At 62.8% G+C, this 55,363-nt stretch carries 55 protein-coding genes, 1 tRNA gene and 1 pseudogene; 24 read left to right on the forward strand and 33 right to left on the reverse strand.

Translation table 11 applies throughout. From position 1 onward, the window contains the following. Positions 1 to 90, forward strand: a pseudogene (locus JQ591_RS32935) (IS5/IS1182 family transposase); the annotation flags it as partial. 127 nt (positions 91 to 217) lie between these two features. Here the strand turns inward: JQ591_RS32935 and JQ591_RS32940 are convergent. From JQ591_RS32940 to napE, 5 genes are read right to left on the reverse strand one after another with little or no spacing between them, the layout of a single operon-like run. Beyond that, positions 218 to 871, reverse strand: coding sequence for a NapC/NirT family cytochrome c (locus tag JQ591_RS32940; RefSeq protein ID WP_211400136.1), 654 nt, complete (start codon positions 869 to 871; stop codon positions 218 to 220). Further along, positions 868 to 1,338, reverse strand: a complete 471-nt coding sequence (locus JQ591_RS32945) for a nitrate reductase cytochrome c-type subunit (protein ID WP_211400137.1) — start codon at positions 1,336 to 1,338, stop codon at positions 868 to 870. The genes JQ591_RS32940 and JQ591_RS32945 overlap by 4 nt, the downstream gene beginning before the upstream one ends. Continuing rightward, the gene (gene napA / locus JQ591_RS32950) at positions 1,335 to 3,848 is read right to left on the reverse strand and encodes a nitrate reductase catalytic subunit NapA (RefSeq protein ID WP_211400138.1); all 2,514 of its coding nucleotides are present in this window, start codon (positions 3,846 to 3,848) and stop codon (positions 1,335 to 1,337) included. Before napA ends, JQ591_RS32945 begins: the two co-directional genes overlap by 4 nt. Before the next feature lie 17 nt (positions 3,849 to 3,865). Next, positions 3,866 to 4,180 (reverse strand): chaperone NapD, encoded by a 315-nt coding sequence (locus tag JQ591_RS32955; RefSeq protein WP_211400139.1) that lies wholly within the window; start codon positions 4,178 to 4,180, stop codon positions 3,866 to 3,868. Positions 4,181 to 4,208: 28 nt separating this feature from the next. After that, positions 4,209 to 4,391, reverse strand: a complete 183-nt coding sequence (gene napE, locus JQ591_RS32960) for a periplasmic nitrate reductase, NapE protein (RefSeq protein ID WP_211400140.1) — start codon at positions 4,389 to 4,391, stop codon at positions 4,209 to 4,211. 274 nt (positions 4,392 to 4,665) lie between these two features. On the opposite strand from napE, the gene JQ591_RS32965 reads away from it, so the two are divergent. Continuing rightward, positions 4,666 to 5,871 carry an LLM class flavin-dependent oxidoreductase gene (locus JQ591_RS32965; protein ID WP_211400141.1) on the forward strand — a complete coding sequence of 402 codons (1,206 nt, stop codon included), beginning with the start codon at positions 4,666 to 4,668 and terminating at the stop codon, positions 5,869 to 5,871. A 105-nt stretch (positions 5,872 to 5,976) separates the two neighbouring features. Here JQ591_RS32965 and JQ591_RS32970 read toward each other — a convergent pair whose 3' ends face one another. After that, on the reverse strand, positions 5,977 to 6,375 hold the full coding sequence (locus tag JQ591_RS32970) for a hypothetical protein (RefSeq protein WP_211400142.1): 399 nt from the start codon (positions 6,373 to 6,375) through the stop codon (positions 5,977 to 5,979). A gap of 223 nt (positions 6,376 to 6,598) precedes the next feature. On the opposite strand from JQ591_RS32970, the gene JQ591_RS32975 reads away from it, so the two are divergent. The 3 genes from JQ591_RS32975 to JQ591_RS32985 all read left to right on the forward strand — a co-directional run bounded on the left by JQ591_RS32975 (position 6,599) and on the right by JQ591_RS32985 (position 9,145). Next, positions 6,599 to 7,801 (forward strand): sensor histidine kinase, encoded by a 1,203-nt coding sequence (locus JQ591_RS32975; RefSeq protein ID WP_211400143.1) that lies wholly within the window; start codon positions 6,599 to 6,601, stop codon positions 7,799 to 7,801. A gap of 31 nt (positions 7,802 to 7,832) precedes the next feature. Beyond that, positions 7,833 to 8,255, forward strand: coding sequence for a response regulator (locus tag JQ591_RS32980; protein WP_433995227.1), 423 nt, complete (start codon positions 7,833 to 7,835; stop codon positions 8,253 to 8,255). 158 nt (positions 8,256 to 8,413) lie between these two features. After that, the gene (locus tag JQ591_RS32985) at positions 8,414 to 9,145 is read left to right on the forward strand and encodes a PRC-barrel domain-containing protein (protein WP_211400144.1); all 732 of its coding nucleotides are present in this window, start codon (positions 8,414 to 8,416) and stop codon (positions 9,143 to 9,145) included. A 114-nt stretch (positions 9,146 to 9,259) separates the two neighbouring features. On the opposite strand, the gene JQ591_RS35630 is transcribed toward JQ591_RS32985, so the two are convergent. Further along, on the reverse strand, positions 9,260 to 9,391 hold the full coding sequence (locus tag JQ591_RS35630) for a hypothetical protein (protein WP_283817995.1): 132 nt from the start codon (positions 9,389 to 9,391) through the stop codon (positions 9,260 to 9,262). Between JQ591_RS35630 and JQ591_RS32990 the strand changes: the two genes are divergently transcribed. From JQ591_RS32990 to JQ591_RS33030, 9 genes are all read left to right on the forward strand, one after another. Continuing rightward, positions 9,390 to 10,175 (forward strand): helix-turn-helix transcriptional regulator, encoded by a 786-nt coding sequence (locus JQ591_RS32990; protein ID WP_211400145.1) that lies wholly within the window; start codon positions 9,390 to 9,392, stop codon positions 10,173 to 10,175. The two genes, JQ591_RS35630 and JQ591_RS32990, sit on opposite strands and share 2 nt — an antisense overlap. 77 nt (positions 10,176 to 10,252) lie before the next feature. Beyond that, complete coding sequence (locus JQ591_RS32995) at positions 10,253 to 11,416, forward strand: cytochrome P450 (protein WP_211400146.1); 1,164 nt, start codon at positions 10,253 to 10,255, stop codon at positions 11,414 to 11,416. A 503-nt stretch (positions 11,417 to 11,919) separates the two neighbouring features. Then, positions 11,920 to 12,894, forward strand: coding sequence for a sulfonate ABC transporter substrate-binding protein (locus JQ591_RS33000; protein ID WP_211400147.1), 975 nt, complete (start codon positions 11,920 to 11,922; stop codon positions 12,892 to 12,894). A gap of 38 nt (positions 12,895 to 12,932) precedes the next feature. Beyond that, a complete protein-coding gene (locus JQ591_RS33005; RefSeq protein WP_211400148.1) occupies positions 12,933 to 13,886 on the forward strand; it encodes a sulfonate ABC transporter substrate-binding protein in 954 nt (317 codons plus the stop codon). Continuing rightward, entirely contained in the window at positions 13,883 to 15,061 is a 1,179-nt protein-coding gene (gene ssuD / locus JQ591_RS33010; RefSeq protein ID WP_211400149.1) for an FMNH2-dependent alkanesulfonate monooxygenase, read from the forward strand. The genes JQ591_RS33005 and ssuD overlap by 4 nt, the downstream gene beginning before the upstream one ends. Beyond that, complete coding sequence (locus JQ591_RS33015; RefSeq protein ID WP_211400150.1) at positions 15,058 to 15,864, forward strand: ABC transporter permease subunit; 807 nt, start codon at positions 15,058 to 15,060, stop codon at positions 15,862 to 15,864. Before ssuD ends, JQ591_RS33015 begins: the two co-directional genes overlap by 4 nt. 20 nt (positions 15,865 to 15,884) lie before the next feature. After that, the gene (locus JQ591_RS33020) at positions 15,885 to 16,721 is read left to right on the forward strand and encodes an ATP-binding cassette domain-containing protein (protein WP_211400151.1); all 837 of its coding nucleotides are present in this window, start codon (positions 15,885 to 15,887) and stop codon (positions 16,719 to 16,721) included. A gap of 32 nt (positions 16,722 to 16,753) precedes the next feature. Continuing rightward, positions 16,754 to 17,335 carry a flavin reductase family protein gene (locus JQ591_RS33025; protein WP_211400152.1) on the forward strand — a complete coding sequence of 194 codons (582 nt, stop codon included), beginning with the start codon at positions 16,754 to 16,756 and terminating at the stop codon, positions 17,333 to 17,335. A 92-nt stretch (positions 17,336 to 17,427) separates the two neighbouring features. After that, positions 17,428 to 17,586 (forward strand): hypothetical protein, encoded by a 159-nt coding sequence (locus JQ591_RS33030; protein ID WP_211400247.1) that lies wholly within the window; start codon positions 17,428 to 17,430, stop codon positions 17,584 to 17,586. 91 nt (positions 17,587 to 17,677) lie between these two features. On the opposite strand, the gene JQ591_RS33035 is transcribed toward JQ591_RS33030, so the two are convergent. Both JQ591_RS33035 and JQ591_RS33040 read right to left on the reverse strand, forming a co-directional pair. Then, positions 17,678 to 18,826, reverse strand: coding sequence for a M20 family metallopeptidase (locus JQ591_RS33035; protein WP_211400153.1), 1,149 nt, complete (start codon positions 18,824 to 18,826; stop codon positions 17,678 to 17,680). Positions 18,827 to 19,061: 235 nt separating this feature from the next. Then, the gene (locus JQ591_RS33040; protein WP_211400154.1) at positions 19,062 to 20,312 is read right to left on the reverse strand and encodes a vanadium-dependent haloperoxidase; all 1,251 of its coding nucleotides are present in this window, start codon (positions 20,310 to 20,312) and stop codon (positions 19,062 to 19,064) included. A gap of 378 nt (positions 20,313 to 20,690) precedes the next feature. Between JQ591_RS33040 and JQ591_RS33045 the strand changes: the two genes are divergently transcribed. Next, entirely contained in the window at positions 20,691 to 21,023 is a 333-nt protein-coding gene (locus tag JQ591_RS33045) for a GYD domain-containing protein (RefSeq protein ID WP_211400155.1), read from the forward strand. A 119-nt stretch (positions 21,024 to 21,142) separates the two neighbouring features. Here JQ591_RS33045 and flbD read toward each other — a convergent pair whose 3' ends face one another. From flbD to JQ591_RS33085, 8 genes are all read right to left on the reverse strand, one after another. Beyond that, a complete protein-coding gene (gene flbD / locus JQ591_RS33050) occupies positions 21,143 to 22,528 on the reverse strand; it encodes a sigma-54-dependent transcriptional regulator FlbD (RefSeq protein ID WP_211400156.1) in 1,386 nt (461 codons plus the stop codon). Between the two features lie 44 nt (positions 22,529 to 22,572). Then, positions 22,573 to 22,923, reverse strand: a complete 351-nt coding sequence (gene fliN, locus JQ591_RS33055) for a flagellar motor switch protein FliN (protein ID WP_007596160.1) — start codon at positions 22,921 to 22,923, stop codon at positions 22,573 to 22,575. 3 nt (positions 22,924 to 22,926) lie between these two features. After that, the gene (locus tag JQ591_RS33060; RefSeq protein WP_211400157.1) at positions 22,927 to 23,547 is read right to left on the reverse strand and encodes a FliH/SctL family protein; all 621 of its coding nucleotides are present in this window, start codon (positions 23,545 to 23,547) and stop codon (positions 22,927 to 22,929) included. Further along, entirely contained in the window at positions 23,547 to 24,638 is a 1,092-nt protein-coding gene (gene fliG / locus JQ591_RS33065; RefSeq protein WP_106942059.1) for a flagellar motor switch protein FliG, read from the reverse strand. Before fliG ends, JQ591_RS33060 begins: the two co-directional genes overlap by 1 nt. Before the next feature lie 17 nt (positions 24,639 to 24,655). Beyond that, positions 24,656 to 26,263 (reverse strand): flagellar basal-body MS-ring/collar protein FliF, encoded by a 1,608-nt coding sequence (fliF, locus tag JQ591_RS33070; protein WP_211400158.1) that lies wholly within the window; start codon positions 26,261 to 26,263, stop codon positions 24,656 to 24,658. 182 nt (positions 26,264 to 26,445) lie between these two features. Beyond that, the gene (locus JQ591_RS33075) at positions 26,446 to 26,721 is read right to left on the reverse strand and encodes a DUF1153 domain-containing protein (protein ID WP_002714638.1); all 276 of its coding nucleotides are present in this window, start codon (positions 26,719 to 26,721) and stop codon (positions 26,446 to 26,448) included. 370 nt (positions 26,722 to 27,091) lie between these two features. Next, positions 27,092 to 27,802: a flagellar hook capping FlgD N-terminal domain-containing protein gene (locus JQ591_RS33080; protein WP_211400159.1), complete on the reverse strand. Its 711-nt coding sequence runs from the start codon at positions 27,800 to 27,802 to the stop codon at positions 27,092 to 27,094. A gap of 13 nt (positions 27,803 to 27,815) precedes the next feature. Then, positions 27,816 to 29,432, reverse strand: coding sequence for a flagellar hook-length control protein FliK (locus JQ591_RS33085; protein ID WP_211400160.1), 1,617 nt, complete (start codon positions 29,430 to 29,432; stop codon positions 27,816 to 27,818). A gap of 346 nt (positions 29,433 to 29,778) precedes the next feature. On the opposite strand from JQ591_RS33085, the gene mnmA reads away from it, so the two are divergent. The 5 genes from mnmA (at position 29,779) to JQ591_RS33110 (ending at position 33,399) form a co-directional block, all read left to right on the forward strand. Continuing rightward, positions 29,779 to 30,960 carry a tRNA 2-thiouridine(34) synthase MnmA gene (gene mnmA / locus JQ591_RS33090; RefSeq protein WP_211400161.1) on the forward strand — a complete coding sequence of 394 codons (1,182 nt, stop codon included), beginning with the start codon at positions 29,779 to 29,781 and terminating at the stop codon, positions 30,958 to 30,960. A gap of 78 nt (positions 30,961 to 31,038) precedes the next feature. After that, on the forward strand, positions 31,039 to 31,677 hold the full coding sequence (locus JQ591_RS33095; protein ID WP_211400162.1) for a class I SAM-dependent methyltransferase: 639 nt from the start codon (positions 31,039 to 31,041) through the stop codon (positions 31,675 to 31,677). Between the two features lie 265 nt (positions 31,678 to 31,942). Then, on the forward strand, positions 31,943 to 32,299 hold the full coding sequence (locus tag JQ591_RS33100) for a hypothetical protein (protein ID WP_211400163.1): 357 nt from the start codon (positions 31,943 to 31,945) through the stop codon (positions 32,297 to 32,299). 307 nt (positions 32,300 to 32,606) lie between these two features. After that, positions 32,607 to 32,683 (forward strand) — tRNA-Met (locus tag JQ591_RS33105). Positions 32,684 to 33,093: 410 nt separating this feature from the next. Next, entirely contained in the window at positions 33,094 to 33,399 is a 306-nt protein-coding gene (locus tag JQ591_RS33110) for a hypothetical protein (protein ID WP_211400164.1), read from the forward strand. A gap of 770 nt (positions 33,400 to 34,169) precedes the next feature. Here JQ591_RS33110 and JQ591_RS33115 read toward each other — a convergent pair. Further along, complete coding sequence (locus JQ591_RS33115; RefSeq protein WP_211400165.1) at positions 34,170 to 34,583, reverse strand: hypothetical protein; 414 nt, start codon at positions 34,581 to 34,583, stop codon at positions 34,170 to 34,172. A 163-nt stretch (positions 34,584 to 34,746) separates the two neighbouring features. Here JQ591_RS33115 and cysD point away from each other — a divergent pair, with 163 nt between their 5' ends. After that, a complete protein-coding gene (gene cysD / locus JQ591_RS33120) occupies positions 34,747 to 35,640 on the forward strand; it encodes a sulfate adenylyltransferase subunit CysD (RefSeq protein ID WP_249137978.1) in 894 nt (297 codons plus the stop codon). Further along, a complete protein-coding gene (gene cysN / locus JQ591_RS33125; RefSeq protein ID WP_211400167.1) occupies positions 35,640 to 37,568 on the forward strand; it encodes a sulfate adenylyltransferase subunit CysN in 1,929 nt (642 codons plus the stop codon). The genes cysD and cysN overlap by 1 nt, the downstream gene beginning before the upstream one ends. Before the next feature lie 79 nt (positions 37,569 to 37,647). On the opposite strand, the gene JQ591_RS33130 is transcribed toward cysN, so the two are convergent. After that, positions 37,648 to 39,420 (reverse strand): pyrroloquinoline quinone-dependent dehydrogenase, encoded by a 1,773-nt coding sequence (locus tag JQ591_RS33130; RefSeq protein WP_211400168.1) that lies wholly within the window; start codon positions 39,418 to 39,420, stop codon positions 37,648 to 37,650. A gap of 127 nt (positions 39,421 to 39,547) precedes the next feature. Between JQ591_RS33130 and JQ591_RS33135 the strand changes: the two genes are divergently transcribed. Then, positions 39,548 to 39,862 (forward strand): c-type cytochrome, encoded by a 315-nt coding sequence (locus JQ591_RS33135; protein ID WP_211400169.1) that lies wholly within the window; start codon positions 39,548 to 39,550, stop codon positions 39,860 to 39,862. A 31-nt stretch (positions 39,863 to 39,893) separates the two neighbouring features. Here JQ591_RS33135 and JQ591_RS33140 read toward each other — a convergent pair whose 3' ends face one another. From JQ591_RS33140 to JQ591_RS33190, 11 genes are all read right to left on the reverse strand, one after another. Continuing rightward, positions 39,894 to 41,063: a beta-ketoacyl-[acyl-carrier-protein] synthase family protein gene (locus tag JQ591_RS33140; RefSeq protein ID WP_211400170.1), complete on the reverse strand. Its 1,170-nt coding sequence runs from the start codon at positions 41,061 to 41,063 to the stop codon at positions 39,894 to 39,896. 14 nt (positions 41,064 to 41,077) lie between these two features. Beyond that, complete coding sequence (locus JQ591_RS33145; RefSeq protein WP_211400171.1) at positions 41,078 to 41,404, reverse strand: phosphopantetheine-binding protein; 327 nt, start codon at positions 41,402 to 41,404, stop codon at positions 41,078 to 41,080. A gap of 88 nt (positions 41,405 to 41,492) precedes the next feature. Then, complete coding sequence (locus tag JQ591_RS33150; RefSeq protein ID WP_211400172.1) at positions 41,493 to 42,029, reverse strand: acyl-CoA thioesterase; 537 nt, start codon at positions 42,027 to 42,029, stop codon at positions 41,493 to 41,495. Next, positions 42,026 to 42,868 (reverse strand): beta-ketoacyl synthase N-terminal-like domain-containing protein, encoded by an 843-nt coding sequence (locus tag JQ591_RS33155; RefSeq protein WP_211400173.1) that lies wholly within the window; start codon positions 42,866 to 42,868, stop codon positions 42,026 to 42,028. The genes JQ591_RS33150 and JQ591_RS33155 overlap by 4 nt, the downstream gene beginning before the upstream one ends. Beyond that, positions 42,865 to 43,854 (reverse strand): ACP S-malonyltransferase, encoded by a 990-nt coding sequence (locus tag JQ591_RS33160; protein WP_211400174.1) that lies wholly within the window; start codon positions 43,852 to 43,854, stop codon positions 42,865 to 42,867. Before JQ591_RS33160 ends, JQ591_RS33155 begins: the two co-directional genes overlap by 4 nt. Before the next feature lie 12 nt (positions 43,855 to 43,866). Further along, positions 43,867 to 44,856, reverse strand: coding sequence for an aminomethyltransferase family protein (locus JQ591_RS33165; RefSeq protein ID WP_211400175.1), 990 nt, complete (start codon positions 44,854 to 44,856; stop codon positions 43,867 to 43,869). Further along, entirely contained in the window at positions 44,849 to 45,160 is a 312-nt protein-coding gene (locus tag JQ591_RS33170; RefSeq protein WP_211400176.1) for an acyl carrier protein, read from the reverse strand. The genes JQ591_RS33165 and JQ591_RS33170 overlap by 8 nt, the downstream gene beginning before the upstream one ends. Before the next feature lie 78 nt (positions 45,161 to 45,238). Next, positions 45,239 to 46,480, reverse strand: coding sequence for an AMP-binding protein (locus JQ591_RS33175; protein ID WP_211400177.1), 1,242 nt, complete (start codon positions 46,478 to 46,480; stop codon positions 45,239 to 45,241). Between the two features lie 230 nt (positions 46,481 to 46,710). Further along, on the reverse strand, positions 46,711 to 47,442 hold the full coding sequence (locus JQ591_RS33180; RefSeq protein ID WP_249137974.1) for a 3-ketoacyl-ACP reductase FabG2: 732 nt from the start codon (positions 47,440 to 47,442) through the stop codon (positions 46,711 to 46,713). Between the two features lie 207 nt (positions 47,443 to 47,649). Then, a complete protein-coding gene (locus JQ591_RS33185; protein WP_211400179.1) occupies positions 47,650 to 48,495 on the reverse strand; it encodes a phytanoyl-CoA dioxygenase family protein in 846 nt (281 codons plus the stop codon). Between the two features lie 162 nt (positions 48,496 to 48,657). After that, positions 48,658 to 49,824 (reverse strand): sulfotransferase family protein, encoded by a 1,167-nt coding sequence (locus JQ591_RS33190; RefSeq protein WP_211400180.1) that lies wholly within the window; start codon positions 49,822 to 49,824, stop codon positions 48,658 to 48,660. Between the two features lie 241 nt (positions 49,825 to 50,065). Between JQ591_RS33190 and JQ591_RS33195 the strand changes: the two genes are divergently transcribed. Next, positions 50,066 to 51,052: a sulfotransferase domain-containing protein gene (locus JQ591_RS33195; protein ID WP_211400181.1), complete on the forward strand. Its 987-nt coding sequence runs from the start codon at positions 50,066 to 50,068 to the stop codon at positions 51,050 to 51,052. Positions 51,053 to 51,071: 19 nt separating this feature from the next. Here the strand turns inward: JQ591_RS33195 and JQ591_RS33200 are convergent, their stop codons facing one another. The 3 genes from JQ591_RS33200 to pabB all read right to left on the reverse strand — a co-directional run bounded on the left by JQ591_RS33200 (position 51,072) and on the right by pabB (position 54,887). Continuing rightward, positions 51,072 to 51,902, reverse strand: coding sequence for an ABC transporter permease (locus tag JQ591_RS33200; RefSeq protein WP_249137975.1), 831 nt, complete (start codon positions 51,900 to 51,902; stop codon positions 51,072 to 51,074). A 13-nt stretch (positions 51,903 to 51,915) separates the two neighbouring features. Then, positions 51,916 to 52,668 (reverse strand): ABC transporter ATP-binding protein, encoded by a 753-nt coding sequence (locus tag JQ591_RS33205; protein ID WP_211400182.1) that lies wholly within the window; start codon positions 52,666 to 52,668, stop codon positions 51,916 to 51,918. Positions 52,669 to 52,766: 98 nt separating this feature from the next. Beyond that, on the reverse strand, positions 52,767 to 54,887 hold the full coding sequence (gene pabB / locus JQ591_RS33210; protein ID WP_211400183.1) for an aminodeoxychorismate synthase component I: 2,121 nt from the start codon (positions 54,885 to 54,887) through the stop codon (positions 52,767 to 52,769). Between the last annotated feature and the right edge of the window lie 476 nt (positions 54,888 to 55,363).

A 55,363-nucleotide genomic window follows, 5' to 3' on the forward strand; every position in this document is an offset into this window, starting at 1 on the left:
AAAGACTTCGAAGGCTCTGCCGCCACCGAGCTCGCCTGGCTGCTCGCCGCCCATCTGAGGCTCTTAACTCGCCGTCTGGCCAGACCTTGAGGGTGTCTACCCTTTTTGAGTCAGGCTCTGAGGAGACCGCAAAGCGGTCGTCTCGAAGGACGAGGCGCTCGCTCAGGCCCCGCCTGGAAGTCGTAGGCGTCGCCCCTGTGCTCATGCGCAGATCGCCCTATTGCCAGCCGGGGACGCCGCGCATGTCGGGCAGATGGTGGGCGATGCCCTTGTGGCAGTCGATGCAGGTCTTTTCCTTGGTGAACAGGAAGCGCTGGTGGGCGACCGAGGCCCGCGGCGACTGCTTCGTGATGTCCATGGAATCGGCGCTGTGGCAGTTGCGGCATTCCAGCGAATCGTTGGACTTGAAGCGCGCCCATTCATGCGCCGCCAGCTCGAGCCGGTGATCCTGGAATTTCTCGCGGGTGTCGATCGTGCCGAAGAGTTTGCCCCAGACCTCCTTGGAGGCCTGCATCTTGCGGGCGATCTTGTCGGTCCAGTTGTGCGGCACGTGGCAATCCGGACAGGTCGCCCGCACGCCGGAGCGGTTGGCGAAGTGGATGGTCGACCTCAGCTCGGCATAGACGTTGTCCTTCATCTCGTGGCAGCCGGTGCAAAATTTTTCGGTGTTGGTCAATTCCAGCGCGGTGTTGAAGCCGCCCCAGAAGATCACGCCCGCTGCGAAGCCGGCCAGCACCAGCACACCAAGCCCGAACACCGAGCTCGGCCGGATCAGCACCTGCCAGAGCTCGCGCGCAAAGTCCCAGCTTCGCGCGACGAAGCCGCGCCTGGCCTTCATTCCTTCGTCGGGCTCATCAGCGGTCGTCGTCATCGGCGTCCACCGGGGCTTGCGCGCGACAGCAGCGTGTCGATGTCGGTGAAGTCGTTGCTGACGGGCGGATTGGCGGTGTTCTGCGGCACGTGGCATTCCGTGCAGAAGAACCGACGCGGCGAGATCGAGGCCAGGAACTGGCCGTCACGGTCCATGAAATGCGTGATCGAGACCATCGGCGCTTTCGATTCCGCGATGCGCGCCCGCGCATGGCAGGACAGGCATTTGTTGCCGTTGAGGTCGACCTGATAGCCGTCGATCGAATGCGGGATCACCGGCGGCTGCTCCGGATAGTTGCGCACTTCTCGCTCGGACGTGTTGCGCATCGGCGTCATCGGCGGCGCCGGGCCTTCGTCATTGAGCGGAGTCGGGCCGCGCAGGCCTGACGTCACCGTCTGCGCGGTCAGCGAACTCGCGCCAGCTGCGATCGCGACTGCGAGCAGCGCGATTCCAAATCGTTTCATCATGACACGTTCACCCGCTCGATGCGCACAGCGCACTTCTTGTAATCGGTTTGCAGCGAGATCGGATCGGTGGCGTCCAGCGTCACCTTGTTGATCAGCTTGGATTCGTCGAACCACGGCACGAATACGAGGCCGCGCGGCGGCCGGTCGCGGCCGCGCGTCTCGACGCGGACACGGATGAAGCCGCGGCGGGAGACCACCTTCACCTCGTCGCCGCGGCGGATCTTCGCCTCCTGCGCGTCGTCGGGATGCATGAAGCACACGGCCTCGGGGAACGCCTTGTAGAGTTCGGGCACCCGGCGCGTCATGGTGCCGGAATGCCAGTGCTCGAGCACGCGGCCGGTCGAGAGCCAGAACGGATAGTCGTTGTCGGGCGATTCGGCCGCCGGCTCGTAAGGCAGGGCGAAGATGCGCGCCTTGCCGTCGGGATAGCCGTAGAACTGCACGTCGGTGCCCTGCTTGACATAGGGGTCGCTGCCTTCGCGGAAACGCCATTTCGTTTCCTGGCCGTTGACGACAGGCCAGCGCAGGCCGCGTTCGCGGTGATAGGTGTCGAACGGCGCGAGGTCGTGGCCGTGGCCGCGGCCGAAGGCGGCGTATTCCTCGAACAGGCCCTTGTGGACGTAGAAGCCGAACGCCTTGGACTCGTCGTTGAGGTAGCCCTCCTCGATATCGGAGACCGGAAACTTGTCGACCTCGCCGTTCTTGTAGAGCACGTCGAACAGCGTCTTGCCGCGCACGTCCGGCTTCTTGGCGATCAGCTCCTCGGGCCAGACCTCCTCGATCTTGAAGCGCTTGGAGAATTCCATGAGCTGCCAGAGATCGGACTTCGACTCGCCCGGGGCAGCGACGAGCTGATGCCAGAACTGCGTACGCCGCTCGGCATTGCCGTAGGCGCCTTCCTTCTCCACCCACATCGCGGTCGGCAGGATCAGGTCGGCCGCGAGTGCGGTGACCGACGGATAGGCATCCGAGACCACGATGAAATTGTCGGGATTGCGGAAGCCCGGATAGGTCTCCTCGTTGGCGTTGGGGCCGGCCTGGAGGTTGTTGTTGACCTGCACCCAATAGGCGTTGATCAGGCCGTCCTTCAGCATCCGGCTTTGCAGCACGGCATGTGCGCCAGGCTTGTCGGGAATGGTGCCTTCGGGCAGCTGCCAGATGTGCTCGGTCTTGGTACGGTGTTCCTTGTTGGTGACGACCATGTCCGCAGGCAGGCGGTGCGAGAAGGTGCCGACCTCACGCGCGGTGCCGCAGGCCGAGGGCTGGCCGGTCAGCGAGAACGGGCTGTTGCCGGGCGATGAGATCTTTCCGGTCAACAGATGGATGTTGTAGATGAGGTTGTTGCACCAGACGCCGCGGGTGTGCTGGTTGAAGCCCATGGTCCAGAACGAGACCACCTTGGTCTTGGGATCGGCATAGAGCTCGGCGATCGCCTCCAGCCGGTTGAGCGGCACGCCCGACATCTCGGCCGCCTTCTCCAGCGTGTACTCTGAGACGAACTTGACGTACTCGTCGTAGCTCATCTCGGTGGAGTCGTTGGCCTTCGCCGCGCCCGTCGCCTTCTTTTGCAGCGGATGCTCGGGCCTCAAGCCGTAGCCGATGTCGGTCTGGCCGCGCCTGAAAATGGTATGCGCCGCAACGAAATCCTTGTTGACCCGGCCAGTCTTGATGATGTGGTTGGCGATGGCGTTGAGCAAATAGAGGTCGGTCTGCGGCTTGAAGATCATGCCGATGTCGGCGAGGTCGAACGAGCGGTGCTCGAAGGTCGAGAGCACGGCGACGCGGACATGCGGCGCGGACAGCCGGCGGTCGGCCACGCGCGTCCACAGGATGGGGTGCATCTCCGCCATGTTGGAGCCCCACAGCACGAAGGCATCGGTGGCCTCGATGTCGTCATAGCAGCCGGCCGGCTCGTCGATGCCGAAGGTGCGCATCATGCCGGCGACGGCGGAGGCCATGCAGTGGCGGGCATTGGGGTCGATGTTGTTGGTGCGGAAGCCGGCCTTGAACAGTTTCGAGGCGGCATAGCCCTCCCAGATCGTCCACTGGCCGGAGCCGAACATGGCGACGCCGTTGGGCCCGCGCTTCTTGATCGCCTCCTTCCACTTCACCTCCATGATGTCGAAGGCTTCGGTCCAGGACACGGGCGTGAATTCGCCGTTCTTGTCGTATTTACCGCCCGTCTTGCGCAGCATCGGCTGCGTCAGGCGGTCGTGACCGTACATGATCTTGGAGAGGAAGTAGCCCTTGACGCAGTTGAGGCCGCGATTGACCTCGGCCTTGATGTCGCCGTGCGTCGCGACGACGCGGTTCTCCTTGGTCGCGACCATCACCGAGCAGCCGGTGCCGCAGAAGCGGCAGGCGGCCTTGTCCCATTTCAGTTCGGCGACGTCGCGCTCGGCGACGAGGTTGGCGGCGAGCGCCGGTGCCGGCATGCCCGCAGCGGCGGCCGCGATGGCGGCGGCCTCGAGCTTCAGCATCTGGCGGCGGTCGAGCTTTGGCGATGTCATGATGGCTCTCCCGGCCCTTAGGCGGTTTCGATGGCGTGGAAGACGAGCGCTGCGGAATAGACGTCGGGCAGCGACTGGATGGTGTTGAGCAGGGTGCCGAGGCTGCCGGAATCCGGCGCCTCGGTCACGACGACGAGTTTTCCTCGCGCATCGCGGCCGTGAATCTCGCAGCCGGCAAGGGTGGTGATCGCGGCTTCCAGCTGGTCCAGACGCTCGGGGCGCGCCTGCACGATGATGCTGGCGATCTCGCAACCGGGGGGCGCGACGACGCGCTCGGCGCTGAGCACCCGGCCGGTGATCAAGGCACGGCGGTTGAATTTGGTGTGGGCCATGATGCCTGTCTTTCGCTTTTCGGGGGGATCAATGAGCGGAGGGAGGGCCGGGGGGGCCGGCGAACATCTGGTAGATCCAGACGCCGAGCCCGTAGGAGCCGACCGTTCCGACCGCGAGGACGGGCATCACGACCGCGGTCAGGAACAGGAAAGCGAAAATCTCCATGCGCTTACGGCGCACGCGCGTAGTCGCGTCGTCAGGGGCCGACATATTCGGTCTCTTTGAATGGTATGGGAATCGGGACGGCATCCGGGCCGTTGCCTTGCTGCATTTTTGATGCATTTGGACTGCCACGGCGTTGATCTGGATCAATCGGCCAGGTCGCCGGATTGTCGCAGCACGGCTTCTCGGACGGGCGCGTTGCGACGTGTGCGCGAAAATCGTTCTCCCGCACGGCGGAATTGTGTTCTCGTAGACAGCGCCGCCTCGCGCATTAAGATGAGCAACAAAATAAGCGGGAAAAAAACCTGGGAGAGACGGCGTCATGAAGTTCGGCATCTTCTATGAGCTGCAACTGCCACGGCCGTGGGTGGCCGGGGACGAGCTCAGCCTCTACCAAAACGCGCTCTCGCAAATGGAACTCGCAGACCAGCTCGGCTACGACCACGCCTGGGTTGTCGAGCATCACTTCCTCGAAGAATACTCGCATTCGCCCTCGCCGGAATCCTTCCTCGCGGCGGCGAGCCAGCGCACCAAGAACATCCGGCTCGGCCACGGCATCCTCCAGCTCACCACCAACCATCCGGCGCGTGTCGCCGAACGCGTCGCGGTGCTCGACCTGCTCTCCAACGGCCGCTGCGAATTCGGCATGGGCGAGAGTGCGTCCATCACCGAGCTCACGCCGTTCGGCCGCGACATGGAGACCAAGAAGGAGGTGTTCGAGGAGGCCGTCGCTGCGATCTTCCCGATGTTCAAGGACGCGGGAAGCGAGCATCACGGCAAATACTTCGACATCCCGTTGCGCAACGTCGTGCCAAAACCGGTGCAGAAGCCGCATCCGCCGCTGTGGATGGCCTGCTCGCAACTGCCGACCATCGAACGCGCCGGTCGTCACGGCTTTGGCGCGCTCGGCTTCCAGTTCGTGAGCGCGGACGCCGCGCACGCCTGGGTGCACGCCTATTACAACGCCATGACCAAGCGTCTCGCAAAGCTCGCCGACTACGAGATCAACCCGAACATGGCGCTGGTGTCGTTCTTCATGTGCGCGAAGACGGACGAGGAGGCACGTGCGCGCGCCGACGGCGCCACCTTCTTCCAGTTCGCGCTGCGGTTCTACGGCGCCTCGCAGAATCGCCAGCGTCCCGCGCCCTACACCGTCAACATGTGGGACGAGTACAACAAGTGGAAACGCGACAATCCCGAGGCGCAGGAGGCGGCGCTCCGCGGCGGCCTGATCGGCTCGCCGGAGACGCTTCGGCGGAAGCTGAAGCGCTTCCAGGGCTCGCACATCGACCAGGTCATCCTCCTGAACCAGGCGGGCAAGAACAGCCACGAGCACATCTGCGAATCGCTGGAGCTGTTCGGCCGCGAGGTGATGCCGGAATTCCAGAACGATCCCGCGCAGGCGGCCTGGAAGCAGGGCGTCATGAGCGGCGAGATCAAGCTCGAAGAAATCGACACGGAGGCCTTTACCGATCGTTACGGCAAGCTCGCGGTCAGGGTGGCGCCGGTGAAGGCGGCGGCGGGGTAGGTACCGGTAAGACCGGAGATGTCGGCTTGTGGAGTAAGAGCAGGCCGTGTTGTTAGCCTTAATCCTCAATCACCATCGCAATTTGCTTCGCTATCGTAGCTCACGTCAGATCACCGGAGTTGGAAATGTAAGCTCGACATCCGGCGCATAAACAAAAGGGATACCCTTTTTCGTTCCACTGTCGCCGATCCGGGTCACAACGATGTTGCCGAATGCAGTTGAGATGGTCGTGGGAGCACCATTGCCCACGGTAAAAGAAACCCCGACTGGGCGATGATCGTGCCGCTCGATCTGCGGAGAAAAAGAGAACTGATCTTCACCCAAGTGATGCTTCAGCTCTTCCAGAAAAGGTATGACCTTACGCTCCATCGCCTGCTTACAGTGCTCGATGTCAGCGGTTCCCTTGTCCTTGTTTTCCGCAGCGATAATCGTCTGCCTCTCCTTTTCCACGACCGCTGCGGATGTTTTCTGTCGGAACTTTTCAGCCAGCTGCTCGGCGTTCATGTTTGTTTCAATCGATTAGGCCCCTCCGGTATTTTGCATAATGCTAAGGCTTATCGGTGGCGTTGTTATTTCGCACTCCATCCAACAGGACCAGCTCTTAGGAACCAACAAGCGATGCGAGCATTGTTGTTTGTCGTCACTCCGGCAGTTGGTACGGTGCCTCCTAGGTTCCCGTGTCTGGCCAGCGCTTCTCTGACGGACGCTATTCAGAATTGGCGGCTTAATGACTTCCGAACCGAGGCCCGTCGCACAACCGGCCTCCGATGCTCTCCTGGACCGCCAGGACGAGCTTCCATACCGCCGCCGCCAACAGGCTCTCCTCAGGGACTTTGGTACGGCTGCGTTGCAGACCCGTGATTTTCGGCAGATCCTTCAGCAAGCAGCCGAACTCTGTGCTCGTGGCCTGGGATGCTCTTATGCCAAGGTTTTGGAATATCTCCCCGCTGAACAGCGTTTGATTGTGCGTGCTGGCACTGGCTGGCCCGCGGGGACGGTGGATCATGTGACGCTTGGCGCTGATATCGAATCGCCCGCCGGCTTTGCCTTTCAGACGGGTCGATCGGTTATTTCCAATCACTTGCAGGAAGAGACCCGTTTCCGGACGCCGAAACTTCTGGCCGAACATGGCATCAAACGTGCGATCAACGTGCTTATCAGGCGAGGTGGAGAGGGCGAAACCCCGTTCGGTGTTCTCGAAGCTGATAGTCACGATCCCGGACAATTCGACGAGGCGGACGCGGACTTTCTGGCCGGTTTTGCAGGTCTCCTCGGCATCGCCATTGAACGTCAAAACGCTGACGCCAAACTTCAGGAGGCCCTCGATCACGAGGCGTTGCTGACGCGTGAGATGAGTCATCGCGTCAAGAACAGCCTCACATCGGTCGTGGGCCTGCTACGTGTCCAAGCACGCGGCTCAGAGTCCGTGGAGGTGAAGAATGCACTGGAAAATGCGGCCATGCGCGTCGCGTCCATCGCGGAAGTTCATGATCACCTCTGGCGGGGCAGCAAGGTCGGATTTGTAGATCTCTCGGATTTCGTCGGTCATCTTTGCCAAAATCTTCAGAGTTCGGCACCGGAACACACGCTTCGATGTCATTCCGACCCTGTTATCATATCGGCCGACAAGGCCATTCCTTTGGGGTTGCTGGTCAACGAACTCGTCACGAATGCGGTTAAATATGCCTATGTCGATGGACCCGGTATAATCACGGTGGACGCCCGAGAGATCGACGGACATTTGCTTGTCGAAATTTCCGACGAAGGCGCAGGACTCCCCGACGGATTTGACATCAACCAGCCGCGGAAGAGCCTCGGTTTCCGGATCATCAACGGGCTGGTCAGGCAATTGATGGGCGAACTGACGATCTCGAAGAACACCCCAAGAGGGACGCTATTCGCAATCAGATTTTCGCTCGATCCGCCCTGAACGAACGGCTGATGCGCGTGTGGAGGCCCGCATGGCGGGCACCAGGAAACAAACAAGATTTTGCGGGCTCTCTAAAATGCCTTCTATCGGTTCACCCATCTGCGTTCTTGTTGTCGAAGATGAAATGTTTACTCGCATGGATGTCGTCGAGATGCTCCGCGGAGCCGGATTTGACATTCTGGAGGCAAACAACGCCGACGAAGCCATTCAAATGCTCGAACAGAATTCAAACATACGGCTTATGTTCACCGACATCGATATGCCCGGTTCAATGAATGGTTTGAAATTGGCGGCAGCGGTCAGAGACCGCTGGCCGCCGGTCGGGATCATCGTCACTTCGGGGCATTTCAAAATCAAAGCCGGGGATCTTCCGGCAGGCGCCCGGTTTATAACCAAGCCCTACTGGCCGGCGCAAATTATCGGCGCTGTCCACCAGCTTACCGACGCTGCGTGACCGCCCAACCGGATCAAACCACGATGGTCCATCCCGGCTTCATTGAGCTGTCGCGGGGAAGCACGCTGGCCGACAGAGGGATCGGTCGGCCCGCATTGTGCGCACGCAAGTCTCACGTCTTGACTCGAAAACGCCAGCCAGAACATAGGTAATTAGCGATGAAGACACTAGGAACCTTGTTCATAGCCGCACTGATGGTTGCGGTCGGTGCTAGCCAAGCGCGGGCAGAGTGCGAAATTGCCGACGCCAAGCTTGAGGAGGCAATTCAGCAGAATCCGCGACTTCGAGGGCCGGCCAACAGTCAGTCCGTGCGCGACCTCCGGAGCTTAAGGGATGCCGCTTTCACGCTTCGATCTTATGGACGTCACGAAGACTGTGAGCGTCTCCTCGCCAACATTCGCGAACTTATCGCGGGGCCTCCTATGGGATCATTGGGAGACAACGATGAGGAGGCGGCCGATAAGCAAATCGCCGCTCGTGAACCAAAAATCAAGCGCGGAACATCGTCAGGCAGCCGCGACAAGAAAGACGCCAAACCGTTGATAAGGATCGACCAGCTTACACCGGGTTTGAGGACCGACGAGATGATCGGGGCGGAAGTCCGCAGTTCCGATGACAAGATCGTCGGCGAGGTCAGGAACATCGTTTTCGGCACGAAGGATGGAAGGGACTACGCGATTGTCGCTTCGGGCGGATTTTTCACCACCGGAAAGGACAGCATTGTGGTGCCGATCCGTTCTCTGAAGGTTACGCAGGATCGATCGAGCTTCTTTCTTCCCGTTGCCAAGGAAGTCATGAAAACCGTGCCTGTCATGCCTGACCAGGATTACAAGTGGCTCTCCGACCAGGCTTGGCGAGTCCACAACGATGCTTTTTTTGAAAAGCCCTAACAGACCCGCCACGCGGTTTTTCATCAAGGACGCTTCTCACCCGCAGCGGACGTTACTTCGCTTGCCGCCGCTGCTTTTTTGTCTGCGCCCAATTTGGGCAGGCCGGATACCTGTTCACTTCCAGCGAGGCGAAGCATTTTTGCGCAGGGCCGACAGCCACGGCGCGGCATATCCCGGCAACACCGGACTTCCGGCGCGCCCCCATTCCTGATAAATTTCATCAAAAGGCGACAAGGAGGAAACCATGCGGTCTCGCCCGGTGCCCGCAAATCGAGCGGCTGGCGATGTCGCGCCAGCGGTGCTCGCCATCGGTCGCCCGGATTTCCCGGATGTCTTGATCGATACACTGCGCCGGCAGGCCGGCGTCGGGCATTGCATGGTGTTCGCACTGAGCCGCGCGGGCGCGGCGCGCTGTCTGCTCGATGCCGGCAACATCCCGATCGGCGGCGATCTCGGTGCGGCCTATGCCGGGCAGTTCCACCAATCCGACCCCAACCGCGATGCGCTGTTCGAAGGCGAGGGCCGCGCGCCGCTCGTGCTGCCGGCCTTCGCGCCGCGCATGTACGGCGCGCGCTACCGCAAGATGTTCTTTGTGGATTCCGGCATCGTCGACAAATGCGCGACCGCGATCTGGGTCGACGACACCTGCTTCTACGTCAATTTTTACCGGATCGCCGCCCAAGGCCGCTTCAGCGACGCCCAGCGTGCGCGGCTCAAGGCGATTGCACCTGCGATCGGCGCGAGCGTGGCGCGCCATTTCCAGCAAGGCGCGGCGACGCACGACCAAAATCTTGCCACGCTGTTTGCGACCCGCGCGCCGCTTTCCGCGCTGACGCCGCGCGAGCAGGAGGTATGCCGCCGCATCCTGCTCGGCTTCAGCTCCGAGGCGATCTCGCAGGCACTCGGCATCAGCCTGCATTCGACCGTGACCTACCGCAAGCGCGCCTATGAGCGGCTTGGCATCTCCTCGCAGAACGAATTGTTCGCAATCGTGCTGGGCCTGCTTGCGGGACCTGGTCGGCTGAACTGAGGCTGTCCCAATCGCTGGGGACAGACGGCGCCTCCTGAAGCCGCTAGCCTTGGCGGCAAACAGCAAGGGAGCGAAGCTTGAGCACGGCGCCGCGCATCGACATCGACCCCCAAACTTTCTGGGCCGACCCCTACCCGATGCTCGCGCGGATGCGGAAGGAGGCGCCGATCGCCTTCGTGCCGCAGCTCGGCTCGACGCTGCTGACCAGCCGCGACGATATCTCGATCTCCGAGAAGCAGATCGACGTGTTCTCCTCGCACCAGCCCGCGGGCCTGATGAACCGGCTGATGGGCCACAACATGATGCGCAAGGACGGCGAGGCGCATCAAATCGAGCGCCGCGCGATGTTTCCGACGGTGTCGCCGAAGACGGTGAAGGCGCACTGGACCGCGCTGTTCCAGGCCCATGCCGACCGCATCATCGCTGCGATCGAGCCCGGGCGGATCGATTTCATGCGCGACTTCGCGTTGCCGTTCTCCGGCGAATGCCTGAAGTCAATCACCGGCCTCACCAATATCGGCTTTGCGGACATGGATGCCTGGTCGCAGGGCATGATCGAGGGGATCGCCAATTACAGCGGCGACGCAGCCGTCGAGGCGCGCTGCCATGCGGCGACGTCGGGCATCGATGCGGCGATCGACGACATCCTGCCGGTAATGCGCAAGCATCCCGACCAGAGCATCCTCGGCGTGCTCCTCGCTTCCGGCATGGCGATGGAGAGCGTGCGCGCGAACGTCAAACTCGCGATCTCCGGCGGCCAGAACGAGCCGCGCAAGGCGATCGCCGGGACGGTGTGGGCGCTGCTGACTCATCCCGACCAGCTCGACCTCGTGCGCAAGGGCGAGGTGACCTGGCTCCAGGCCTTCGAGGAATATGCCCGCTGGATCTCGCCGATCGGCATGTCGCCGCGACGCATCGCCAAGCCCTGGTCGATCCGCGACGTCTCGTTCGAGACCGACGAGCGGGTGTTCCTGATGTTCGGCTCGGCCAACCGCGACGAGAAGCATTTTGAGCGCGCCGACCAGTTCGACGTGCGGCGTGACACGGCCAAGAGCGTCGCGTTCGGCGCCGGTCCGCATTTCTGCGCCGGCGCCTGGGCGTCGCGCGCCATGATCGCCGACGTCGCGCTGCCGACATTGTTCGCGCGCGCCGGGCGGATCGAGATCGCCGATGACGAGCCGGTGCGGATCGGCGGCTGGGCGTTCCGCGGGCTGCAAAATCTGCCCGTGAGGTGGTCTTAGCAGTTTCGGTGTCATCACCCGCCTTGTGCGCAATTGCGCACTGGGGCGGGCGATCCAGTACGCCGCGGCGGTCGTGTGACGCATTGGCGTCTCTGGGATACTGGATTCCCGCCTTCGCGGGGGATGACAGTTGAGATGGAAGACGCTTCGCGCCACGACAGCTCCCAGTCCACCATGATGCCATCCTGCTCCTGTTTTGCCCGACGAGTCAAAGCCAATTTCGGATAAGGCGTAAGTCATTGTTTTCGCACGCCCCGGCTACTGTGCATGGGGTTGTTTTCGAGATTTTTTGAATCTCTGCCGGCTCACGTGCGTTTTTCACATTCGCGTGCGGAAAAATATCCCCTGCATTCGCGCCGTGGATTGAAAGATTAATCATGCGCTCCGCCACGCGCGCAGTGCTTGCATCGCTATTTTTGCGCGCGTCTCGACACCTCCGATAAGCCGCACCATCATTCCCGAAAGATGAAATGATGACGGCCGCACGCGGCCGGGAGTGTCGGATGCAGCGTCGGGACTTTCTCAAACTATCCGTTGGAACTGCGGCAGCCGCTGCATTCGCTTCGCGCGCCAACGCGCAAGGAACGTCACAAGGAACGTCACAAGGCGCGGTGAAGGAAATTCGTGTCGGCTACCAGAAGAACGGCGTGCTGGTCATCACGCGCCAACAGGCCGCTCTGGAAAAACATTTCGCTCCCTTGGGCATCGAGGTGAAATGGATCGAGTTCTCCTCGGGGCCTCCGATGATGGAGGCGATGAATGTCGGCAGCGTCGATTACGGCGCGGTCGGCGACTCCCCTCCGGTATTTGCCCAGGCCGCGGGCGCGGCGATCGTCTATGCCGCCGGCCAGCCCATCACCAACGGTCAGGGCATTCTGGTGCCGAAGGATTCGCCGATCCGCGTCATCGCTGAATTGAAAGGCAAGCGCGTCGGCTTCACCAAGGGATCCAGCGCCCACAACATCGTGGTGCAGACGCTGGAGAAGGCAGGCCTCACCTATGCCGATATCACGCCGGTCTACCTGACGCCGCCGGATGCCGGCCCGGCCTTTGCCAACGGCAGCATCGAGGCGTGGGCGATCTGGGATCCTTACTTCGCGATCGGCGAGACCAAGCAGAGCGGTCGCATCCTGATCAATGCGCGCGACGTCACCAAGACCAACTCCTTCTACATCGCCAACCGCGACTTCGCTAGGAATCACGGGGCGATCCTGCAACAGATCGTCGACGTAACGGCCGCGACCGCGCGCTGGGCCGAGCAGCATCGCGACGAGGTGGCCAGATCGCTCGCCGCAGTCACCGGCATCCCCCTCGATATCCAGACCATCGCAGCCAACCGCTCGGCCTTCGCGGTCGGCCCCGTCACTGACGACATCGTCACGACCCAGCAGGGTGTCGCCGACCGCTTCTACAAGCTCGGCCTGATCCCGAAGCCGATCGTCATTCGCGACATCGTCTGGCGCAACCCGGCAGCCTGATCGTGCCGACCAATCTCCCCATTTCAAAGGGTTTGAACATGAGGCGTATCATCCAGCGTCTGGTCGCGGCCATCGTGCTGTCGATCGGTATCGTCGCCGCCGCGGTCGGCACCTCCTACGGTCAGGACAAGGTGGTCCGCATCGGCTACCAGAAATACGGCAAGCTGGTGCTGCTCAAGAGCAAGGGCACGCTGGAGCCGAAGCTCGCTGCCGACGGCTACAAGGTGGTGTGGACCGAATTCCCCTCCGGCCCGCCGCTGCTCGAGGCGCTCAATGTCGGCGCGATCGATTTCGGCAACACCGGCGAAGCACCGCCGATCTTCGCGCAGGCCGCCGGCGCGCCGATCCAGTATGTCGCCTACGAGCCGCCGGCCCCGAAGGGCGAGGCGATCCTGGTGCCGAAGGACAGCCCGCTGAAATCGGTCGCCGATCTCAAGGGCAAGAAGGTCGCGCTGAACAAGGGCTCCAATGTCCATTATCTCCTGGTCAAGGCGCTGGAGAAAGCCGGCGTCAAATATTCCGAGATCGAGCCGGTCTTTCTTGCTCCTGCCGACGCGCGCGCCGCCTTCGAGCGCGGCGCGGTCGATGCCTGGGTGATCTGGGATCCGTTCCAGGCCGCTGCGGAAGCCGCCACCAGCGCCCGCACGCTTACCGACGGCACCGACATCGTCGCGAACTACCAGTTCTATTTCTCCTCGAAGAAATTCCTCGAAGCCAACCCCGAGATCGTCGACGCCGTGCTGGCCGAGCTGAGCGCGGTCGACGATTGGGCCAAGGGCGACATCCATGCGGTTGCGGAGCAGCTGGCGCCGTCGATTGGCCTGTCGGTCCCCGTGGTGGAGGTGGCGCTGAAGCGGCAGTCCTACGGCATCAAGCCGTTGACCGACGCCGTCATCGCCGACCAGCAGCGGGTTGCCGACGCGTTCCTCGCGCTCAACCTGATCCCCAAATCCATCAAGATTTCCGACGTGGCGCGGAGGCCAGGATCATGAGCAAGCACGTGAGCAAGCAAGCGAACGCCAACATTCTCTGGTTCCTGCCGACCCATGGCGACGGCCGTTATCTCGGCACCGGCATCGGCGGCCGTGAGGTCAATTTCAACTATCTGCGCCAGATCGCGCAGGCCGCCGACCAGCTCGGCTATTTCGGCGTGCTGCTGCCGACCGGGCGATCTTGCGAGGATTCCTGGATCGTCGCCTCCTCGGTCGCGCCGTTCACCGAGCGGCTGCGCTATCTCGTGGCCGTCCGCCCCGGCCTGCAATCGCCGAGCGTGGCGGCGCGCATGACAGCGACGCTCGACCGCATCAGCAATGGCCGGCTTCTCGTCAACGTCGTCACCGGCGGCGATCCCGTCGAGAACAAGGGCGACGGCATCTTCCTCGCCCATGACGAACGCTACGAGGTCACCCGCGAATTCCTCAGCGTCTATAACGACCTGCTCGGCGGCAAGACCGTCAATGTCGAGGGCAAGCACCTTCACGTCGAGGGCGGCAAGCTGCTGTTTCCGCCGGTTCAGTCGCCGCGTCCGCCGCTCTATTTCGGCGGTTCGTCGGATGCCGGCATCGACGTCGCTGTCGACACCGTCGACAAATATCTCACCTGGGGCGAGCCGCCGGCGCTGGTCGCGGAGAAGATCGCGAAGGTGAAGGAGGTGGCCGCTGCACGCGGTCGAAAACTATCGTTCGGCATCCGGCTCCACGTGATTGTCCGCGAGACCAATGACGCGGCCTGGCGAGCGGCCAATGAGCTGATCAAGCATGTCAGCGACGAGACCATCGCGACCGCGCAGAAGAACTTTGCGCGGATGGATTCGGTCGGCCAGCAGCGCATGGCGCAGCTCCACGGCGGCAAGCGCGACAAGCTCGAGATCGCCCCGAACCTGTGGGCTGGCGTCGGCCTCGTGCGTGGCGGCGCCGGCACGGCGCTGGTCGGCGACGCCCAGACGGTCGCGGCCCGCATCAAGGAGTATCAGGACATCGGCATCGACACCTTCATCATGTCGGGCTATCCGCATCTGGAGGAAGCCTATCGCTTCGCCGAGCTGGTGTTCCCGCTGCTCTCGCTGGAGCAACCCAGCAACGTGACCAGGCTGCACTTCAACGGCGGTCCTTTTGGTGAAACGGTCGGCAGCGACTTCCGTCCGCGGCACAAGGTGTTGCAGTCATGAGCCTGATCGACAGCGCTTCGCTTCCCCGCGGCTTGCGTCTGCCGCGCGTCGACGGCCTGATCCAGTGGATCGTGCCGCTCGCCATCATCGCGATCTGGCAGGTCGCCAGCGTCACCGGCTTCGTGCCGACGCGGGTGCTGCCGGCGCCGAGCGACGTCTTGCTTGCAGGCTGGAAGCTGCTGCTCTCCGGCGAGCTCGTGCGCAACATCTGGGTTTCGTTCTGTCGCGCTTCGATCGGCTTCCTGATCGGCGGCAGCATCGGCTTCGCGTTCGGTCTTGCCAACGGCCTGTCGCAGCTGTCGTCAAAGCTCACCGACACCACGCTCCAGATGGTGCGCAACGTGCCGCATCTGGCGCTGATCCCGCTTGTCATCTTGTGGTTCGGCATCGACGAGAGCGCGAAGTTGTTTCTGGTGGCGCTCGGCGTGTTCTTCCCGATCTACCTCAACACGCTGCACGGCATCCGCACCGTCGACCCGCAGCTGATCGAGATGGGCCGCATCTACGGCATGACCGATGGCGAGCTGTTCCGCCGCGTGATCTTCCCGGGCGCGCTGCCCTCGATCTTCGTCGGCATCCGCTTCGCGCTCGGCATCATGTGGCTGACCCTGATCGTCGCCGAGACCATCGCAGCCTCCTCGGGCCTCGGCTACATGGCGATGCAGGCGCGCGAGTTCATGCTGATCGACGTCGTGGTGCTCTCAATCCTGATCTACGCGCTGCTCGGCAAGCTCGCCGACAGCGCCTCCCGCGTGCTGGAGCGGGCGACGCTCTCCTGGCACCCCGCCTATTGGAAACGTTGAGCAGAAATACTGGGAATCACATGCAGACAGCCCTTCGTACCTCCCTTCCGGAAACCGAGCTCGCCACCCGCGCCAATTTCGCGCCTCATGCCCGCGTGGTGCGCGAGGAGCGCCCGGTGCAAACGAGCGGCCTGCCGCTCAGCATCCGCGGCTTGCGCAAATCCTACGGCGACAACGAGGTGCTGCGCGGCATCGATTTGCACATCCCCGCCGGCCAGTTCGTCGCCATCGTGGGAAAAAGCGGCTGCGGCAAGAGCACGCTGCTGCGCCTCATCGCCGGCCTTGAGAAGATCGACGCCGGCAGCATCTCGCTCGGCGACGCGGTGAAGCCCGAGGATATCCGCGTGATGTTCCAGGAGCCTCGGCTGCTGCCCTGGGCCCGCGTTCTCTCCAATGTCGAGGTCGGCCTCGGTCGCGATCGTGCCTCGTCCGACGCGCATTCACGCGCGGAGAAGGCGCTGACCGAGGTCGGGCTGGCCGACAAGCGCGACCAGTGGCCCTCGGTGCTGTCGGGCGGCCAGAAGCAACGCGTTGCCCTCGCTCGCGCGCTGGTCTCGCGCCCCCGTGTGCTCGCCTTCGACGAACCTCTTGGCGCGTTGGACGCGCTGACCCGCATCTCGATGCAGCGGCTGCTGGAGCGCGTCTGGCGCGACCAGGGCTTTACCGCGATCCTGGTGACCCACGATGTCGCCGAGGCGGTCGCGCTGGCCGACCGGGTGCTGGTGATCGAGGAAGGGCGGATCGCCCATGACGTCGTGGTTAACACGGCCCGGCCCCGCGAACGCGGCTCGGCCGAGCTCGCGGGTCTCGAAGGCTCGATCCTGAGCCATCTTTTGTCGGCGGACGATCGTACCTAAATAGAGAGGGACCCCGGCTTGGGGACGATGCCATGAATGTAGTGCCCCGCGATCTCATGACCGAAAATGCCGTTTCGTCCGCCGCTTTCCGCGGCGCCATGCGCCACCTCACCGGCGGTGTCAGCGTCATCACCGCCGGACGGGGCAAGGAGATCACCGGCATGACGGTCACCTCCGTCACCTCGCTCTCGGTCGATCCGCCGACGCTGATCGTCAGTATCAACCGCGACGCCTCCTCCTTCCCGCTGATCCGCCGCTACGGTGCCTTCGGCGTGAACATCCTCGCGGCCGATCAGCTCGACGTCGCCGAGCGCTTTGCCGGCAAGGGCGGGCTCAAGGGTGCCGATCGTTTTGCGGGCGCCAGTTGGGTGACGGCGGTCTCGGGTGTTCCGCTGCTGGTTGGGGCATTGTCCGCCGTCGATTGTGAAGTCGAGGAGATCGTCGAGCGCCATTCGCACGGGCTCATCATCGGGCGGGTGCGGGACGTCAAGAATTCGACCCGCAACGCTGCGCTGGCCTATTGGCACGGCCAGTACGTGGCGGTGGATCAGGACGAAGACGCCGCCAGGCTTGCGGACGTCAGCGTTCCCACGCACGTCCGGCGCGGCATTTGATCGCCGCCGGCCACGGGCCGTGCAGGCTGGCCTTTTTGCTTCCATCGCTCTAGAAGCAGCTCGGCCTCCCGCCGGGACGGCAATGGAGCGCAATGATGAAACGCGTCGCGACCTGGACCTTCTACGCGGTCGGTGCGCTCGCGATCGCCTATCTCGCGCTCTACGCTTATGCGATGTTCAGCGGCCACCCGATCGTGCCGGGCGACCCCATCCAGATATTCCGCAAGCCGGATGCGCCGAGTTATTCGTAGGGCGAATGCGTCCGCGGCCAATGCGACGCGCCGCTCTCCCAACTCGTCATGGCCGGGTCAAGCCCGGGCATGACGACAGAGTGCGTGGCGACTACCCCCGCAAAATCGCCAGCGCCAGCGCCTGCGCGCGCGGCACGATGCTGTCGAGCTCGAGATATTCCTCCGGCGTGTGCGCGAGCCCGCCGACGGGGCCGAGGCCGCAGATGGTCGGCGTTCCCACCGCGGCGGTGAAGCCGGAATCGGCGCAGCCGCCGGAGAACTCACCCTGCAGCGTGGTGAGGCCGGCCTGCTTTGCGGCGGCCTGATAGTTCTCGAACAGCGCCTTTGAATCGGCGCTCTGCACCACCGGGACGAACTCGCCCTTGACCGTGAGTGTCGCGCTGGTGCCAGGCACGTAAGGTGTCGCGATGATGGTCTCGATCGCGGCCATCACCCTCGCGCGATCCGCCGGATCGACATAGCGCAGGTCGATCTGCCCCTCCGCGTAGGGCGCCGTCGTGTTGACGGACTGCCCGCCCGAGACGAGGCCGACATTGAGCGTGATGCCCTTGTCGAGATCGGTCAGCGCGTGGATATGGACGATCTTGTGCGCGAGCTCGCCGATCGCGCTGACGCCGGCGGCGAAATTGGCGCCGGAATGCGCGGCTTTGCCGGTGATGGCGACATGCATGAAGATGCCGCCCTTGCGGCCGGTGACGATATTGCCGGTCGGGCGGCCCGGCTCGGAATTGAACACGGCGCGCGCGGCGCGTCCTTCGCGCTCGATCACCGGCCGCGAGGATGGCGAGCCGATTTCCTCGTCGGAGGTGATCAGCAGCTTGATCGGGTGCGGGCTGCCGCCGAATTTGTGGAAGGCGGTTGCCACGAATATGTTCATGACGACGCCGGACTTCATGTCGGCAACGCCCGGACCATAGGCGCGCTTGTCTTGAATCGTGAACGGACGCCGGCCGGCCTCGCCCTTGCCGAACACGGTGTCGCGATGTCCCATCAACAGCACCGGCTTCTCGTTGCTGCCGGGCTTTACGACGTCGGCATGGATCGCATCGCCGAAGGTGGCGTTGGCCTCGCGCCGGAACGGAATGCCGTGCTCGGCAAAATGCTGCTCGAACCGCGCCCCGACCGCATCGACGCCTTCCTTGTCATAGGACCCGGAATCGATGTTCACGACATCGCGCAGCAGATCGATCATCGCCTGCCGCTGCGTCGCCAGCCAGTCCGTGATTTGAGCTTCCGACATGTATATCCTCGCGTGGTTCTCACGCGGGGTTATAGGGCGTTGTGCTGACGCGACCTAGTCGCCGAATGCGGTGCGGCCATGTGTTCAGTCCCACAGCCCGGATGAGTAAGGCGATATCCGGGGGGCGCCGCGGCAGATTTCCCCGCATGTCGCTCCGTTCATCCGGGCTACGCACAATCCCTCTCCAGCGCGTCCTGGCTTTCGCTAGGACGACACTGAGGGGGTGGGCAGCAGGTTAACGCTTTGGCTCCGCCATCGCTTCCACACCGCGAAGCTGCGTGGCGATGGTCAGCGCGCCGATCTTCCGGCCCATGTCCTTGCCGATCTCGGTCGAGAACCGGTAGTGAAAGCCGGCCCAGATGCGGGCGTTGGAGACTTCGTCGCTATAGTCTTGGAGCCGCGACCATTTTCGCGTGACGCCTGGCGCAGTGGGGCTGGTCAGCGAGAATTCGCCGAAATCTCCAACGACAGTCTGGAGCACTGTCGAAATCGCTGCCGACGTGATGCAGTGAGCGCAGGGATATTCCGGATGCATCGGCGTGTCCCCCAGCGGAATCCAGGACGCTTCGCGAGGCGTCGCCGCATTCGACGTCAGGTCCGCGTTGCGGATGGCCGTGATCGGCCGCCAGAAATTGTAGTGGTATTTTGCGTCGAACACGGCGACCAAGGCGTCGTTGCCCGCAATTGAAGTCAACGCGTACAGCCGGGCGCAGTCGACGAGATCCATGCCCTTGGCCATTGCCGCCTGCCTCACGATCGGATTGTAGGTGCGGGCACCGACAAAGAACCAGAACCGACCGACCGTCGTTTGCTCGGGCGTCCGGGTCGGGCTGCTTCGGCTGCCGACCTCGCGGATTTCATTGATATCCCGCGTCCACACCTCCGAATCAAGCGCCGGCGGCGGGCCGGGGCGAAACTGCGACCCGGAGGCCATGACCCAAGGCGTTGTTGCGCCCACGGTCGAGAACAGCGGGACGGTGGTCGGAACGTAGGCGCCCGGTGTCGTAAGGGGCCGGTAAGTTTCCGGAACGGCGCTGCCGTCGTTCGCACGAAGCTCGATGATCTTCATGGCGGCTTCTTGCCCGAGGCCGATGTCGGCGATCTTGGACTCGCCGTCGGCAATCGGCACCAGGGAGTTTGTCAACGTCGCATCCAGGTCCGGCTTGAGGTCTGGATAGATCGAGAGCAGCACGTCGTGAGCCGCAACTGCCGCCGCCGCTTCCCGCGACGTCGAACGATCTGCAGACAATGATAATTTGTATGGCGCGTACCGTCGGTCGATGGCGTTGACTGCTTCAAACATTGCAACGTGCATCTTGGATAATGCGTGGCTGTGGGGCGCTGGAGGAGTTTGCTTCTCGGCAGCGATCGCGTCGGCCTTTGCATTCCAATCCATAATCACGTCAGCGCGTGCAAGCGGGGCCGAAGCTGCAATCAGCGCAACAATGAGCGATAGGCGGGAGATCCTCCACGACGAGTATTTCATGGCGTGCCCTTTCGATGTGAGGGACGTTTTCGCGAGCCCGATGCGGCTCTGGCCGACATCACGTCGCGCAGCGCGAGGACTCTAGCTATCTTGATGTGTTTTGATTGTGAACTGCTTCACTCACCGATAGCGGTGCCGGGAAACAGATTTGTCCGTCCGGCAGAAGAGTTGCATGCCGAATGGGTAGGCTTGGCTTACCGTTCGCGCTGCATCGTGGAGTCGGCTATAGTCAGCAGAAGCTGCCAGTTGGACGTGCCGAAGTCCGTAGCTCGATTTTCAAGGCAGCTCGCATGCTGTCGGCAGGCTGTGCCTCGCTCTCGTTCAGAGCGTCTCTTCCAGGACTACATTGTCACCGCTGTAACCTCGACGGAGAGAAACATGCCGTTGTTCATCTCGTACGTCTCATACTCAAATTCCGGTATCAAGGGAATGGTCGACAAGCCGGCCGATCGTACCGCAGTCATCGGTGCGTTGGTCGAGAAGGCGGGCGGGAAGCTCCAGGGAGCGTTCATGACGACCGGCTCGCATGACGCGTTGCTCGTTACCGAGTTGCCCGACGGGGCGGATGCTGTCGCCATCGGAATGGCCGCCGCTGCAAGCGGCGCCATTGCCAAGATCGAGACTGTGCGCGCCTGGAAGATGAGTGAATTCAAAACAATCGCGGAAAAGGCCGCGAAGCTTGCAAGCGTCTACGTACCGCCGGGCAAGTAGGCTGACGCGAGCGCGGCGGCCACATAGCCAGCAAACCGGTCGCCAGGGCTAGGTCGCCCCGGCCGTCCATGACTCCTATATGCCCCGGTGCGGGCATCATGAGACCAACAAGCTGTTGCCTACGCCCCCACCATCGGCATGCGCGGATATTCTCCGGGTGTGCCGGCGGGGGTGATCGGAATGCCGCCGTCGGAATATTCGTTGAGCTTGTTGCGCAGCGTGCGGATCGAGATGCCCAGGATGTTGGCGGCATGGGTCCGGTTGCCGAGGCAGTGCTTCAGCGTCTCCAGGATCAGGTCGCGCTCGACGTCGGCGACGGTGCGGCCGACCAAGGCCCGCGTCACCTGCTCGGCGGCCATGGTGGCATGCGCCACGGCCGGGACGGTTTTGGCGAGGTCGAGGCGGTCGCCGTCGGGCGTGAGGATGGCATCGGCGCCGATCTCGTCGCCCTGCGCCATCAGGACCGAACGGTGCATGGTGTTTTCGAGTTCGCGGACGTTGCCCTGCCAGCGGTTGGTCGAAAGCACGCGGCGCGCCTCCGCCGAGATCGGGCGCATCGGCACGCCGTTGGCTTCGGCGTATTTCTTCACGAAGTGCTGGGCGAGTTCGAGGATGTCGAGGGGACGCTCACGCAGCGGCGGGATCTTCAGATTCACGACGTTGAGCCGGAACAGGAGGTCCTCGCGGAACGTGCCCTCGCGCACGGCATCGACCAGATTGCGGTTCGAGGTCGCGATGATGCGGATGTCCACCGGAACGGGCTTGGTGCCGCCGACACGGTCGATCACGCGCTCCTGGATGGCGCGGAGCAGCTTCGATTGCAGGCGGACGTCCATCTCCGAGATTTCGTCGAGCAGCAGCGTGCCGCCGGTTGCCTCCTCGAACTTGCCGATGCGGCGGGCGATCGCGCCCGTGAAGGCGCCCTTCTCGTGGCCGAACAGCTCGGACTCCAGCAGATGCTCGGGGATCGCGGCGCAGTTGATCGAGATGAACGGGCGCTTGGCGCGGCCCGAGCGGGTGTGGACGTAGCGGGCCAGCACTTCCTTGCCCGTACCGGATTCGCCGGTGATCATCACCGAAGCGTCCGAGCCCGCGATCTGCTGGGCGAGCTTGATCACCTTGGCCATCGCCTCATCGCGGTAGACCAGCTCGCGGGAATCGTTGGCGACCGCGGCCAGCACCGCTGCGATCAGTTCCGGGTCCGGCGGCAGCGGGATGTATTCCTTGGCGCCGGCATGGATCGCGGCGACCGCGGCGCGGGCGTCGTTGGTGATGCCGCAGGCGACGATCGGAGCGTGGATGTGCTCGGCTTCGAGCCGCATCACGAGATCGCGGATGTCGAGGGCGACGTCGACCAGCAGAAGGTCGGCGCCCTTGCCGCCGCGCAGCACGCGCATTGCCTGGTCGAGATCCTCGGCGTGGGTCACGGTGGCGCCGTTCGCCATCGCGATCTTGGTGGCGGTGGTGAGCTGGCCCTTCAATGTGCCAACGATGAGAAGCCGCATATCAGTCTCCTGTCCGTCTGGTCGCGCTGCCGCGCGTCATCGCTTTAGGCGCGTTCAGTCTTGATGATTTCGGTCATGGTCACGCCGAGCTTGTCCTCCACCAGGACGACTTCGCCGCGGGCGACCAGCTTGTTGTTGACGTAGATGTCGATGGCTTCGCCGACGCGCCGGTCGAGCTCGAGCACGGTCCCGGGTCCGAGCTTCAACAGCTCGCTGACGTCCATCTTGGAGCGGCCGAGCACGGCCGAGACCTGCACCGGTACGTCGAATACGGCCTCGAGGTCGGCGGCGGCGCGCGTCGCATATTCGTCCTCGTTGTAGCCGACGTCGGTGCCGGTAGGTGGCATCGGGCCGTTGAGATCGGGCAGCGGGACCTGTCCGTCGGTGTCGCTCATGGCTTAGCTCCCCCTGCGGGACGCAACATAGCGTCCCACCATTTCGTCGATCTTGGCCGTGATGGCGGCGCGCTCCAGCACGACGCCGCCATCGGCCCATTCGATCCGGCAGTCGCCGGTGGCAATCTCGGGCTCGGCCAGAATCACCAGCCGACCTTCGAAGCCGCTTTGCTTGGCCAGCCGCTCGATGTTCTCGCGCGCGGCGTCGTAGAGCGCGTCATTGATGCGGACGACGAGATGCGGCGTCGCGACCAGATGCGAGAAGCAGTCCTTGACCAGGGCGACGATCTCGCCGAGCGGCTCGGCGGCGACCAGATCGGCGCACAGCTTGCGCGCCACAGCCACCGCGACGTCGACCGCCTCGGTCTCCATCCTGGTTTCGATATTGCCGATGCCCGCCGCGATGCCCCGGATGCCGATGTTGATCTCTTCCATGGCGAGCGCGACGCGGCGGTCGCTCTCGGCCTTGGCCTCGCGCTGGCCGGCGGCAAAGCCGTCCTGGTAGGCGCGCGCCTCGGCTTCCGCGACCTTCTGGGCGATCTCGGCCGCAGTTGCCGCCTTCTCGCGCGTCCGGTCGGGCGCGGCGAAGTCGTTGTCGAACAGAAATTTTGCCGGAGCGGCCATCAATACACCAGCTCGTCGTCGGCGCGGTTCTTGGTCAGCATGATCTCGCCCTTGGCGGCGAGATCCTTGGCGAGGTTGACCAGCAGCGCCTGGGCCTCGTCGACGTCGCGCAGGCGGACCGGACCCATTGCCGCCATGTCGTCCTGGAGCATTTTGGCCGCGCGCGAGGACATGTTGCCGAAGAAGAAGTTGCGGACGTCCTCGTTGGCGCTCTTGAGCGCGACGCCGAGCTTGTCCTTGTCGACGTTGCGCATCAAGGTCTGGGCCGAGCCGGAATCGAGCTTCACGAGGTCGTCGAAGGTGAACATCAGCGCCTTGATGCGCTCGGCCGATTCGCGGTTGTCCTCTTCCAGCGAGGTGATGAAGCGGGTTTCGGTCTGGCGGTCGAAATTGTTGAAGATTTCCGCCATCACCTCGTGGGCGTCGCGGCGGCGGGTCTGCGACAAATTGGACATGAATTCGGTGCGCAGCGTCTTCTCCACGCTCTCGATCACCTCCTTCTGCACCGCCTCCATCTTCAGCATGCGGTTGACGACGTCGAGCGCCAGATCCTCGGGGAAGATGCCGAGCACGCGAGCGGCGTGTTCCGGCTTCAGCTTCGACAGCACGACCGCGATGGTCTGCGGATATTCGTTCTTGAGATAGTTGGCGAGCACCTCTTCCTGCACGTTGGAGAGCTTCTCCCACATGTTGCGGCCGGCCGGCCCGCGGATTTCGTCCATGATGCCGTTGACGCGCTCGGGTGCCAGATATTGCTGGAGCAGCCGCTCGGTGGCGTCGAAATTGCCCATCAGCGCGCCGGAGGCCGACATCCGCGAGACGAATTCGAGCAGCATGTCCTCCACCGTGTCGACCTCGACGGTGCCGAGCGTCGACATCTCCAGCGAGAGCTGGCGCACCTCGTCGTCGTCGAGCAGCGACCAGATCTTGCCGCCATATTGCTCGCCCAGCGCCAGCATCAGGATCGCGGCGCGCTTCGGCCCCGCCACCGCCTCGACCTTCGCGCCGCCGCGGCTGCCGGCACGCTGACCGAGCGTGGAGATCACGCTGGTGATGTCGTTGGAATTGGCGTTTTGCAGGGCAGCGGCCATGTCAGATCACTTCTCGATTATTTCGCGGGTTCGGTCAGCCATTGGCGGATGATGGCGACGGTCTCGTTGGGATTGCGCTCGGCGAGTTCGCCGACTCGATGGACGGATTGGGCATGGACCTGGCCCTGGACGGTGGCGACGTCGATCGCGCTGGCGGCGCCGCTCGGAAGGAGGGGCTGTCCGGACGGGGCCTCTTCCGAGGCGGCCGGGCCGGTGAGGACGCCGGAGATGGCGGCTGCGACTTCGTCGGATGCCAGGATGCGCTTGACCAGCGGACGGATCACCAGGAACAGCACGACCAGGCCGAGCAGCATCATCACGCCGAGCTCGACGAAGTACATGACGTCGTCCTTGGTGAACTGGAGCATGCCGAGGAAGCCGGAGGGCTCGGCGATCGGGGTGGTGGAGGGGGCATCGGCAAAGCGCAGATTGACGACCTCGACCTGGTCGCCGCGCTTCTGGTCGAAGCCGATCGCCGAGCGCACCAGCGTGGCGATGCGATCGAGCTGCTCCTTGGTGCGGTCCTGGTAGGCCAGATCGCCCTTGTCGTTCTTGGCGTAGATGCCGTCGACCAGCACCGCGACCGAGATGCGGTTGACCCGGCCGGCCTCGGTCACCTCGGTCTTGGTGGTGCGGGAGATCTCGTAATTGTTGGTCTCTTCGCTCTTCTTGCTCTGGTCCTTGGCCGCGACGCCGCTGTTCTGCTGGTTGCCCGGCAATTCGTTGTTGACGGTGACCTGGCCGTTGTTGTCGGCGGTCATGCTCTGCTCTTCGCGGGTCTGGCTCGAGCGCAGCACGCGGCCTTCGGGGTCGAATTTGTCCGAGGTCTGGGTGATCTTGTTGAAGTCGAAATCGGCGGAGAGCTGGACCCGGGCGCGCCCCGTCCCCACCACGGAGGAGACGATGTCCTCGACCTGCTTGCGCATCCGCTTCTCGAAGGCGGTGCGGCGCTCGTCGCCCATCGCCTGCTCCGGATCGGTCTGGGCGCCGTCGGCGAGCAGCTGCCCGGTCTCGTCGACGATCGAGACCCGTTGCGGCTTCAGCCCGTTCACGGCAGAGGCGACGAGGTGGCGGACGGCGCGGATCTGCTGGGCTTCCAGCGCGCCGCGGACACGAACCACGATCGAGGCCGACGGCTCCGGCGCCTCGCGCGAGAACAGCGGGCGCTCGGGCAGCACCAGATGGACGCGGGCGGCCTGGATGCGGTCGATGGCGCGGATGGTGCGGGCGAGCTCGCCTTCCAGCGCGCGAAGGTGGTTGATGTTCTGGACGAAAGAGGTGGTGCCGAGCGCGTCCGACTTGTCGAACACCTCGTAGCCGACGCCGCCGCCCTTGGGCAGGCCGCCCTCGGCAAGCTTCATCCGCAGGCGGGTGACCTTGTCCTTGGGCACCATGATGATGCTGCCTTCATTGCGCAGCTCGAACTGGATGCCCTGGCGCTCCAGGTCCTTGATGATGCCCGAGGAATCCTCGACGCTGAGGTCGGTGAACAGGGTCGTCATCTGCGGCGTGGTGACGCGCATGATGACGAACGCGAAAAAGCCGACGAGCGCGGCGGTGACCGCGATCATCGCCCCGAACCGGGCGGCTCCGATACCCTTCAGAAAGTCCGCAAGACCTTGCAAGCAACCGCCCCGACAGATTCGGCTGCTTTCACAGGAAAGGCCGACTGGGCAATTATTGCCTAGGTGATGGTTTCGATATGGTTAACGAAGGTTAAGAGCTGCGACAAAAGTCGCGTCATGAAAAAAATCGGCCTCGCTGGGCGAGGCCGATTTTCGTCAAAAGCCGCAGATTTCCGGATTGCCTACTGGCGATATTGCTGGATACGGGTGGTGCGAAGTCCCGCCAGACCGTGCTGGTCGATGGAAAACTGCCAGGAGAGGAATTCGTCAACCGTCAGGGTATAACGGCTACAGGCCTCCTCGAGGGAGAGAAGACCGCCACGGACTGCGGCGACGACTTCGGCCTTGCGGCGGATGACCCAGCGCTTGGTGCCGGGTGCAGGCAGATCCGCAATCGTCAACGGACTTCCGTCCGGCCCGATGACGTATTTTACCCTCGGGCGATGGGGTTCTGTCATGGCGTACTCACAAACTCTCAACCACTGAACTCACTCAGTAACCCTACGCGGGCCGGCTTAAAAATCCGCTAAGCCTAAGGGTTCAATACAATTCTCGTTGAAAATGGCTGGAACGCAGCCGTCTCGACCGGCGGGACGGTGCGTCCGGGCGGGCCGAGGGGGTGTTCGTAAATACTTTACTAACGAACGAGGCCTGCGCGGGGTGTCGCAAGGCCCCCAATTGTCGTCCCGGCGAAGGCCGGGACCCATTACCCCGGCGCGAAGTTTGGCGAAGACTCGGGGGTACGTCCTCGCATCGAAACGATTTTCGGTGGTTATGGGTCCTGGCTTTCGCCAGGACGACACGGAATGTGTGGATCGCGCGCCGCCTTTAATTGCTGCTGGTGGCGATGATGCTCTTGACCTGGCTCAGGGTGTAGCTGGCGCCGTCGATGGTCAGCAGCGGCGGCGACTGGGTCAGGTCGACCGACGACACTACGCCCTGCACCTGCGCGGAGATGCCGACATTGTTGTTGGCGACGTCCTTGCCCGTGGCCGAGATCGTGTACTTGCCGTCGGGCCATTGCGTGCCGTCATTGCCCATTCCGTTCCAGGTGAACGGAACGTCGGTGCCGGCGCCGGCGGTGTACTTGCCGGTGAACACGGTCTGGCCGCTGGCATTGGCGACGGTGATGTCGACGGTGGCGTCGCTGGGCACGTTGAGATGCCAGGTTGCCGACGACTTCGTCATGCTTGCGGTCGTGCCGTCGACCAGGGCGGTCTTGCCGACGAAGCCGAGCGCCTGGGTCGCCTGCGTGGTCTGTTGCAGGGTGACGAGCTGGGACAGCGAGTCGTTGGTCTTGAGCTGCTGCTCGACGCCGGCGAACTGCACCAGCTGCTGGGTGAACTGGTTGGTGTCGAGCGGATCGAGCGGGTTCTGGTTCTGCAGCTGCGTCGTCAGCAGCGTCAGGAAGGTCTGGAAGTTGCCGGCCAGCGTCGCGCCGGTGGTCGAGCCCAGGCTCGGGTTCGACGTGGACGATTTCGACAGGTCGGTCGTGCCCGAGACGACCGAGGGAGCGGTGGCGCCAGTCGTGGTGGTCATGTCTCGATACTCCTCACACTCTGATGTCGACGCCGCTGCTCGATCCGAGCATGCGGCCGTAGCTGCGCCCGACCGGGGCCGTGGGAACTGCGTCCTCGTCGCTGATGATCAGCCGGCGAGTATTGCCGCCATTGTCGTTGTTCTGGCCGGAGTTCTGGCCCGACGAATTCTGGTCGCGCAGGCTGAAGGACAGCCCGTTGCTGCCGGTCTTGAGGCCGGCATCGTCGAGCGCGCGCTGCAATTGCGGCGCGTCCTGCCGCAGCATCTGCAGCGTCTCCGGCTTCTCGACGGTGAGATGCGAGGTGACCTGGCCGTTGCGGTCGACATTGATGCGGACGTCGATGCGGCCGAGGTCGAGCGGATCGAGGCTGATGTCGAACCGGGTCTTGCCCGCGCGTGCGGCGGCGGCAATTTCGATCGGCACGCCGCTGATCGGAATGGCGTTGGCATTCGCCGCGGTCGCCGTGAGCGTCGCGGTCGAAGCCGTGGCGGCCGAAGTGGTATTGGTCAGCGGCGCCTGCACGGCCGAGGCCGCCTGCGCGCTGGTGTCGGTCGTGGGGACAGCGGCCTGCGCGCCCGCATGAGCGTGCGTGGCCGGCGTGCCCTGGGTCGCATCGGCCGTGCGGTCGGAGGTGGCGGCCTTGGCGTCGGCCGCGTCGATCGGCGGCTTGTCGGCTTGCGGATGCGCCGCGTTGGCGGACGCTGCCGTGGCCGGGGTCAGCGCGGCGTTGGCTTTGCCGGTGTCCTGGCCGATATTGGAGACGTCGCTCCCGCCTTGCGCGGTGACTGCGGCCTTGAACGAGGTTTTCGGCGTGCCCTGATCGACGGCGGCGATCAGGCCGCCATCGGTCTTGGCATCGGCCGCGGCCGCATCGGTCGTCCCGGTTGCGGCATCGGCCAGCGTCGCCGAGGTGTCGGCATCGACCTTGGCGCTTGCGGTCTTGGCGCTCTTGTCGCCCGGCGTCGCGGTGTCGGTCTTGGTGCCGGCGATCTGCGCCGCGATGGCCGCGCTGGCGGCGATGCCGGCGGCGGCGATCGTCAGTGGCGAGGAGGCGGAGCTGGTGGCCTGGTTCGCAGCCGCGTTCGGATCGATCGGCACCACCGGCGCGGCCACCACGATTGCGTTCGGATCGGGCACGGCCGGCGTCGCGTCGATCTGCGCGGCTGCGGCGGCATCGACGGCGGCGGCAAGGCCGTCGGTCTTGTCCCCCTTGGTCTCGTCGGGCTTGTCCGCCGATTTGTCGGCAGACTTGTCGGCCGATTTGGCGTCGGAGGTCTCGGACTTGTCCTTGGTCTTGCTGTCAGCCTTGGCCGGATCCGCGGTCGTGTCGTTCTTGGTGTCGTTGGCCGGCGCGGAATTGTCGGTGTCGTCGCTGGCCTTGCTCTGCGAGGATTGGTCGGTCGCCGAACGATCGCGCGGGCTCTTGTCCGAGGCGGACGATGAATCGGTCCGGCGCGGGGTGTCCTGCGCGGAGGACGCCGCGCTGTCGCTGATCGCCTGGGTGTTGCTGTCGACCAGCGAGCCGAAGGAGTCGTTGGACGTGTCTTTCGGCGCCTGCGAGCGGGCAGGCTTTTGCTGCGCGCTCTGGACTTGCACGCTTGCCGCTACATCTGACGTACGACCGACCACAGGCAACCCCTTGGAAACATCTTCGGTATGAGAGGTAGCAAGGAGCGGGCCAGCCCCGCGCAGCGGTATTTTTTCTAGCAAAATCAAAGATTTGGTAATTTAGCGCCCCGCCGCGGGGCCCTCCGCGACCCCGCCATTTCTGCCTCCCCGGCAAGAATTGCCCTAACCTGGCGGCGTGCGTGATTGCTTCACCGGAAGGCCGCCTATATTAAAGAGACAGCTCTCAGCCGCTTTCGACCGGGCAGGCCGCGCCATTCGGGAACCAAGGTTCCCGCGGGTCGCCTTTGTCCCGCCGGAAGCACCCAGCGGATCGCCCAACGCCGCCGTCCACAACGCTTTAAGGCCCATGCTCAACAGTCTGGATCTCGAAGGCCGTCCTGAGGATACCAGGGTCGTCGTTGCCATGTCGGGCGGCGTCGATTCATCGACGACGGCTGCGCTCTTGAAGGCGGAAGGCTACGACGTCGTCGGCATCACGCTGCAGCTCTACGACCATGGCGCCGCGACCCACCGCAAGGGCGCCTGCTGCGCCGGCCAGGACATCCACGACGCCCGCGACGTCGCGGCCAAGCTCGGCATTCCCCATTACGTGCTCGACTACGAGGATCGCTTTCGCGAGTCCGTCATCGACAATTTCGCCGATAGCTACGCGCTCGGCGAGACCCCGGTGCCGTGCATCGAGTGCAACCGCTCGGTCAAGTTCCGCGACCTCTTGAAGACCGCGCGAGAGCTGGGCGCCACCGCGCTCGCCACCGGCCATTACGTCGCCTCGCGCCGCCGCGACGACGGCTCGCGCGCGCTGGTCTGCGCTGCCGATGCCGACCGCGACCAGAGCTATTTCCTGTTCGCGACCACGCAGGAGCAGCTCGACTACTTACGCTTTCCGCTCGGCGACATGACCAAGCCGGAGACGCGTGAGCTGGCGCGCCGCTTTGGTCTGGCGGTCGCCGACAAGCACGACAGCCAGGATATCTGCTTCGTGCCCACCGGGCGCTACACCGACATCATCACCCGCCTGCGGCCGAACGCGATGGACCCCGGCGACATCGTCGATCTCGACGGCCGCGTGCTTGGCCGGCACAACGGCATCGCCAATTTCACCATCGGCCAGCGTCGCGGCCTCGGCATCGCAGCTGCCGCGCCGCTGTTCGTGGTGCGGCTGGAGGCCGCCAACCGCCGCGTCGTCGTCGGCCCGCGCGAGGCGCTGAGGATGCACCGCATCAGCTTGCGCGACGTCAACTGGATCGGCGACGGCGACATCGACCGCGCCATCGGCGCCGGCCTGGAAATGTTCGTGCGCGTGCGCTCGACCCGCAGCCCCCAGCCGGCGTGGCTGCGCGGCGCCAACGGCCATTACGAGGTCGAGCTTGTCGCCGGCGAAGAGGGCGTCTCGCCCGGACAGGCCTGCGTGTTCTACGACGCACCTTCCGGCCAGGCCCGCGTGCTCGGCGGCGGCTTCATTCAAAGCGCCGCCGCGAAGGCCGCAAGCAGCACGACGAGGCCGCTCGCAGAAGCGGTCCGCGGCTAAGCGCATGATCCGGAAAAGTGTGCAGCGGTTTTCCGATCAGATCATGCGGAATATAAGAATCTAGACGGGGCAGGGGGCATGGCAGCAGACATCTCGCGGGCCGGGGTCGAGAAGGCCTATGGCCGCTGGGCGCCGGTCTATGATCTCGTGTTCGGCAAGGTGTTCGACGCCGGACGGCAGTCGACCATCGCGGAGGCCGACCGCATCGGCGGCCGCATCCTCGACGTCGGCGTCGGCACCGGCCTCTCGCTCTCCGACTACGCGCGCACCACGAAGATCTGCGGTGTCGACATCTCCGAGCCGATGCTGCGCAAGGCGCAATCGCGCGTGCGCGCGCTGCGCTTGAGTAATGTCGAGGTGCTCTCGGTGATGGATGCCAAGAACCTCGCCTTCCCCGAAAACTTCTTCGACGCGGTGGTCGCGCAATACGTCATCACCGCGGTGCCCGATCCCGAAGGCACGCTCGACGAGTTCGTGCGCGTCTTGAAGCCCGGCGGCGAGCTGATCCTCGTCAACCACATCGGCGCGGAAAAGGGTTTTCGCAAACTCTCCGAGCTGGCGTTTGCGCCCTTGGCTCGCCGTCTCGGCTGGCGCCCGGAGTTTCCGTGGGCCCGCCTGGTCGACTGGGCCACAAAACACGGCGGCGTCACGCTGGCCGAGCGCCGCCCGATGCCGCCGATGGGGCATTTTTCGCTGATCCGCTACCTCAAAGCGTGACTGCAAGCGGCACGGGAGGTGCGCTCCCTCTCCCGCTTGCGGGGGAGGGTTGGGGAGGGGGTCTCTCCACACGCGATATCTCGCGAGTTACTCCGTCATTGCGAGCGTAGCGAAGCAATCCAGAGTCTCTCCGCAGAGGCAGTCTGGATTGCTTCGTCGCAAGTGCTCCTCGCAATGACGGGGAAACCTGAGAGGACCCCGCCCCTCCGCGATCACATCGCATTTCAGCCGGGAACATCGTCCCAGACCCGCGCGTTTCCCTCCCATGCGCACCACATCAAACATCATTCTGGCCAGCCTCCTGATCGCCGCCTCCGGCAGTGCGACCGCGCAGGCCCCGCCCGCCCCGGCGACGCCGCCGCAAGCGACCGCGCCGCCATCCCCGCAACGCAGCCCAGGCTGCGCGCCCTCGGACCGGCTCACCACCACGCCCGACGGCACCACCACCGGCCAGTCCCGGGAACCGCTCGGCGACAAATTGGCCAGGTCCGACGGCGTGCTCTGCCCGCCCTCCGGCGTCGATCCCGAGATGCACGCCCCGGCCCCCCAGACCGGCGGCAACACCCCTGTGATCCCGCCCCCCGGCAGCCCCGGCGGCGACCCGACCGTCCGGCCGAAATAGGGTCGTTCCGCCTCCCGAATCTCGTCGTCATGCCCGGGCTTGTCCCGGGCATCCACGTTCTTGGACGGGGGAAGGTCAAAAATTCGTCCGCCGAAGCTTTGGCGAAGGCGGAGGGAGAGGCCGAGATCCGCGCAAGGCGCGAATTTCGGGTGAGGGGGCTCTCCATGAGTCCAGTGCGGGAAAGGGGCGAATTCGGCCCCCAAATCACCCCCCGACAACCGCGCCACTTTGCTTGACAGCCCGCCGCCCCCTTCCTTATATGCCGCGCGTTCGCGAGATCGGCCGTGTCAGGCCCTCGCGACCCTGTGGCGGGGTAGCTCAGCTGGTTAGAGCACGGGAATCATAATCCTGGGGTCGGGGGTTCGAGTCCCTCTCCCGCTACCATTCAAATCAATCGTCTATGTCCGTGAAGCTGCGTCGAGTGACCTGTATGCACTCCGGTTGCGCTCAGCTGTCTGCTTGATGCCCACCGAGCGATCGGGATTTTGAGGGCGACCAGCCTCGCTGGTGAGGACGTGATCCCAATTTCAAACAAAATGGGGACCTTTAGGTCCCCGCCCGAGTCAAAAATTGCACCTACACTTGGAAAAAGGCGCGACCATAAACTGATCGCAGGAGGTCAATTTCTTCACGTCGTTTAAACTGATATAGCAGGTAGACATTCTTCTCATGCGCCGCTGCCTTGTCAGCAACGCTTCGTGCGCTACGCCATTGAACAATGCGTGTGATCGTTATCGCTGCTAGGATCTGATCGTCGTGGCGATTATGCATCTCATCCGAAGTTGAAATCACTGATGGAGTTGAATGGAGGTGTTCATCGGCATTTTTTGACCGGCGAAGAAGAAGTGCAAGCTTTTCAAAATAATGAATTCATTCGAATGCATAATTCGACCTTGAGTAAAGTCGGCTTCCTACGTGCCGCTATTCGTAGGCTCATTTTGGGAAAGTTGCGCACCGCATCGCGCGGATTTGGCGTCGCGTTGGATCGGATTTTTGAGGGGCGTTCCGCGAAGGCTGTTGGACTATTCGCGACGGCAATCACCATCGGCGTGGGCATCTGGCAAATCTTCCTTTGGTTCAAGGAGGCGATCCCGAAATAGACCAGCTCAAGGCGGTGGCTCGATGTGGTCGAAATTCGGTCACTGTTTTTAGGCGCCAGCGCGGCCATCGCCCCGACGAGGCTGGGCAAGTATTCGCCGTGATCGCCGCGCCTTAGAACATCTTTTCCCCGGCTTGCGCCCAGAGCTTGGGTGTTGGAATTTTTCGCCGCTCTCCGCGGGCAATAGCGAATGAAGTTCTACTAGCTGAAGGGCTGTTCGAATTCTTGCTCAGCCTCGACGGGCAAAACACCCGCCCCCCGTCAACCCCTCCCCACAAAAATATTCCCCTTTACCGAAATTCGGAATTGGCGTATGTGTCGCCCATCCCGGCTCATCCTTGAGGGGCGATCTTGTGGCGTCATGTTCGCGAGCCGGGCTTGCGGTGGACGCGGCAGCGTTCGGGTGCGAGAGGCGTGGGGCAGGGCGGATTGCTCTCCGTGAGCCCTAAGGCTTCGTTCCGACGAGCGGCGCTGTCAGGTTCGTCTCGTCATCAGGTCGGCGGCAACGTGCACAATGTCGTCGAAACCGGTGGCGAAATGGCGGGCCGTGCGTACGGCAAAACCGTGTGGTCCTGGCCGTCGTTGCTACGGTCAAGCTCTTGCGGATGCGGCAGTCGCGTCAACCGGCGCGGTGTCGGTGAATTTCGCGAAGGCGAGGGAGGCCAGAACGAACTCGGCTCCCGGGAGAGCACGGCATAAGCCGTCCAACCACTGCGCAGGGAAGGCCGAGTGATTGGCTACACCTGTATGCTGCTGTGCGGTTCTTTTGCGCTACCTTTCGCGCAGCGGACCGCGGGTGCCAGCCGGCACCCGGCCTTCCCTGCGCCCTCTTGGCTTTGAGGGTGGAGCGACGAAGCAAAGCTCGGGCAAAGTCTGTCGCGAGAACGAGAACTCACGTCTGCTGTTGGCAGGTCTGCTGTTGGAAAGAATGGCTATGTCCGGCGACAGCCCCGGTTTGGACAGCCCCGGTTTGGACAGCCCTGGTCTGGACAGGCCGGTCGATCCGGCGTCGCGACGACACGACATCGGATCGTGTTTGCGAAAACGTTGCGCTTTTTCCCGCAACGAATTCCAGTGAATCTTCAAGGACTCAAGTGGACCGTCTTGCGGAATCGCGGCGCGGCAAATTCCCGTTGAGCGCAGGCAGAGAATGAGGTTTGCTTGATCCCCGTCGACCAGAGACATGCTGCGCTCGACCTGGCATTCGAGTCGTCAAATGATTGTCCATGGGTGCTCAGATCCCGTGCAGTATCGTGAATCCGCGTCGGCAGGCGGCGTGGAAACGCCGCTGGTCGCGGCGATCCGCCGCTATGCGGTACGTCGAGATGACGGGCAGCATCCTCAATTGATGCCGCACCTGCGATGGCTGGAAGCGGAATCGATCGAGATCCTGCGCGAGGTGGCCGCCGAGTTTCGCAAGCCGGTCATGCTGTATTCGATCGGCAAGGATTCCGGCGTCATGCTGCATTTGGCGCGCAAGGCATTCTTTCCGGCGAAGATCCCGTTTCCGCTTTTGCATGTCGACACGACGTGGAAATTCAGGGAGATGATCAGTTTCCGCGACATCATGGCCCGCGAGTTGGGTCTCGATCTTCTTGTCCACGTCAACCGGGATGGGATTGCCCGTGGCATCAGCCCGTTCGGCCCCTCGGCCGCGCTGCATACTGAAGTGATGAAGACCGAGGGGCTGAAGCAGGCGTTGGACGCCCATGGCTTCGATGCCGCGATCGGCGGCGCGCGCCGTGACGAGGAGAAGAGCCGCGCCAAGGAGAGGGTGTTCTCGTTCCGCAGCAAGCAGCATGTCTGGGATCCCCGGCGGCAGCGGCCCGAACTTTGGAATCTGTTCAACACGGCGATCCACGATGGCGAGTCGGTTCGGGTGTTTCCGCTGTCAAACTGGACCGAGACCGACGTCTGGACCTACATTGCGGCCGAATCCATTCCCGTGGTGCCGCTGTATTTTGCCAGGCCTCGCCCGGTCGTGCACCGCTCCGGCGCCCTCATCATGGTCGACGACGAGCGGCTTCCGCTCGACCCGGGCGAGCGGCCGGAGACGCGCATGATTCGCTTCCGCACGCTCGGCTGCTACCCGCTCAGCGGTGCGATCGAGTCAGAGGCGGCCAACGTCGACGAAATCATCGACGAAATGCTGGCCTCGACCACCTCTGAGCGCCAGGGTCGCCTGATCGACCATTGCGAGAGCAAGTCGATGGAGCGCAAGAAGCGCGAGGGCTACTTTTGATGGAAGACACCCTCGATGTCCGTGCAGTGTCGCCACCGCCGGCGATCAAGGCCGAAAAGAGCCTGCTTCGCTTTCTGACCTGCGGATCGGTTGATGACGGCAAGTCGACCCTGATCGGCCGGCTGCTCTGTGATTCCCAGCTGGTCGAAGACGACCAGATGGCGGCAGTGGTGCGCGACAGTGTCCGGCACGGGACCCTCGGCGAGGAGGCCGACCTTGCGCTGCTGGTCGACGGTCTCGAGGCTGAGCGGGAGCAGGGCATTACCATCGATGTCGCTTATCGTTATTTCGCTACGCCCCGGCGCAGTTTCATCGTCGCCGATACCCCCGGGCACGAGCAGTACACGCGCAACATGGCGACAGGGGCCTCTACTGCCGATCTCGCCGTGGTGCTGGTCGACATGCGCAAGGGCATTTTGACGCAGACCATGCGCCACAGCTACATCTGCTCGCTGCTTGGCATCCGCTCGATCGTTCTGGCCGTCAACAAGATTGACCTGGTATCCAATGCCGACGAAGTGTTCCGCCGCATCGTAGCGGATTATCACCGTTTCGCGGCGGCGCTTGCTTTCAGAGCGGTGGTGCCGATTCCAATCTCGGCGCGTTATGGCGACAATGTCGTTGCGGCGTCGGCGCGGACGCCATGGTACAGGGGCCCTTCGCTCCTGCAACACCTCGAAACCGTCGATGATGCGCAGAACGAACGGCAGCTACCGCTTCGCTTTCCGGTACAACGGGTGAGCCGTCCCAACGCGGATTTCCGCGGTTACGCCGGGACAGTGGCCTCGGGGCGGATCGCGGTCGGAGACGAGGTGGTGGTGGCAGCCTCGGGCCGATCCAGCCGGGTCGAGCGCATCGTTACCTTCGACAGGGATCTTCCCCGTGCGACTGCCGGCGACGCGGTGACGCTCACTCTCAAGGACGAGATCGATATTGGTCGCGGCGATCTTCTGGTGGCGCCAGCCGCCCGGCCCGAGGTTGCCGATCAGTTCAGCGCCCACCTGCTATGGCTAGACGAGAAGCCGCTGTTGCCGGGCCGCTCCTATCTTCTCAAGATCGGGACCCGGACGCTGCCGGCGCAGGTGACGACGATCAAGCACAAGATCGATATCAATACGCTGACGCAGAGACCGGGGCGGACGCTCGGCCTCAACGAGATTGGCTTGTGCAATCTCTCGGTCGCAAGCCCGGTGGCCTTTGACGCCTACACGGACAACCCGCGGACGGGCGCGTTCATTTTGATCGATCGGCTCAGCAACGCAACGGCGGGCGCCGGCATGATCGCATTCGGGCTGCGCCGCGCCTCCAACATCCACCGTCATGCGCATCTGGTCGACAAGACGGCGCGGGCCTCGTTGATGAAACAGACCCCCTGTGTGTTGTGGTTCACCGGGCTCTCCGGCTCCGGAAAATCGACCATTGCCAATCTGGTCGAGAAGGCGCTGCACGAGGCAGGTATCCACACCATGCTGCTCGACGGCGACAATATCCGCCATGGCGTCAACCGCGATCTTGGTTTCACCGAGGCGGATCGCGTGGAGAACATTCGCCGCGCCGGCGAGATGGCCAAGCTGCTGACCGAGGCGGGACTCGTGGTGCTGAGTTGCTTCATTTCGCCGTTCCGCGCCGAACGTGAAATGGTCCGAGGGCAACTCGCCCCCGGAGAATTCGTCGAGATCTTTGTCGACGTTCCGCTCAAGGAATGTATCCGGCGCGATCCGAAGGGCCTCTATGCCAAGGCGCTGGCCGGTGGCATTGCCAACTTCACCGGGATAGGCAGCCCCTACGAAGCGCCGCAGGCTCCCGACATTCTCGTCGATGGCCGGAACGAGACCCCTGAGATGGCCGCGGCGCGCGTGGTTGAATGGGTGTTGGCCCGCCCTGGAGAGGATGACGGCCGCGCGCATCGTGTGAATGATGCCGGCTGAGTGGGGCAGGCGACAAGGCTGAATGTGCGCTCCGTCGTCCGCCCGGGAAATTTGCCGTTCTCTGGCTCCGGGCCCATTGTCATCCTTTGTCGGGCAGGGCGAACACATAGATGGCGCTATGGCCGCGAACCGTTTTCAACTTGGGAACGTCGGCAAGGACGTTGGCGGTCCCGGTCAGGCCATCTCCCGTAAGTACGGCAATGTACTGTTTGCCGTCGATCGCGTAGCTGATCGTGCTCGCAACGATCATCCCGCCGAGCGGCATCTCCCAGAGAACCTTTCCGCTGTCGGAATCGATCGCGTGCAAGCGGCGGTTGAGATCGCCCCAGAACAGGAGATCGCCGCCGGTTGCAAGCGCCGATCCATTGCCTGGCCAGGCCTGCGAGAGAATTCGGGTCATTTCGCCGGTCGCAAGATCGATCTTCATGATCCCGGCATAAGCGTTTTCGTCGACGCCGGGCCGCCTGATGCCCGTGCGCGGTCCCGCGCCCGTCGGTGACTTGTTGTTGGCCGTCATGTCGAGGCAAGCGTCCTGAAACGGGACGTAAAGCGCATTGCGGCCGGGGTCGTAACTTGTCGCCCACCAACTTCGCGTATTGAACGAGCAAATGATGCTGCGATCGCCGTCCTTGCCCAACATGGCGTCGACATTGATCTGGGTGCGGCCGGTCGCGACGTCGATCGACTGCAATGTGTGGTGCGGCATATCGAGCGGAAATGGCTGCGCCCACAGAAACCGGCCGTTCTCGCGATCGAGCACGAAGATATCTCCGGCTTCAGCGACCTCGACGACGACATCGTGCTCCTCGCCCTTGGGTACAGTGGGGTTGATCCACTTCACGAACTTTGGGTCTGGCGACACTTTGGTGCGTAGCAATGTCCGTTCGTGGATGTGATCGGAGTCCCAATCGTCGCCGGGCAGATGCTGGTAGTACCAGCTGAGTTTGCCGGTATCGACGTCGAGAGCAACCGTTGAATTGCTGTAGAGCTCTGACGGCGCCGTGAAAGACACCGCGTCGGTGCTGCCGTGCCGTTTGAGCCGAGTGTAGGGGGTGGGGTTGGCGATCGCCCAATACGTGATCTTTCGTTTCGGATCGTAGGACCCGGGGAGTCCCCAAGACGATGCAACGCGCTGCTGGTCCGGCAGATTGCCCCAGCTGTCGGCGCCCGGCTCTTCGGACGCCGGCGTGGTGTAGAACCTCCACAGTTCCTTGCCCGATCCGGCATCGTGTGCCGCGAGGAAGCAGCCGGCGCGAATCCTGCAGGCCCGGTTGCTGATCAGCTTGCCATCCGCCACCATCAGACCGCCGGTGTGCTCGGTGCCGTCGGCGTAGTCATGCGCCTTGGTCTCCCATCGGACCTTTCCGGAGCGGGCATCGAGCGCGACGAGATAGCCGTCGGGCGCAGCGAAATAGACGAGATCCTCGAATATCGCGAGATTCTTCGACCGCGAGAACGATGCCGGGGGAATTGTCTTCAGCATGTCCTTTGGGTAGGTCCGCCAATACTCCCAGATGAGGTCGCCATTCCTGCCGTCGAGCGCCTGAACGCCGCCGCCGGGCGCGATGAGATAGATCACACCTTGATGAACGAGCGGGGTCGATTCCTGCGTGCCCTGCGGAAGACCACGCACCCAGGCCACGCGCAACTCGCCGACATTGCTGCGATTGATCTGGTTGAGCGGGCTGAACCGCTGTTCGTCATAGGTACGGTTGATCATCAACCAGTCGGCCGGATCGGGGTCGGCAAGTGTTTCCGAGGTCACCGGCTTGAAATCGTCGGCTTGGGCGGCGCCGCCGACTGCAACGGCACAAAGGGGTAGCGTGATGAGAGCTGCGATGAAGCGAAACACGGCATTCCTCCAGTTTTGTCGAGACCCATTCAGGCAATGCCACTTCGTTTGCTTTAATCCCGACCGTTGCATGTTACATTCGGCAGCATCTGACGATCCGGTGAAGCATCCTGCGGAGCGAGATCACATGAACCGTTCTTGCTTAATCGCCATCGTCGCGCTCCCTGCGATCACCAGCTCGGTTGCATTCGCGCAGCACGGTTCTGTGAGCGAGAACGGTCGCCGCCTCTACGACGCGCACTGCGCGCAATGCCACGGAGAGCGCCTGCAAAATGCAGGAATTTCCTTCGATCTGCGCACACTGAACGGCAACGAGCGCGATCGGTTTGAAATCTCCGTATTGGACGGCAAGGGCACACAGATGCCGCCCTGGCGCGGAACGCTGGGAACGATCGAGATCGAGCAATTGTGGGCTTACATCCGGGAGAATGCCCAGGACTGACGTTGATCTGACACATGATGGGCTGCCGTGCTCAACTCCGCATCCGTCGTATCACCACCGCGCTGTTGGTGCCGCCCAACGCGCTGTTCATCGAGATCACGGCGTTCTGCCGCAGGGCGCGCGGCGCTCCCATCACGAAGTCGAAGTTATCGAAGTGACGGTCAGGCTGGTCGAGATTGAGGATGGGGGGCACGAGATCATGCTGCATGCCCAGGATCGAGCAGATGACTTCGATCGCGCCGGCAGCACCGCAGAGATGGCCGATCGCCGGCTTGGAGCTGGTAATCGCAATCCGACCTCGAGCGCCGGCGCCAAAAACCCGATCCATCGCCATGCACTCGACCTGGTCGTTCAGTTTGGTTCCCGATCCATGGGGATTGATGCTGTCGGGCAGGGCCTCGAGCCTGGCATCGGACAGCGCCAGCTCCAGGGCGCGCGCGACGCCCCGACCTGCTGAATCCGGCGCGCTGAATGACGTCCCGTCTGCCGACGCGCCAAACCCGGCGATCTCGGCGATCGGTTTCGCGCCGCGCTTTTCCGCGTGAACCAGGCTTTCGAGGACCAGCACCGCAGCGCCTTCGCCAGCCACAAATCCATCGCGTTTGGCGTCGAACGGGCGGCAACCTTTTTTGCCAAGAACACGCAGTGCCTTGAGGCCCTCCAGCAGGAAGGGCGTTAGCGCTTCCGTTGCGGCGACAACAGCGACAGACCCGAGACCTGCGCGAAGATGATCGAGCGCCTGTCCGATCGCCATCGCGGACGAGGTGCACCCTGTGCTGATCGTGGTGACATTCGTCCGTTCGGCGACCGACGGCCAGATATCGGCCCCGAGTTGCCAGAGACCGGGCTCGGTCGGGGCGCCACTCATGTGCGCCCGCCACCAGGTATCGATGTTGCCGTGGATCGATGCGACAAAGACGGAGAGCTCGGCCAGAGGCAGCGGCAGCAACGCCGCGCGCAAGGCCTCGTCGACCGCGGTTCTTATGAAGTGGTCGGCGCGCGCCGGCGCATCGTCCGGCGCATCGGCGACATGGCCGGAGAGGCTGGCTTCGCCGTCGAGCTCGGCGAAGAGTTGCTGAGGCCGGACGCAGCTATGGCCTGCCAGCAAACCATTCCTGAGCGCGTCGACGCCGTAGCCGAATCCGGTAACCGTGCCGATGCCGGTAACGACGATCGTTGGTCGATCCTGTTGATGAGACATTGCATATGCCGTGTTTAGGCAACCTTTTCCTGTTCCTGCAGGGTACGCTCGTCCTGCGCTCGCAGAAGAAAGTCGACGATCAGGTTGAGGGAACGAAAGCTGGTGAAGAAATCCTCATCGGCTATGGTGACCTCGAATTCACGCTCGATCGCCACCGCGATTGCCAGGGCATCAACGGAATCGAGACCTAATCCGGTCCCGAACAGGGCCGTATCGTCGGCGATCTCATCCGCCTTCAACCGCAATGGCAGGCGATAGATCAGCGTTTGTTTCAAATGATGCATGAGCGCGGCCCGATGCTTGGCGATGCGCTCCGCCTCGCTCCTGGTTATCTTGGTCATTGAGACGCTCCACCTTGTCGTTACTCGGGAATTCGTCCGGAGCGCCAGGCGCAGCCATGCTGCCTGGCTGCCGGAAGTTCGATCCATGTCATCTTGCGTACGCCTTTGCGGCCGGCTCTGAGTCTGCCGGGAACTCGCCGAATATCCAGGCGAACTCCGCCGGCATTCGCACCAACATCTGCCCGGCGGGGTTGATGATCACCGACGCGGTGTTTCCCTCAGCGAGACGGCGCCCCGTTTTGGCGTTGAGCACCTTGTAGCCAAACATCAACTTGGCGACGTTCGTCCTGCGTGGGACTACCGTTATGTCGAGCTCGTCGCCGTAACGGGCGGGCGAGACGTGGTGGCATGAAGTGTCGACGACCAGGAATCGATAGCCGGCTTCTTCGAGACTGTCGCTGCCGATGGCGCGTCCCCGTGCGACGATTTCCTGGAAATGCCCGGACCATTTGTAGCGTTTGCGCGTCGCGTCCTCCGCCCACGCACGGAACGCTGCGTCCCTCGCTTCGTGAAACCAGATCAGGAAGTTGGCGTGGTAGACTATCCCGGCCTTGTCGGTCTCCGCATAGCGGACGCGGAGTCGGTGCACGATGGCACGGTTGGTCAACCATTCCTCGTCATTCATGGCTGGCTCCCGGGCATGAACTTGGCGTTGGCAAAGCTCTGCTGGTTCGCCACGATCCAATCACTGAGCGTCTCGACGCAGCTCCGCCGATTCCCGGTAACGGGGAAGGGAAGATCGGCGCCGGCCTTCCAGGTCGAGAGTGCCAAGCCGTTGTCGGCAGCCGCACCTCGCTGTAGCGCCAACACCAACAGTTGAGCATGCTCGGGCAGCCCTTCCTTCCGCGTTGTTTGTGATGGTACGTGCCAACATCCTGCAATCGCCAGATCACAGCGGCCGACCGCCAGCATCGTGACGCTGTTGTTGACGGCTGCGATCCCGACTTCATCCTCGCCGGACACGGTGACGGTCGGTCCAAGCAGTTGAAAGCAGATGCTGGCGGCGGCGGTTGCGGTCGATGGCATCGCGTAGGTATAGGTAAGGGGTTCTACCCTCTTTCTCTTCACGCTTTCGAAGAATGCCTCATAGCTACAGAGCGAGCCGAAGGCGCTCCCGATCACGAGAGCGGTCCGAGATTTGTCGAAGCCGTCATTGCTGTCGCCGCCCGCAGCAGAAATCCGCTTCAGGATGCGCTTGACGCCGAGCAGGACGAGCCTGGAATCCGGATTGAGGCGATAGCCCTGCTGCCAGTCAACCTCGGTTGCATAGGCGAGATCGACATCGGCGAGACTTTCGTCGATGCTGACGACGTCTGCGATACGGACGCCCATGGCCGCACCCGATAGCGCTTGGCTATGCCCGGCGCGGTCGACCGTGCCGGTGACCCGCGAGGCGGCCTCCCTCAAGGCAGTCTCCTCGGGGATGCCAGTGGCTTCCCTGGCGATGGTTGGTGTTCCAGTCATTGCAATACGCTTCCCGTCATTTCCTCGACGGCATGGCACGCGGTATCGAAATCCGCGACGGTGGACGTGGTAAGGCAGCGGAGTGGCGACTGATTGCGGAGAGCCAGACCCTTCAACGTGCGGCCGGGGCCGGCTTCGATCATGATGTCACAGCCGTGCTCCGCGATCGTAGTGACACACTTGGCCCAATTGACCGGCGACAGCATGTGCTCGCGCAGCTCGGCACGTACGGCCGCCGCGGTGCAGATCGGCGCGGCGGACGAGCTGGCGAGCAGCGGTATCTTCGGATCTCGGAACGTGGTTGCCGCGATCCTCGGAGCCAGTCCCGAGGCCGCCATCGACATGAGCGGGGAGTGCGCGGGCCCGGGAACGTTGAGCCAGCGGCAAAGCGCGCCCTGTTGGTCGAGCACCTTTTTCAATTGCCAGAGGGCGGGCTTCAATCCCGAGACGACACTTTGCGAGGAAGCATTGAAGTTCGAGATCCAGACATCGGCGCCAATCTCGGCGATTGCCGCTTCAACGACGTTCCGCGCGACGACATCTATGGCCATCATGCCGCCGTTCACGGCTTCGTTGTTTCGCTGCATCAATTGGCCGCGTTCGACGATCAACGCGAGCGCGGAGGAGAAGTCAATCGACCCGGCTACGGTGATGGCGGTGAATTGACCCATGCTGTGCCCGGCAACCAGTGACGGGCTGAAGCCGCGTTCCGCCAGAAGCGAAGCGATGGCGACGCTCATCGTGAAGACCACCGGCTGGGCGACGCGCGCTTCCGCCAACGCATTCGGGGGGCCCTTGGCCATCAGCTGGCGCAAGTCGGTGTCCAGCCGGTTGCTCGCCATCTGGAACAGCTCGCGCACGAGACCGAAGGACTGAAGATAGTCTTCGGCCATGCCGGTGAACTCGGTCCCCTGGCCCGGGAAGACGACTGCCACCGCCGGAGACGATGCGATCGGCGGGCGTGATCCGGTGGCAAACTGGTCCATGATGACCTCCGCTCAGCTGGTGTATGTGCTTCTTGTGATCACCATCGGCGCCGCGACGGCCCGCGCGATCGTCCTTCGCTCTCCGCCTACGACATCGTACGAGACGCCGACCCAGCCGAGGTCCGCATCGACATAGGCAAGGCTGATGTCGGCGTTGCGTGTCGGCGAATGCTCGACCCGGGCGATGATGCCGACCTTCTCGCCCTCGATCGAGAGCGGGTCGCCATCTCGCGCAGCGCCGGCGTCGGCCAACTCGATCATGACCGATCGCCGCTGAATGGAAGACTTCAGTTGCTCGAGAACGGGGCCGCCGATCAGGTTCTTCTTGCGGAAGTTGACCATCCAGTGAAGGCCGGCTTCGAGGACGTTGGCGCCCGCCGTGATGTCGCGGTGAATCAGCGACCGCACCTCCAGGAACATGAGGGGGAGGGCGGCTGGATCGCCGGCAATCATCCCGACGGCCTGTCCGGCCGCCTCGAGCCTTCGCCGCAGTTCGTCGGCTCCGGCATTCGGTACCAGGAAGCGATATTCGTATTCCCCCGTAAAGCCCGCGCGGAACAGTTCGCAGCCGAGCCTCCGGTTGTTCTCGAAGCTCAGGAACGACAATCCCAGAATATCTTCGCCGGCTGCCTCGACGGTAACGTCCTGGGCGAGCGGGCCAATGACCGACAGGTATCCATGCGACCCGCGCAGGTCCTCGATCGTCACGTTGTAGTCGGCAAGACAACCGGTGAGGTGTGTGAGCAGCGCCTCGGCGCGCTCTGCCTCGCCGACAAGCAGGAATTCGCCGTCACCCTTGAAGATAGATGCTACGGCGATGAGAGTTGCGTCAGGCTGGATGACGAGGCCAACCAGGCCGTGGAACGGATGCAGGGCATCGAGGTCGACGGAGACGAAATCGTTCAGCTTGCGCCAATCGGGGCCGGAGACGCGAATTCGTGCATCAGCGGCGTTGTCGAACAGGGCGACGGCCGTGCGGGCCGCTGTATAAGTCTCAAGCATTGAACGTCCCCTGCTCCGGCTGCCGCTTGATGATGAAATCGGCAAGTCTGCTGATGGAGTGGAGCTCGGCGATGTCGGCTTCCGTAACCGGCACACCGAATTCGGTCTCGACGGCAACTGCGATTTCCAGTGCGTCCACGGAATCCAGCCCGAGCCCGGTCTCGAAAAGCGGTGCGTCATTGGTGATCTGATCCGGATCGATCCGCAACGAGAGACGCTGGATCAGTATCCGCTTCAGCGCGTCGGATAGTGCCATGTGACGGGATCCGTTCTCGTTCGATGCGCCTTCGTGCCTCTCGATCATCTGCAGCTCCTGCTTTGCTTTTGAATCCGAAAGTGGTTTGCGCGATAGCATGTGTCCGCGACTTCGCGGCATTCGGGTCTAATCGACGCTCATGGCAGCAATTGATCCTTGCGACGTGCACGTCGTGTAGAGGTCTCGGAGCGATTCCCGGGGCAGCTTGCCGACCGCATCCCGGGGCAGATTGTCGACGATGAGAAGTGGTCGCGGCAAGAACAGCGGATAGATGTGCGTCCGCAGGTGTGCGATCACCGCATCTTTCGTGGCGCCGTCGCGGAGGACTACAAATGCAACGAGCCGCACCACGTCGGTGTCTTCGTGGTGATCCGGTACCCAGAAGCAGCCGTCGCGAACGCCGGGCGCGCTGAGCAGCGCGGCGTTGAGGGCGCCCAACGAGGTTCGCTTTCCGGCGACCTTCACCATGTCGGCCGATCGGCCCAGCACCCGGAATTGCCGCGGCGATGATAACTCAAGAACGTCATTGAGCAGTTCAGGCCTGGAAAGATCGACGCAGTCGAGTTGGGCGCGGCCGTCCGCACGCTGGGTCAGCAATCGCCCCGGGATGCATTCCCAGAGGTCGGACTCACCGGGCATCTGGCGTGATGCGATGGTGCCGGTCTCTGTGCTGCCGTAGATGTCGGTCATCGCAACGCCGAAGCACTGCTTGGCGTGTGCCGCCAATGAGGGGCCCAGCGGGCTCGTCGCGGAGAACACTCTTGTGACCTTTTCCGTACGAAGACCCGTCTCGGCGAAAGCGTTCAGATGGAGCGGCGTGGTTATCAGCCAGATCGGAAGGTCGGATTGCTGAAGCTCCTTCGCCAGAACGGCTGGCAGTGTGATGCGGCTTGTTGGCGCTTCAAGTCCAAGAAGCCGCGGCCAGAAGAAGCCGTACATGTATCCGTACATATGCTCGAATGGCAGCGTAGTCAGGATTCGAACCTGCTCTCCCGTCGTGCGAAACAACCTGTCGAGCGACCTCGCCTCACCAGCAAAATTCTGAAAAGTCTTGTGAACGAGCTGAGCGTGCCCGGTGGACCCTGAAGTGAAGAGCACGGCGACCAGCGTTCCCGGGGCCGTCTCGGCCGGAATGGATCGATGCGTCGGGAGATCGGCAACTGAAATCCTCTTGTAGCCGGCCAGCCCCGGGTCATCCGGATGATCGGTATAGACCGTAACCTGATCGCAATGTCGGGCTGCCTCGTTGAGAAGGTCGTGGTCCTGATCGGGAATGAGCAGGCTGCACTGTCCGCTGTGGAGCGCATGCAGGTGAGCTCGGACAAAGGCGGCCGGAGACCGGGTAAATATTGCTGCAGTCGTCTTCAAGTGAAGCCCCATAACCCTGTTCCGAAAGCTGTGACGGCTCGTCACTTCGGCGCACGATGTGATCTGAGGTGGCGTCGATAGACGCAGGATCGCAATCTCTCGAAAGCGCGTCAACGTCGCGAAGAGGCGAAAGCTGATGTCGATGAATGTTCGAGATGCGCGGGGTATCGTCTTCGTCGCGATGAAAATGCCGTCATACGCGCCGTAGACTGCGCAACATGATGGTGGCGTCAGATCATCCCGCCATTCACGCCGATGACCTGCCTCGTGATGTAGGAGGCTTCATCTGAAACTAGGAATGCGACGAGCGCGGCGACCTCATCCGGATGTCCGATCCGCTTCATAGGAACAGATTTGACGAGTTCGTCGAGATCGGCATCCTTGAGTGCCTCGGTATCGATCGGACCGGGGGCAACGCAATTGACCGTAATGGCGCGCGTGGCAAGCTCGGCAGCCAGGGCCTTGGTGGCGCCGATGATGCCTGCCTTGGCAGCGCTGTAGTTGACCTGGCCGCGGATCCCGAGAATGCCGGAAACGGAACTCAACGTGACGATCCGTCCCCCCTGCCTCAATCGAATCATCGGCATGATGAGCGGATGCAGGACGTTGAAGAAGCCGCCCAGATTGGCCGAGATGACATCGTCCCAGTCGTCATCCGTCAGCGCGGGAAAGCTTCTGTCCCGGATGAAGCCGGCGTTGGTGACGACGCCGTAGTAGGCGCCGTTGCGCTCAATGTTCGCGGACAAGGCCGCAGAAGCTGCCGTGCGGTCGCCAATATCGAAGCAAACAAGATCCGCAGTACCACCGCATGTGCGAATGACATCGACGACGGCTTCCGCGTCCTCGACGCGCTGACGGCAATGCACGGTCACTGAGAATCCGTCGGCGGCCAGCCGCGCCGCGATGGCCCGGCCGATCCCCCGGCTTGCACCTGTAACGAGAATGCGACGCGCTGTTACCAATGGAGGATCTCTCTGCTTTTTTGGCGACGGCACGCACAGTGAGTGTATTGGCGCGCGCCTCGTCGCTTTCCTCGTTACGCTCCTCCGATAGGGGCGGAGTGCAATCCACTCGAATGCCACCAAGTCGGGTCTGTGGCGATCCGGCTTCTCGTTGCACAAAAACGCAGCGATTGCGCATTTGGCGTGGTCGAGTGTCATCCCATCGCGCTAGCGCTCACCACCCGAAACGTCTCGGCCGGCGGCGGGTGCCCGGTAGAGGGCCTTGGCGTTGTTCGCCATGATCTTTCGGTAGCTCTCGGAAACGTCAGGATCGAAGTCGCGGGCTGGTCGGGGTTCCAGGCTGAAATGGTGATATCGATCCTGTCCCCGCACCAGGGTCGCGCTGTCTTCGCCGAGCGTCTGCTTGATGCTGGTCGGTATATATCGAACGGCGAGGCCGACCCGCCTGTGCTCGGACGCGTTGGGCGGCGAATTATGGACGAGCCGGCAGTGATGCAGGGACATCTCGCCAGCCTTCAGAGATATCGTGTCGCTTTTTGCCTTGTCGACATCGACCATGATTTCCTGTCCGCGTGACAGAAGGTTGTCGGCGCCAAACGTCTCCCGATGAGGCAGCTGGTCCAGGACGTGCGATCCCGGAATGAACTGCATGGCGCCATTCGCTTCCACGCTATCAGTAAGAGCGATCCAGGCAGTGACGACGTCGGCACTGCTCAGCCCGAAATAGGTGGAATCCTGATGCCACGTCACGTGCGCGGGCGTTCGGCCCTCCTTGATGAAGAAATTGGCGTTCCAGCATAGGATGTCCTCGCCGATCAGGTCCTCGACAGCATCGAGAATTCGTGGATTGCGCACCAGCTCCGCCAGCCACGTCAGTTGCAGGTACGGCTTGTGCGGGATGGACTGCCTGCCGCCTGCAGCGTTGAGTGCCTGTAGACCGTCGAGCTGGGTGCGATACTCGTTCACGTCGTCGTCCGACAGGACCCTGATCGGATAGATGCAACCGGTCTGGTTGTATCGCTCAATTTGAACTTGAGTCAGCGTCTTCGCCATCGTCAGCCTCATGAAGTTGACCGTGAGAAGCGGCGTTATATCTCATGACACGAGTGTCGCCGTGCGCGAAGAATATCGAGTCCCGATCGATGGGCCAACACATGGCGGCCGATGATCGTGGTCGCGCGTTGCTGACGATCTCCATGCGCTGATGACGAGTGATCATTCTTCAGGACACAATCGGTCGAGCCAGCGTCGATAGGCTGCTGCACGCGTGTTGACGTGCTCTTCCGTCAGTCCGAAGCGGTCGAGCGCGTAGTTGTGCCGGTAACGCGGCGCGGTGTTGGTGCGTGCCAGATAGGCCTGGCAGCGATCGTTCCAGTCCTGCGTATATTCATGGCGCATGGCTTCGGCAATTCGGCGCACGGTTTGAACCGGATCTGCGACGAGATCGTCAAACCGCACGTGTAGAAATCGGGCGGTCTGGCAGGATTGTTCGGTCGCCATCAGCCGGTTCATGCCGTTGACGAATACGTCCAGGGCCAGCTCGCCGAGTTCGGCATCGGCGCCCCCATGGACGAAGCCGGAGCCGACCCTCTGGTACAAGCTGCACAGGGAGGGCACCGCGCAAAGCGGATCTCTGTGCAGGCAAATGATTGTCGCATGCGGGAAGGTATGGAGCAGGGCCGGCAGGGCGTGCAGGTGCGACATCGATTTGCTGAGCCAATATCCGCCCTGGCGAAATAATTGAAGCCGCTGAATTTGCAGTCGGTATCGCGCCATCAGCTCGTGCTGCTGGTCCGCTTTCAACCCCTTGAGCCATTCCCAGTAAGGCAGCGCGACGTGCTGGAGGGCATAGTGAGTTCCATGGCTCACGATCCAATGACATTCATCGGGCTGATCTGCGACCAGGGGGTGTATCTTCAGGACTTCCGGCGTCCATTTTTCCACCAATTCGATGCGCTCGCGTGCAGCCTGAATGCGTGCGTCGCAATCCGTCTTGTCGCGACCCGGTGGCGGGCTTGGGCTCCACAGCTCCCAAAGCGCCGGCGCGTGGGCGCGTTCGTCCTGAGCCATGAGATTGTGCAGAAATGTGCTGCCAGCTCGGCCGAAGTTTACGATGAAGACCGGGCCGATGATTGGAACGTCTTCGATCTCCGGAAATTGCGCGAGGTCCCGCTCCAGCTGAAGCTCCGCGGCGAGGCGTATGGAGAATTCCTCTCTCAACATTTCCACGCCGCGGGCATCGTAGCGTCGCGAATTATTCACGGAGTCGATGAGGCGTTGCCATCCCTCCATCACGATCGCGCCGCCGACGCCCAGGCCGCTCAGTTTCGTCCGTCGCTGCGCGGTCTGCATCAATCGATCGAACTTCAGCGTTTCTTTCATGGCGAATACCGGCTCGCAGCGTTTCCGGGAATTGGCTCGGCGCATTGTAAACGCGCGTTGATGGTTCTGCCACCGCGGAGGTGACGAGATCGTGGTCGCGTCGCGTTTCACGGGTCAATGCTCTGTTGGAGTCGCGCGGGGCGCGGCGAGTGAACGCTTTCCGCCGGCGACGGCGCTATCTATACTTGTCTTGCTCTCAATGTTGATCGCGTCCAGATGATCACGAAGGCGTTGCAGACACATGGCCGCGATCGATGCAGGTCGACTGTTATCAGCATCAGCAGCGCTGAACGAAGGTGGCGTCATGAACGTAGTTCCAGGGAAAGAGCCCGGACCGGCAGCAAATATCATCTGGGTTGCCTCCTACCCAAAATCCGGCAATACTTGGGTGCGGGTCTTCCTCCACAATTTGCTCAGGGAATTGTCTGGCGACGTCGAGGGCGTCCAGGACATCAATCATCTGTATCAGCATTCGCTGCGCGAAAACGCGGTTGCGTTCTTCGAGCAAAAGCTCGGAAAACGCGCTGCGGAAGCGACAGAAGTGGAGATTGCGAAAGCCCGGCCTGAAGTTCATCGTTGGTTGGCCGGCATCAAAAGAGAGCCGGTGTTCGTCAAGACGCATCTGCAGTTCTGCAACGATCATCTCCATCCGACGATCAACCTCGAAGTCACGCTGGCGGCGATTCTGGTGGTACGAAACCCGTTGGACGTGGTCATCTCGATGGCGCACCATTCCGCATTACCGATCGAAGACGCGATCCGACAAATGGCGACCCCGGACATGAGGTGGCGGCCGCATGTGCAAAGGGTTCATGAAGTGCTCGGGAGCTGGAGCCAGAGTGTCGCGAGCTGGCTCAGTCTCACCGATCGCCCGGTCTATATGATGCGTTACGAGGATATGCTGGAGGATCCGAAGCAGAGCTTTGCAGGGCTTGCGCGGTTTCTGCGGTTGGCGCCAAGCGATGGGCAGTTGCAGCGGGCCATTGCCAAGTCGTCGTTCGCCGTGCTGCAAAAGCAGGAAGTCGCGTGCGGCTTCATCGAGCGGCCGGAAAGCTCCCAGCAGTTTTTTCGAGAAGGCCGCGCCGGGCAATGGCGTGAGGTTCTGTCCGGGAAGCAGATTGAGGAGATCTGCACCGTTCATGCATCCATGATGCAGCGTTGCGGCTATCTGCAGCCCGATTGCGGCAGTCCGGTGCTTCTCGCGACGCCGGCGGCGCGGCAGGAATAGGTCGCCGGAATTGCAGGCGTCATTCGCCGGTCTGCAGCAGCGTACCGTTGCGTCGGGCTGCGTCCATCAACTTCGCAAATCCCGTTGCCCCGACGATGAACAGAACCAGGTTCAGCGCAAAGGCCTCGATCATGAGGTCGGCCCGAAACTGATGGTCAATCAACAGCGCCCGCATGCCTTCGAAAACATATGTCGGCGGTAGCATCCAGGCCGCAGTCTGGAGCCAGGAGGGCAATACCGCCACGGGATAGAAGACGCATGCCAATGGCATGAACAGGGTCATGACGGTCCAGGCAAGACTTTCCGCGCCGAGGCCGTTGCGCAGGATGGCGCCGGACACAAGGATGCCGACCGCCCAACTGGTCAGGATAAGATTCATGAAGAATGCCGCCAGCGCGATCCCCATTCCATAGACGTTGAAACCAAAGACGACGTTCGCGACGATGCTGACCGGCACGATGCCGATGGCAAGCCGGATGAGACTCATGATCATCATGGCGATGGCGAGCTCGACCGGCCGGAGCGGGCTGATCAGCAGATTGGCAAGATTGCGGGACCACGTCTCCTCGAGGAATGAGATGGAGAAGCCGAGTTGCCCACGAAACAGGATGTCCCACAACAGCATCGCACCGATGAACGTTCCGCCGGCCTGAGCAAAGTACCCGGCCTTTTGGCCGATGTAGGTCTGCACGAAGCCCCACATCAGCATATTGACGGCCGGCCAGTACACCAGTTCGGCCAATCGTGGCCACGATCCGCGCATGACGTAGGAGTACCGACCGACCATCGCGGCAATCCGGCGCAAGGAATCGGTGTAATCGGAGAGGGCGGTTTGCATGCTGTCTCTCATGGCTGTCTCTCGGTCAAAGAACGGGTTCACGTATGCCCGAACTGCCGCGGGCAACATCGAGGAAGACCTCTTCGAGCGTCAGGCGGCCATAGCGCTGCAGCAGCCGCGCCGGCGTCCCGTCATCCTCGATCTGACCTTTCTTCATGATGATGACGCGCTCGCAGAGGCGCTCGACCTCGTTCATGTTGTGAGATGCGAGCAGGATGGTTGCGCCGGACTCCGAGCGGTACCGTTCCAGCCTTGCGCGTACCCAGTCGGCGGTGTCGGGATCGAGCGAGGCCGTCGGTTCGTCGAGCAGCAACACCTTCGGCTGATTGATGAGGGCCTTGGCCAGCGATACCCGTGTCTTCTGTCCGGAGGATAGCCTGCCTGTCGGTCGATCGAGCAGGTCGTGAATGTCGAACTCCCGCGCCAACACGCCGATCCGATCGGCGAGGTCGTCGACGCAATAGAGGCGGCCGAACACCATGAGGTTCTGGCGAACGGTGAGCCGCATGGGCAAGTCGATATAGGGGCTGACGAAGTTCATGTGCTTCAGCGCGCGGAATCGTTCGCGCTGCATATCGGCTCCTAGCACGCGTACCTCGCCGGAAGTGGGCGTGAGAAGGCCCATGATCATGGCTATGGTGGTGGTTTTTCCTGCGCCGTTGCCGCCCAGAAGGCCGGTGAGCGAATCGGCCGGCAGCGTGAAGCTGATGCCGTCGACGGCCGGGCGGCCCTGGTAGAGTTTCACAAGCCGCTCGGCGGCAATGGCAGGCTGGGTCATTGCGGTACCAATTCAGGAGCGCTGATCATGCGCCGCAGCCATGTTGCGCCCGGACGCGTGGCGGCACGACGCGGCGACGTTACTAATGCCACGAAACGTCAACTGGCGGCCTTGATGCGCTGCGGTTCAACGAGGGTGTGAAGCAGCGGCTCCTCGAACTCACCTCCGCTGGCGGCAATGATGGACATCAAGGACGCCTTCGCTTTGAGCAGCATCTCGGCGAATTCGCTTTCGGGGGTCGATAGCGCGACGATGCCTCCGCCGACGCCCATCGAAAGCTGGTTGTTCTCGGCGACGATGGTCCGGATCACGATGCTCAGATCCGTCGAACCGTTCTCGCCGATCCAACCAAGGGCGCCGGAGTAGATCCCTCTTGGACGTTGTTCCAGCGCGTCGATCAGCTCCATCGTCCGTATTTTCGGTGCGCCGGTCATGGATCCGCCAGGGAAGCTGGCGCGGATCAGCTCGATGACGGAAAGGCCGGGGCGCAGCACACCGCGAACCGTGCTGACGAGTTGATGCACGGTCGCGTAACTCTCGACGGCGCAGAGTTTCGGTACGACGACCGAGCCTGGTTCGCAAACCCGTGACAAGTCGTTGCGAAGCAGATCGACTATCATCACGTTTTCCGCCTGGTCCTTCTTGCTCTGGCGCAATTGTTCGGCGAGTTCGGTGTCCCGCGCGCTATCCTTGAGGCGGCCGATGGTCCCCTTGATCGGCTTCGTTTCCACCGACCCTTCCGGGTCGACCGTCAGGAAGCGTTCCGGGGACGCGCTAAGCACGGCACCGCCGGGCCATTTCAGGAACGCGGCATAGGGCGCCGGGTTGATACGACGCATCGTTCGGTACAGGGACAATGAATCCAGGCTCGACCGACAGCGCACCTCGTTCGTCAGGCAGACCTGATAGGTCTCTCCTTCGCCGATCCAGGCAAGACACTGGTTGATGTCGGAAAGATAGGTCTGGCGATCGTGGTTCAAGATGAATTCCAGCGGTTCGCTCAGCGTTTTCGGGCAGGATGGTTGCGGAAGCGGGGCCAGATCGCTGATCCGATCGAAGGTTTCCGAGATCCATTGTTCCGCGCGTTCGGCCTCGCCAGAATCGTCGATCGAGACCAGATAGCTGACGTTGGTCTCGTGATCGACGGCAATGAAGCGATCAGCACGAATGAAGAATGCGTCGGGGGTCGTCGCCGTTCGCCCCGTAGGCGATCCGCATTCGTGGCGCAGCTCATAACCAAACCAGCCGACATAGCCACCGACGAATGGGCAGGGCGGAGCAGGGAACGGCGGCTCGGTCAGCGTGTGGTCGAGGTAGTCGAAAATATTCATTGTCTCCGTTCGCGAGCCATACCGATCCGAGATCGTCAGCGATTTGTCCTTGCATCGATACTGGACCACCGCAGCATTCGGTCCGGAGGCGTCGCCAAGATAAGACCAGCGGGACCGCCCCTGCTCGACCAGACTGCTATCGAGCCAGAAGGCGGTCGGAGAGTCTGCGAACAAGGCGACAAATGCGGCCTCGGCGTCGACACGCGCCGGTAGCTGACGCCAGAAGGTCCGCCGGCCCTTCCTTTCGTCCGTCGAATTGCAGCACGTGTTGTTGCAGATGCGGCTTCCTCGTCGACGGCTCCGCATGTGCTCGCGCGTCAGTTCTTTGAAGTTTTCCAGAAGGTGGCGACCGGAGTCGGTGATGATGGATTCGGGATGAAATTGAACGCCCCATTGCGGCCTGTCTCGGTGAGCCAGGCCCATGATCAGTCCGTCCTGGGTCCAGGCGGTCTCAAGAAGCGCCGGCGGCAGCGGGCGCGCTGCAAGCAATGAATGATATCGTGCCGCCTTGAACGGAACGGGCATCCCGTAAAACAGAGGGTCGGTTCCTGTGTGATGGATCTCGGAAGTCCGTCCATGATACGGCGTCGGCGCCCGCATGATCGTTCCGCCCGCCAGTGCTGCGATTCCCTGATGACCGAGGCAGACCCCGAGCAAAGGTACGTCCGAGAACAGGATCGCGTCTCTCGAGACTCCGAAATCGGCCTTGCGATCAGGTCGTCCCGGGCCAGGCGATATGACGATGTTGTCGAAGTGGTGCCTGCGCAGCTCATCCCACGTCACCTCGTCGTTCTTCACGACCATCGGAAGCTCGTCAGAGATCTCCGCGAGAATATGGACGAGGTTGTAGGTAAAGGAATCATAGTTGTCGATCACAAGAGTCTTCATGGATATCGCTCCTGATGCACGCGCGAGACGTTCGACGGGACAACTTCGCAATGTTGTGCCAGAAACCGGGAGGCATACAATACACTCGCAATCGAGATGTCTCACGCGCTGAACGCCACGTATCATAACAGCGACTGATCGCGGTTAGACGAGCTGCGATTGATCGGAGATGAAGGGCATAAGCGCGTGCGGATGCAGACGACAAAAGCGCAATGGTTGCGCTTTTGTCGTGTGCGGCATCGCGATGCGACGACGCTTGGGAGGTGGCGCATGTCTCGACGGAGCGTGACGTCAGAAACAACCGGAGGAAATCGTGTCATCAGAATCGCTCCCCATCTCGGACCAGCTGTGCGAACAGGTCCTGAGCCGTCTCGGAGTGGAGAGACCGGTGCCCGTTACGCTCGAGGGGCTGAGACGATTGTTTCGCGCTTGGTGTCACGGCACTGGGTGGGATACGATTGCGCTCTCTCTCCGCT

This window comes from Bradyrhizobium canariense (assembly GCF_018130465.1).
In the GTDB taxonomy this organism is placed as follows: domain Bacteria; phylum Pseudomonadota; class Alphaproteobacteria; order Rhizobiales; family Xanthobacteraceae; genus Bradyrhizobium; species Bradyrhizobium canariense_C.

Coding starts and splice junctions, on each gene's coding strand:
- napA (WP_211400138.1), bottom strand. CDS start 3,848: ATGACATCGCCAAAGCTCGACCGCCGCCAGATGCTGAAGCTCGAGGCC.
- JQ591_RS33170 (WP_211400176.1), bottom strand. CDS start 45,160: ATGATCGAGAGGCACGAAGGCGCATCGAACGAGAACGGATCCCGTCAC.
- JQ591_RS33115 (WP_211400165.1), bottom strand. CDS start 34,583: ATGTCTCTGGTCGACGGGGATCAAGCAAACCTCATTCTCTGCCTGCGC.
- fliN (WP_007596160.1), bottom strand. CDS start 22,923: ATGAGCGACACCGACGGACAGGTCCCGCTGCCCGATCTCAACGGCCCG.
- JQ591_RS33110 (WP_211400164.1), top strand. CDS start 33,094: ATGGAGTTGAATGGAGGTGTTCATCGGCATTTTTTGACCGGCGAAGAA.
- JQ591_RS33150 (WP_211400172.1), bottom strand. CDS start 42,029: ATGAATGACGAGGAATGGTTGACCAACCGTGCCATCGTGCACCGACTC.
- JQ591_RS33155 (WP_211400173.1), bottom strand. CDS start 42,868: ATGACTGGAACACCAACCATCGCCAGGGAAGCCACTGGCATCCCCGAG.
- JQ591_RS32975 (WP_211400143.1), top strand. CDS start 6,599: ATGACTTCCGAACCGAGGCCCGTCGCACAACCGGCCTCCGATGCTCTC.
- JQ591_RS33135 (WP_211400169.1), top strand. CDS start 39,548: ATGAACCGTTCTTGCTTAATCGCCATCGTCGCGCTCCCTGCGATCACC.
- JQ591_RS35630 (WP_283817995.1), bottom strand. CDS start 9,391: ATGGTTTCCTCCTTGTCGCCTTTTGATGAAATTTATCAGGAATGGGGG.
- cysD (WP_249137978.1), top strand. CDS start 34,747: ATGCCGCACCTGCGATGGCTGGAAGCGGAATCGATCGAGATCCTGCGC.
- JQ591_RS33025 (WP_211400152.1), top strand. CDS start 16,754: ATGAATGTAGTGCCCCGCGATCTCATGACCGAAAATGCCGTTTCGTCC.
- JQ591_RS32940 (WP_211400136.1), bottom strand. CDS start 871: ATGACGACGACCGCTGATGAGCCCGACGAAGGAATGAAGGCCAGGCGC.
- JQ591_RS33015 (WP_211400150.1), top strand. CDS start 15,058: ATGAGCCTGATCGACAGCGCTTCGCTTCCCCGCGGCTTGCGTCTGCCG.
- pabB (WP_211400183.1), bottom strand. CDS start 54,887: ATGAAGACTCTTGTGATCGACAACTATGATTCCTTTACCTACAACCTC.
- JQ591_RS33035 (WP_211400153.1), bottom strand. CDS start 18,826: ATGTCGGAAGCTCAAATCACGGACTGGCTGGCGACGCAGCGGCAGGCG.
- JQ591_RS32985 (WP_211400144.1), top strand. CDS start 8,414: ATGAAGACACTAGGAACCTTGTTCATAGCCGCACTGATGGTTGCGGTC.
- ssuD (WP_211400149.1), top strand. CDS start 13,883: ATGAGCAAGCACGTGAGCAAGCAAGCGAACGCCAACATTCTCTGGTTC.
- JQ591_RS33145 (WP_211400171.1), bottom strand. CDS start 41,404: ATGACCAAGATAACCAGGAGCGAGGCGGAGCGCATCGCCAAGCATCGG.
- JQ591_RS33195 (WP_211400181.1), top strand. CDS start 50,066: ATGGCCGCGATCGATGCAGGTCGACTGTTATCAGCATCAGCAGCGCTG.
- JQ591_RS33040 (WP_211400154.1), bottom strand. CDS start 20,312: ATGAAATACTCGTCGTGGAGGATCTCCCGCCTATCGCTCATTGTTGCG.
- JQ591_RS33160 (WP_211400174.1), bottom strand. CDS start 43,854: ATGGACCAGTTTGCCACCGGATCACGCCCGCCGATCGCATCGTCTCCG.
- JQ591_RS32970 (WP_211400142.1), bottom strand. CDS start 6,375: ATGAACGCCGAGCAGCTGGCTGAAAAGTTCCGACAGAAAACATCCGCA.
- JQ591_RS33185 (WP_211400179.1), bottom strand. CDS start 48,495: ATGGCGAAGACGCTGACTCAAGTTCAAATTGAGCGATACAACCAGACC.
- mnmA (WP_211400161.1), top strand. CDS start 29,779: ATGCTCAACAGTCTGGATCTCGAAGGCCGTCCTGAGGATACCAGGGTC.
- JQ591_RS32965 (WP_211400141.1), top strand. CDS start 4,666: ATGAAGTTCGGCATCTTCTATGAGCTGCAACTGCCACGGCCGTGGGTG.
- JQ591_RS32955 (WP_211400139.1), bottom strand. CDS start 4,180: ATGGCCCACACCAAATTCAACCGCCGTGCCTTGATCACCGGCCGGGTG.
- JQ591_RS32945 (WP_211400137.1), bottom strand. CDS start 1,338: ATGATGAAACGATTTGGAATCGCGCTGCTCGCAGTCGCGATCGCAGCT.
- JQ591_RS33205 (WP_211400182.1), bottom strand. CDS start 52,668: ATGACCCAGCCTGCCATTGCCGCCGAGCGGCTTGTGAAACTCTACCAG.
- JQ591_RS33200 (WP_249137975.1), bottom strand. CDS start 51,902: ATGAGAGACAGCATGCAAACCGCCCTCTCCGATTACACCGATTCCTTG.
- JQ591_RS33140 (WP_211400170.1), bottom strand. CDS start 41,063: ATGTCTCATCAACAGGATCGACCAACGATCGTCGTTACCGGCATCGGC.
- cysN (WP_211400167.1), top strand. CDS start 35,640: ATGGAAGACACCCTCGATGTCCGTGCAGTGTCGCCACCGCCGGCGATC.
- JQ591_RS33095 (WP_211400162.1), top strand. CDS start 31,039: ATGGCAGCAGACATCTCGCGGGCCGGGGTCGAGAAGGCCTATGGCCGC.
- JQ591_RS32990 (WP_211400145.1), top strand. CDS start 9,390: ATGCGGTCTCGCCCGGTGCCCGCAAATCGAGCGGCTGGCGATGTCGCG.
- flbD (WP_211400156.1), bottom strand. CDS start 22,528: ATGCGGCTTCTCATCGTTGGCACATTGAAGGGCCAGCTCACCACCGCC.
- JQ591_RS33045 (WP_211400155.1), top strand. CDS start 20,691: ATGCCGTTGTTCATCTCGTACGTCTCATACTCAAATTCCGGTATCAAG.
- JQ591_RS33000 (WP_211400147.1), top strand. CDS start 11,920: ATGCAGCGTCGGGACTTTCTCAAACTATCCGTTGGAACTGCGGCAGCC.
- napE (WP_211400140.1), bottom strand. CDS start 4,391: ATGTCGGCCCCTGACGACGCGACTACGCGCGTGCGCCGTAAGCGCATG.
- JQ591_RS33005 (WP_211400148.1), top strand. CDS start 12,933: ATGAGGCGTATCATCCAGCGTCTGGTCGCGGCCATCGTGCTGTCGATC.
- JQ591_RS33060 (WP_211400157.1), bottom strand. CDS start 23,547: ATGGCCGCTCCGGCAAAATTTCTGTTCGACAACGACTTCGCCGCGCCC.
- fliG (WP_106942059.1), bottom strand. CDS start 24,638: ATGGCCGCTGCCCTGCAAAACGCCAATTCCAACGACATCACCAGCGTG.
- JQ591_RS33100 (WP_211400163.1), top strand. CDS start 31,943: ATGCGCACCACATCAAACATCATTCTGGCCAGCCTCCTGATCGCCGCC.
- JQ591_RS33075 (WP_002714638.1), bottom strand. CDS start 26,721: ATGACAGAACCCCATCGCCCGAGGGTAAAATACGTCATCGGGCCGGAC.
- JQ591_RS33165 (WP_211400175.1), bottom strand. CDS start 44,856: ATGCTTGAGACTTATACAGCGGCCCGCACGGCCGTCGCCCTGTTCGAC.
- JQ591_RS33080 (WP_211400159.1), bottom strand. CDS start 27,802: ATGACCACCACGACTGGCGCCACCGCTCCCTCGGTCGTCTCGGGCACG.
- JQ591_RS33190 (WP_211400180.1), bottom strand. CDS start 49,824: ATGAAAGAAACGCTGAAGTTCGATCGATTGATGCAGACCGCGCAGCGA.
- JQ591_RS32980 (WP_433995227.1), top strand. CDS start 7,833: ATGGCGGGCACCAGGAAACAAACAAGATTTTGCGGGCTCTCTAAAATG.
- JQ591_RS33030 (WP_211400247.1), top strand. CDS start 17,428: ATGATGAAACGCGTCGCGACCTGGACCTTCTACGCGGTCGGTGCGCTC.
- JQ591_RS33020 (WP_211400151.1), top strand. CDS start 15,885: ATGCAGACAGCCCTTCGTACCTCCCTTCCGGAAACCGAGCTCGCCACC.